This is a genomic window from Halomonas alkalisoli, assembly GCF_021412585.1.
Lineage (GTDB): Bacteria > Pseudomonadota > Gammaproteobacteria > Pseudomonadales > Halomonadaceae > Halomonas > Halomonas alkalisoli.
In genome coordinates this window covers 170831-228501 of sequence record NZ_JAKCMI010000012.1, presented here as the reverse complement: position 1 = coordinate 228501, position 57671 = coordinate 170831, and the positions used below count along the sequence as shown (strand labels likewise).

Annotated in this window: 53 protein-coding genes (2 of these 53 running past the window's edge); 40 read left to right on the top strand and 13 right to left on the bottom strand. The window is 64.1% G+C overall.

The features are described from left to right. Positions 1-15, top strand: the 3' portion of a protein-coding gene (gene cls, locus LY622_RS03110) for a cardiolipin synthase (RefSeq protein ID WP_234289544.1). The gene continues 1404 nt to the left of window position 1, outside the view; only the last 15 of its 1419 coding nucleotides appear in the window; its start codon lies beyond the left edge, outside the window; the stop codon is at positions 13-15. 141 nt (positions 16-156) lie between these two features. Beyond that, positions 157-1074, top strand: a complete 918-nt coding sequence (locus LY622_RS03105; protein ID WP_234289543.1) for a LysR family transcriptional regulator — start codon at positions 157-159, stop codon at positions 1072-1074. On the opposite strand, the gene LY622_RS03100 is transcribed toward LY622_RS03105, so the two are convergent. Next, the gene (locus tag LY622_RS03100; protein WP_234282886.1) at positions 1071-2147 is read right to left on the bottom strand and encodes a bifunctional nicotinamide-nucleotide adenylyltransferase/Nudix hydroxylase; all 1077 of its coding nucleotides are present in this window, start codon (positions 2145-2147) and stop codon (positions 1071-1073) included. The genes LY622_RS03105 and LY622_RS03100 overlap by 4 nt on opposite strands. Before the next feature lie 150 nt (positions 2148-2297). On the opposite strand from LY622_RS03100, the gene LY622_RS03095 reads away from it, so the two are divergent. The 4 genes from LY622_RS03095 to LY622_RS03080 all read left to right on the top strand — a co-directional run bounded on the left by LY622_RS03095 (position 2298) and on the right by LY622_RS03080 (position 9891). Next, a complete protein-coding gene (locus tag LY622_RS03095) occupies positions 2298-3167 on the top strand; it encodes a YihY/virulence factor BrkB family protein (RefSeq protein ID WP_234282900.1) in 870 nt (289 codons plus the stop codon). A 446-nt stretch (positions 3168-3613) separates the two neighbouring features. Then, complete coding sequence (locus LY622_RS03090) at positions 3614-6634, top strand: ATP-binding protein (protein ID WP_234289542.1); 3021 nt, start codon at positions 3614-3616, stop codon at positions 6632-6634. After that, positions 6612-7865, top strand: a complete 1254-nt coding sequence (locus tag LY622_RS03085; protein ID WP_234289541.1) for an EAL domain-containing response regulator — start codon at positions 6612-6614, stop codon at positions 7863-7865. Before LY622_RS03090 ends, LY622_RS03085 begins: the two co-directional genes overlap by 23 nt. Positions 7866-8157: 292 nt before the next feature. After that, positions 8158-9891, top strand: coding sequence for a PilZ domain-containing protein (locus tag LY622_RS03080; protein ID WP_234289540.1), 1734 nt, complete (start codon positions 8158-8160; stop codon positions 9889-9891). A 154-nt stretch (positions 9892-10045) separates the two neighbouring features. On the opposite strand, the gene LY622_RS03075 is transcribed toward LY622_RS03080, so the two are convergent. Then, positions 10046-11086 carry a Glu/Leu/Phe/Val family dehydrogenase gene (locus LY622_RS03075; RefSeq protein ID WP_234289539.1) on the bottom strand — a complete coding sequence of 347 codons (1041 nt, stop codon included), beginning with the start codon at positions 11084-11086 and terminating at the stop codon, positions 10046-10048. Between the two features lie 250 nt (positions 11087-11336). On the opposite strand from LY622_RS03075, the gene LY622_RS03070 reads away from it, so the two are divergent. Next, a complete protein-coding gene (locus LY622_RS03070) occupies positions 11337-11609 on the top strand; it encodes an acylphosphatase (RefSeq protein WP_234282877.1) in 273 nt (90 codons plus the stop codon). 32 nt (positions 11610-11641) lie between these two features. On the opposite strand, the gene LY622_RS03065 is transcribed toward LY622_RS03070, so the two are convergent. Genes LY622_RS03065 through LY622_RS03055 form a run of 3 tightly spaced genes read right to left on the bottom strand, consistent with a single transcriptional unit; the run spans position 11642 to position 14490 of the window. Beyond that, complete coding sequence (locus LY622_RS03065) at positions 11642-12586, bottom strand: nucleoside hydrolase (protein WP_234289538.1); 945 nt, start codon at positions 12584-12586, stop codon at positions 11642-11644. A gap of 40 nt (positions 12587-12626) precedes the next feature. Beyond that, positions 12627-13541 carry a ribokinase gene (locus tag LY622_RS03060; protein ID WP_234289537.1) on the bottom strand — a complete coding sequence of 305 codons (915 nt, stop codon included), beginning with the start codon at positions 13539-13541 and terminating at the stop codon, positions 12627-12629. 13 nt (positions 13542-13554) lie between these two features. Then, the gene (locus tag LY622_RS03055) at positions 13555-14490 is read right to left on the bottom strand and encodes a D-2-hydroxyacid dehydrogenase (RefSeq protein WP_234289536.1); all 936 of its coding nucleotides are present in this window, start codon (positions 14488-14490) and stop codon (positions 13555-13557) included. A gap of 202 nt (positions 14491-14692) precedes the next feature. Between LY622_RS03055 and LY622_RS03050 the strand changes: the two genes are divergently transcribed. From LY622_RS03050 to LY622_RS02990, 13 genes are all read left to right on the top strand, one after another. Then, entirely contained in the window at positions 14693-14980 is a 288-nt protein-coding gene (locus tag LY622_RS03050; RefSeq protein WP_234289535.1) for an FmdB family zinc ribbon protein, read from the top strand. Positions 14981-15034: 54 nt separating this feature from the next. Then, the gene (gene aspS / locus LY622_RS03045) at positions 15035-16816 is read left to right on the top strand and encodes an aspartate--tRNA ligase (protein WP_234289534.1); all 1782 of its coding nucleotides are present in this window, start codon (positions 15035-15037) and stop codon (positions 16814-16816) included. A 150-nt stretch (positions 16817-16966) separates the two neighbouring features. Further along, positions 16967-17506: a crossover junction endodeoxyribonuclease RuvC gene (ruvC, locus tag LY622_RS03040; protein WP_234289533.1), complete on the top strand. Its 540-nt coding sequence runs from the start codon at positions 16967-16969 to the stop codon at positions 17504-17506. 139 nt (positions 17507-17645) lie between these two features. Continuing rightward, entirely contained in the window at positions 17646-18254 is a 609-nt protein-coding gene (gene ruvA / locus LY622_RS03035; protein WP_234289532.1) for a Holliday junction branch migration protein RuvA, read from the top strand. A gap of 24 nt (positions 18255-18278) precedes the next feature. Next, positions 18279-19316: a Holliday junction branch migration DNA helicase RuvB gene (gene ruvB, locus LY622_RS03030; RefSeq protein WP_234289531.1), complete on the top strand. Its 1038-nt coding sequence runs from the start codon at positions 18279-18281 to the stop codon at positions 19314-19316. Beyond that, positions 19313-19708, top strand: coding sequence for a tol-pal system-associated acyl-CoA thioesterase (gene ybgC, locus LY622_RS03025; RefSeq protein WP_234282860.1), 396 nt, complete (start codon positions 19313-19315; stop codon positions 19706-19708). The genes ruvB and ybgC overlap by 4 nt, the downstream gene beginning before the upstream one ends. Positions 19709-19743: 35 nt before the next feature. Further along, positions 19744-20421 (top strand): protein TolQ, encoded by a 678-nt coding sequence (gene tolQ, locus LY622_RS03020; protein ID WP_234289530.1) that lies wholly within the window; start codon positions 19744-19746, stop codon positions 20419-20421. A gap of 12 nt (positions 20422-20433) precedes the next feature. Continuing rightward, positions 20434-20871 (top strand): protein TolR, encoded by a 438-nt coding sequence (tolR, locus tag LY622_RS03015; protein ID WP_234289529.1) that lies wholly within the window; start codon positions 20434-20436, stop codon positions 20869-20871. A gap of 16 nt (positions 20872-20887) precedes the next feature. Beyond that, the gene (tolA, locus tag LY622_RS03010) at positions 20888-22150 is read left to right on the top strand and encodes a cell envelope integrity protein TolA (protein WP_234289528.1); all 1263 of its coding nucleotides are present in this window, start codon (positions 20888-20890) and stop codon (positions 22148-22150) included. Next, positions 22150-23439, top strand: coding sequence for a Tol-Pal system beta propeller repeat protein TolB (tolB, locus tag LY622_RS03005; protein ID WP_234289527.1), 1290 nt, complete (start codon positions 22150-22152; stop codon positions 23437-23439). Before tolA ends, tolB begins: the two co-directional genes overlap by 1 nt. A gap of 44 nt (positions 23440-23483) precedes the next feature. Beyond that, entirely contained in the window at positions 23484-24023 is a 540-nt protein-coding gene (gene pal / locus LY622_RS03000) for a peptidoglycan-associated lipoprotein Pal (protein WP_234289526.1), read from the top strand. 36 nt (positions 24024-24059) lie between these two features. Continuing rightward, positions 24060-24833, top strand: coding sequence for a tol-pal system protein YbgF (gene ybgF, locus LY622_RS02995; RefSeq protein ID WP_234289525.1), 774 nt, complete (start codon positions 24060-24062; stop codon positions 24831-24833). Between the two features lie 32 nt (positions 24834-24865). After that, positions 24866-25630, top strand: coding sequence for a YciK family oxidoreductase (locus tag LY622_RS02990; RefSeq protein ID WP_234289524.1), 765 nt, complete (start codon positions 24866-24868; stop codon positions 25628-25630). 47 nt (positions 25631-25677) lie between these two features. Here the strand turns inward: LY622_RS02990 and LY622_RS02985 are convergent, their stop codons facing one another. Both LY622_RS02985 and ubiG read right to left on the bottom strand, forming a co-directional pair. Next, the gene (locus LY622_RS02985) at positions 25678-26343 is read right to left on the bottom strand and encodes an HAD-IA family hydrolase (RefSeq protein ID WP_234289523.1); all 666 of its coding nucleotides are present in this window, start codon (positions 26341-26343) and stop codon (positions 25678-25680) included. Continuing rightward, positions 26343-27065: a bifunctional 2-polyprenyl-6-hydroxyphenol methylase/3-demethylubiquinol 3-O-methyltransferase UbiG gene (ubiG, locus tag LY622_RS02980; protein WP_234289522.1), complete on the bottom strand. Its 723-nt coding sequence runs from the start codon at positions 27063-27065 to the stop codon at positions 26343-26345. The genes LY622_RS02985 and ubiG overlap by 1 nt, the downstream gene beginning before the upstream one ends. Positions 27066-27225: 160 nt before the next feature. Here ubiG and galU point away from each other — a divergent pair, with 160 nt between their 5' ends. From galU to msrA, 6 genes are all read left to right on the top strand, one after another. Then, on the top strand, positions 27226-28116 hold the full coding sequence (gene galU, locus LY622_RS02975) for a UTP--glucose-1-phosphate uridylyltransferase GalU (protein ID WP_234289521.1): 891 nt from the start codon (positions 27226-27228) through the stop codon (positions 28114-28116). A 5-nt stretch (positions 28117-28121) separates the two neighbouring features. Further along, on the top strand, positions 28122-29429 hold the full coding sequence (locus tag LY622_RS02970) for a UDP binding domain-containing protein (protein WP_234289520.1): 1308 nt from the start codon (positions 28122-28124) through the stop codon (positions 29427-29429). A 73-nt stretch (positions 29430-29502) separates the two neighbouring features. After that, positions 29503-30420: a coiled-coil domain-containing protein gene (locus LY622_RS02965; RefSeq protein WP_234289519.1), complete on the top strand. Its 918-nt coding sequence runs from the start codon at positions 29503-29505 to the stop codon at positions 30418-30420. A gap of 59 nt (positions 30421-30479) precedes the next feature. After that, positions 30480-32366: an autotransporter assembly complex protein TamA gene (gene tamA, locus LY622_RS02960; RefSeq protein ID WP_234289518.1), complete on the top strand. Its 1887-nt coding sequence runs from the start codon at positions 30480-30482 to the stop codon at positions 32364-32366. Beyond that, a complete protein-coding gene (tamB, locus tag LY622_RS02955; RefSeq protein WP_234289517.1) occupies positions 32330-36682 on the top strand; it encodes an autotransporter assembly complex protein TamB in 4353 nt (1450 codons plus the stop codon). The genes tamA and tamB overlap by 37 nt, the downstream gene beginning before the upstream one ends. A gap of 65 nt (positions 36683-36747) precedes the next feature. Further along, positions 36748-37362 (top strand): peptide-methionine (S)-S-oxide reductase MsrA, encoded by a 615-nt coding sequence (gene msrA / locus LY622_RS02950; protein ID WP_234289516.1) that lies wholly within the window; start codon positions 36748-36750, stop codon positions 37360-37362. Here the strand turns inward: msrA and LY622_RS02945 are convergent. From LY622_RS02945 to can, 3 genes are all read right to left on the bottom strand, one after another. Next, entirely contained in the window at positions 37343-38383 is a 1041-nt protein-coding gene (locus LY622_RS02945) for a hydrolase (protein WP_234289515.1), read from the bottom strand. The two genes, msrA and LY622_RS02945, sit on opposite strands and share 20 nt — an antisense overlap. 7 nt (positions 38384-38390) lie before the next feature. Beyond that, positions 38391-39698, bottom strand: coding sequence for a Xaa-Pro dipeptidase (gene pepQ / locus LY622_RS02940; RefSeq protein WP_234289514.1), 1308 nt, complete (start codon positions 39696-39698; stop codon positions 38391-38393). A gap of 70 nt (positions 39699-39768) precedes the next feature. Further along, positions 39769-40428: a carbonate dehydratase gene (can, locus tag LY622_RS02935; protein WP_234289513.1), complete on the bottom strand. Its 660-nt coding sequence runs from the start codon at positions 40426-40428 to the stop codon at positions 39769-39771. A gap of 169 nt (positions 40429-40597) precedes the next feature. Here can and gorA point away from each other — a divergent pair, with 169 nt between their 5' ends. The 12 genes from gorA to LY622_RS02875 all read left to right on the top strand — a co-directional run bounded on the left by gorA (position 40598) and on the right by LY622_RS02875 (position 50920). Then, positions 40598-41959 carry a glutathione-disulfide reductase gene (gene gorA / locus LY622_RS02930; RefSeq protein WP_234289512.1) on the top strand — a complete coding sequence of 454 codons (1362 nt, stop codon included), beginning with the start codon at positions 40598-40600 and terminating at the stop codon, positions 41957-41959. Positions 41960-42196: 237 nt separating this feature from the next. Then, on the top strand, positions 42197-42775 hold the full coding sequence (gene ectA, locus LY622_RS02925; RefSeq protein WP_234289511.1) for a diaminobutyrate acetyltransferase: 579 nt from the start codon (positions 42197-42199) through the stop codon (positions 42773-42775). A gap of 89 nt (positions 42776-42864) precedes the next feature. Further along, positions 42865-44130, top strand: a complete 1266-nt coding sequence (gene ectB / locus LY622_RS02920; RefSeq protein ID WP_234289510.1) for a diaminobutyrate--2-oxoglutarate transaminase — start codon at positions 42865-42867, stop codon at positions 44128-44130. An 81-nt stretch (positions 44131-44211) separates the two neighbouring features. Next, positions 44212-44622 carry an ectoine synthase gene (locus tag LY622_RS02915; RefSeq protein ID WP_234282819.1) on the top strand — a complete coding sequence of 137 codons (411 nt, stop codon included), beginning with the start codon at positions 44212-44214 and terminating at the stop codon, positions 44620-44622. Positions 44623-44957: 335 nt separating this feature from the next. Further along, entirely contained in the window at positions 44958-45806 is an 849-nt protein-coding gene (locus LY622_RS02910) for an ATP-dependent zinc protease family protein (protein WP_234289509.1), read from the top strand. Positions 45807-45840: 34 nt separating this feature from the next. Beyond that, on the top strand, positions 45841-47346 hold the full coding sequence (locus LY622_RS02905; RefSeq protein WP_234289508.1) for a UUP1 family membrane protein: 1506 nt from the start codon (positions 45841-45843) through the stop codon (positions 47344-47346). Between the two features lie 4 nt (positions 47347-47350). Then, a complete protein-coding gene (locus LY622_RS02900) occupies positions 47351-48352 on the top strand; it encodes an alpha-L-glutamate ligase-like protein (protein WP_234289507.1) in 1002 nt (333 codons plus the stop codon). 33 nt (positions 48353-48385) lie between these two features. Beyond that, positions 48386-48838, top strand: coding sequence for a transcriptional repressor (locus tag LY622_RS02895; protein ID WP_234282811.1), 453 nt, complete (start codon positions 48386-48388; stop codon positions 48836-48838). A 39-nt stretch (positions 48839-48877) separates the two neighbouring features. Continuing rightward, entirely contained in the window at positions 48878-49330 is a 453-nt protein-coding gene (gene hisI / locus LY622_RS02890; protein ID WP_234289506.1) for a phosphoribosyl-AMP cyclohydrolase, read from the top strand. Positions 49331-49333: 3 nt separating this feature from the next. Further along, complete coding sequence (gene yidD, locus LY622_RS02885; protein WP_439649572.1) at positions 49334-49684, top strand: membrane protein insertion efficiency factor YidD; 351 nt, start codon at positions 49334-49336, stop codon at positions 49682-49684. Between the two features lie 131 nt (positions 49685-49815). Beyond that, positions 49816-50397 (top strand): DJ-1/PfpI family protein, encoded by a 582-nt coding sequence (locus LY622_RS02880; RefSeq protein ID WP_234289505.1) that lies wholly within the window; start codon positions 49816-49818, stop codon positions 50395-50397. A gap of 115 nt (positions 50398-50512) precedes the next feature. After that, a complete protein-coding gene (locus LY622_RS02875; protein ID WP_234289504.1) occupies positions 50513-50920 on the top strand; it encodes a ribbon-helix-helix domain-containing protein in 408 nt (135 codons plus the stop codon). Here LY622_RS02875 and LY622_RS02870 read toward each other — a convergent pair. Both LY622_RS02870 and LY622_RS02865 read right to left on the bottom strand, forming a co-directional pair. Beyond that, complete coding sequence (locus LY622_RS02870; RefSeq protein WP_234282803.1) at positions 50884-51315, bottom strand: SufE family protein; 432 nt, start codon at positions 51313-51315, stop codon at positions 50884-50886. The genes LY622_RS02875 and LY622_RS02870 overlap by 37 nt on opposite strands. A gap of 27 nt (positions 51316-51342) precedes the next feature. Next, positions 51343-52521 carry a tyrosine-type recombinase/integrase gene (locus LY622_RS02865; protein WP_234289503.1) on the bottom strand — a complete coding sequence of 393 codons (1179 nt, stop codon included), beginning with the start codon at positions 52519-52521 and terminating at the stop codon, positions 51343-51345. A gap of 252 nt (positions 52522-52773) precedes the next feature. On the opposite strand from LY622_RS02865, the gene LY622_RS02860 reads away from it, so the two are divergent. After that, positions 52774-53838: a DNA-binding protein gene (locus LY622_RS02860; protein ID WP_234289502.1), complete on the top strand. Its 1065-nt coding sequence runs from the start codon at positions 52774-52776 to the stop codon at positions 53836-53838. Between the two features lie 39 nt (positions 53839-53877). Here LY622_RS02860 and nfuA read toward each other — a convergent pair whose 3' ends face one another. Continuing rightward, positions 53878-54468, bottom strand: a complete 591-nt coding sequence (nfuA, locus tag LY622_RS02855) for a Fe-S biogenesis protein NfuA (protein ID WP_114480157.1) — start codon at positions 54466-54468, stop codon at positions 53878-53880. A 235-nt stretch (positions 54469-54703) separates the two neighbouring features. Here nfuA and metH point away from each other — a divergent pair, with 235 nt between their 5' ends. Next, a protein-coding gene (gene metH / locus LY622_RS02850; RefSeq protein ID WP_234289501.1) for a methionine synthase crosses the window boundary here: on the top strand, positions 54704-57671 show its 5' portion. Its footprint extends 734 nt past the window's final position; 2968 of the gene's 3702 nt are visible here — the first part of the coding sequence; its start codon is at positions 54704-54706; its stop codon lies beyond the right edge, outside the window.

The window sequence follows — 57671 nt, the reverse complement described above, 5'->3', positions numbered from 1 at the left end:
GCGCCGATACAGTAGCATCTTGCTCCATGTCGTCTTGGGTTCGGCCAGTGGCTGGGTTACATTAGGTCCTGCCTGAAATGCGACACGGCATGCCGACGTTTCGCTATCGGTAGCTTTCATCACTTTCACTTGTCAAAGCTGTCATCGGGAGTCGCGGTGAACCTCGAGACCAAATGGCTGGAAGACTTCGTTGCCCTGGCCAGCACCCGTAGTTTTTCCGCCTCCGCCCGCCAGCGGCATGTCACCCAGCCCGCCTTCAGCCGCCGCATCCGCTCGTTGGAGCAGGCGGTCGGTGTCACGCTGGTGGATCGCTCCACGACGCCGATCAACCTGACCCCGGAAGGACAGCTTTTCCTGGTGACGGCACGCAATCTCGTCGAGCAGCTCAACGAATGCCTGGGCCATCTGCGTGGCGTCTCCATGGCTCGCGAAGCGCTGGATATCGTCGCCGCCCATTCCCTTGCCCTGAGCTTCTATCCCGAGTGGATCTCACGGCTTCAGGAGGGCCTGGGAGAGCTGCCGACGCGACTGGTGGCCATGAACGTGGGGGAGGCGATTCATGTGCTGCGCGAAGGCAACTGCGACCTGATGCTCGCCTATCACGACCAGTATGCAACCATGCAACTCGATGCGGAGGTCTTTCCCTCCTTCTCCATCGGCCAGGTCAACATGCTGCCGGTCAGCCTGGCGGACAAGCAGGGCAAGCCACGGTTCAGCCTCGATAGCCAGGACCCGATCCCGTATCTCTCCTATACCCAGGGCGCCTTTCTCGGTCGCAGCGTGCGGATGCTGCTGAAGAACGATCCCTTGCGCCTGCGTCTGCGTACCATCTATGAAACGGCCATGGCCGAGGGGCTCAAGGGCATGGTCCTGCAGGGCGTCGGCCTGGCCTGGATCCCCGACTTCTGCATTCGCGATGAGCTCAAGAACGGCCGCCTGGTGCGGGCCGGTGACGACAAGTGGGATGTGCCGCTGGAGATACGCCTCTACCGCTGCTCGCTGGTCCATAAACCGGGGGTCGAGAAGCTGTGGCGGCAGATGATGAAGTTGCCGCGCGATTTCTTGCAAGCTTAGATCCCGCCGAAGTCGGCCGGCAATCCGAGAAAATTCTGGATGATGAAGAAGTGGTCTTCGAACAGGCCGTCGGGCTCCAGCTCGGCCAGGGGCACCCAGCGGGCGTGATCGCCGCCCTTGACCGGTTTCAGCTGGGGCAGCTGCTGATCGGGCCTGAGGGCAAAATAGAAGGCTTCGGCCAGGGTGCGCCCGCGCCAGCTGCGATGCGGCTCGTCGAACAGGCGCTGGCCACGCAGGGAGCCCTTCAATACCGGCTCCGGCACTTTCAACCTGACCCTTTCGCGCAGTTCCCGCAGGCAGGCGTCAAGCAGGCGCTCATGGGGATTGATGAACCCCCCGGGCAGAGCCAGCAGCCCCTTGCCGGGGGCCGCGGTGCGGCGCACCAGCAACACATGGCCCGACTGCACCACCACGGCATTCACGGTGACGAAGATCGGAGGGTAGGGCGCCTGAGCCCATGCCTGGCGATACTGTTCCAGCAGCTGTTGCTCTTCCATCAGCTGCTGGTGGGCCTCGCCGCCGGCAAAGCGGCGCAGCTCCATACAGACGGGAGGCGGCAGGTCATGGGTCGCGCCGGTGCTCAGGTAGTCGTCGGTCGAAGAGGCCGAGCGAAACAAGCGCTCGCGGATCTGGCTGGCCGATATGCCTTCGACCAGGGGGACACTGAGCGATTCCCATTGCGGAAACAGCGAGAGATAATAGCTTGACTGGCCGCGGCTTGCGCCAATCAGCCCGATTCGTGGCAGCCTGGCATGGTGGTGTCCGGCAATGTCACGTACCTTGCGCTGGACATCACGCACCCAGACGTCATTGTTATAGAGCGCATCCAGCAGCGGCACTATCTCTAGCCGTGCGTTTTCCTCTTCATCGAAGCAGCCGCGCAGCAGAGCCTGGCGTTCGTCGAAGCGCCAGGGATTGCGCAGTGAACGCGCCTGCCAGGCGGAGCCGACCAGTACGATCACCTGCCGGGCGTGGCGCAATGCCTCATTGATGACGGCCAAATGGCCCAGGTGAGGGGGTTGGAAGCGGCCGATGAATACGAGACAGTCAAAATCATGGTCGGAAGCGGACATCGGCGAATCCTTCGCTGGCGGCTCGGGGCCGCCCATTATGGAGGGCGTCAGGCAGGGCTGCAATGGAGGACCGGCAGGGTTGTTCGGGAGATACCCAGATCACAAGGAGGCAGGGTGCAGACCAATATCGTGAAATTCTGGTGGGGCGTGATGCAGGATTCCGTGCGGCTCTGGCTGCAGCGAAATGCCTTCAGCTATGCCGGCTCACTGGCCTTCTATACGCTGTTCTCGCTGGCGCCGACGATCATCATCGCGGTGACGGTCATTGGCGTGGTATTTGGTGAGGAGGCGGCCCAGGGGCAGATCGTTGCGCAACTGGAAGGGGTCCTGGGCGAAGAGGCCGCCAAGGCTGTCGAGCAGGCCGTGGCGGCATCGAGAATCGAGGAGAGCGGCTTGATGCCGACACTGCTCGGGGTCGGTGCACTGCTGGTCGGCGCCACCACCGTTTTCGCCCAGATGCAGTTTTCCCTCAATACCATGTGGGGTGTGACTGCCAAGCCGGGTCGTAACGGCTTGCTGCTGTTTCTTCAGAAACGCCTGATGTCCCTGGCCGTGGTACTTGCCATCGGCTTCATCCTGCTGGTCTCGCTGGTATTCGGCGTGATGATTCGCGCTCTGCTGCTGGCCGGCGACGACCTGGTGCCCTTCGTCGGCCTCTTGACCACGGCAGTTGAGTTCGTGGTGTCACTGGCGGTCATCACCGCGCTCTTTGCGACGATCTTCAAGGTGTTGCCGGATGTGGTGCTGGGCTGGAAGGATGTCCTGCTGGGCGCCCTGATTACGGCACTGCTGTTTGCCATCGGGCGCACCGCCATCGCCGCCTACCTGGCCTACACGGCAACCGCTTCCACCTATGGTGCCGCCGGCTCGGTGGTCATGATCCTGCTGTGGGTCTACTACAGTTCGCTGATCCTGCTGTTCGGCGCGGCCTTCGTCCGCAGCTACCTGCTGGCTCAGGGGCGAGAGATCATCCCACGAAACAGAGCCGTCCTGGTGAGGCGAGAGCTGCTGGAAAGCTGAGTCGGGCGGCTCCTTCACTCGTTGCTGCAGAAGCTTGAATCATAACCGAATTTCAGCCGCTTTTTTTAAGTCTGATGAAATATGCGGGATAAAGCCCGTCCCCGGCTCAAGTTTCGGCTGCAAAAGCCGAAGTAAATTTATAGTAGGCTATGCTAAGAGGGGCACTTCCCGAGTAGCCCCGTGCTGCCGCCAAAGGGGCAGCAGGCTGGCGAGGAAGGTTGGCCCCTAACTGCAATTTTTCCACGATGGAGCTTCTGTGACGCCGAGACCAGACATCAAACCATCCGCCGTTCATAGAGAGCTGTTCGTAGAAACGATGACAGTCGTCACCATCGCGACTGATACGCCACCACCGGATCGTCTCCTGCCATGCCCCCGGCCCATGGCCCCACGTCACCCACTTCCGAGGCCGGCAAGGCCATGGAGCGCTCGCCTGGGAGAGAGGTGTGAACCATGATATGTCGATCCGCTCCCGTCGCCTGACCCACGCGGGTGTCGGGCTGGTAGCGCTTGTGATCCTGGCCATGGCCTGGGCGCTCTACAGCGCTATCAACAGCACTCGTGAGGCGACCGAGGATATCCAGCAGTCAGAGCGAATCTCCCATGTCATCGAAACGATCAGCCGGGAACTTCATCGGGCCGAAGCGGCCCAGCGGGGGCATATCCTGAGTGGGGATTCGACGTATCTGACCGCGCGCCACCTGGCCGTTGTCGAGTTGCCGATCGCCATCGACAGGCTTCGGCAATACGCCGAGCATGACCCCCTCATCGGCCCCCAGGTCGAACAGATCGAGGACCGGATCGAGAGTCGCATCGACCTGATGGATGAACACCTCGACCTCTTCCAGGAGGAGGGCTTTGCTGCAGCGAGACAACTAGCCGCCTCATCTCAGTTCAGGCAAGCCGCCGCGGATACCCACGCGTTGGTCTATCAGCTTCTCGACCAGGAACAGCAGCGCCTCGGCCACCGGCTTCACGCCGAGCAGGACCGCTACCAGGCTCAGATGATGGTGTTCTCCATCCTGGTACCGGTCATCCTGCTGTGTCTCCTGCTGGGCTACCTTGCGCTGATTTCACAGCAGCGGGCCCGCCACCGGGCCGAGCATGATCTGCGAACCATCACCGATAGCCTTCCGGCAACGGTCTACCAGTATTGGCAGCAGCCCAACGGTCTCTGTGGCTTCACCTTCGTCAGTGAAGGGCTGCGCGATCTGCTTGGCCTCGAGCCCGAGACGGTAGTGCATACGCCCCGCGCCCTGTTCGATCGGATCATGGTGGACGATCTTCCCGGCCTGGAGGCGGCCATCGCCGCCTCGGCCAGGACGCTGGAACAATTCGAGTTTACCCACCGTGTCCGGCATGCCAACGGGCAAACGCGTTCGATTGATGCTCGCTCCACGCCGTATCGTCGAGAGGATGGCACCGTGGTGTGGAACGGTTACTGGGCAGATATCACCGAGCAACTGGCCGCGGCGCAGGAACTGGCCATCAGCAAGCAGCAATTGCAGATGGCCGTCGAACTCAGTCAACTGGGCAAATGGCACTGGCATATTCCCCGTGACGAAGTGGAATGGTCGTCACGCTGTCGCGAGATCTTCGGGGTTCCGCCAGGCACGCCGCTGAATTACGAGTTGTTCCTTGGGTGCACACACCCTGATGACCGCCCACGGATCCAACACGCCGTCAGCCGGGCCCTGGAGCAGGGAACGAACTACCAGGAGGAGTTCCGGGTCGTCTGGCCGGACGGCTCGATACACTGGGTGGAAGCTGCGGGTCGCGCCCAGCATTCTCACGATAGGCGCCCGGAATCCCTGGACGGGATCGTCATCGACATCAATACACGCAAGAACATGGAGCTCGCCCTGCGTGCCGCCAAGGAAGCAGCGGAAGTCGCCAACCGCGCCAAGAGCACCTTCCTAGCGACCATGAGCCATGAGATCAGGACACCGCTGAACGGGGTACTGGGCATGCTGGAGGTGCTCAGTCTCTCCGAGCTGAACCCGGAACAGCGCACTACTGTGGAGGTCATACGCCAATCGGGACGATCCCTGCAACGATTGATCGACGACGTGCTGGACCTCTCCAAGGTAGAGGCCGAGAAACTCGAGCTTTATCCAAGTGCTGCCTCGGTCCAACGGATCGTCGCAGACGTCCTGGCACTGTACAGCAGCACTGCCATCAGCCATGGTCTGACACTGACTTGTACCATCGATCCCGGTATCAGCCCCGCCGTAATGGTCGATAGCCTGCGACTGAAGCAGATCCTCAACAACCTCATCAGTAACGCCTTGAAGTTCACGAATGAAGGCGGCATCGAAGTAAACATCACCTGTATCCGGCGGGAAAAGCAGCGAGAATGGTTGCAATTCACGGTCAGTGATACGGGCATCGGGATCGAGCCGGCGCTTCAAGCCCGCCTGTTCGATCCGTTCATGCAGGCCGAAAGCAGCATTTCCGCTCGATATGGGGGCACCGGCCTGGGGTTGTCCATCTGCCGACGCCTGGCGGAGCTGATGGGTGGGGAGATCGAATTGATCAGCCAGCCTGGCCAAGGCACGACCCTGACCTTGACCCTGCCCGTTGCACCCGCCGACCCGGCACAGCTCGTCGATGCCACCCTCGAGCACCATCAGCAAGAGCTTCAAGCCGCAACCGCGAGGCGTACGCCACCGACGTCCGAGCAGGCGGAAGTGGAAGGAACGCTGATCATGGTGGTGGATGACCACCCCACTAACCGCCAGGTGCTGATGCGGCAACTCAACATGCTCGGCTATGCCGCCGAAAGCGCCGACGATGGACAACAGGCCCTTGAGCTTTGGCGACGACGTCGATTCGGCTTGATCCTGGCCGACTGCAACATGCCACGCATGAATGGCTACGAGCTGGCGCGAGCCATCCGCGAAGAGGAAACCAGTGACGCGGAGGCCACCCGTATTCCGATCATCGCCTTCACCGCCAATGCCCTGGGGGGGGACGCTTCGCGCTGTTTCGCCGCCGGCATGGACGACTACCTGAGCAAGCCGGCAGGCATGCTGCAACTGCTTAACATGATCGAAAATTGGCTGTCGCTTCCGTCCTGCCGGGGGAGTGTCACCGATAGCGTTGTCGTCACACCGCCGCCCTTGGATCCCTTGGCTGCCAACCCTTTGGATCCGGCCATGCTGGACGTGATTTCCGGTAATGACAGGGAGCTGGCTCGCGAGATCCTGTGCGAGTTCCGTCACTCGAACGATGTCGATGCCACTAGTATTCAGCAGGCGATAAACGACAACGACAGCACGACATTGGCGCGTGCTGCTCACAGAATCAAGGGGGCGAGTCAGCTTGTCGGTGCCCACCCGTTCGCCCGGGCCTGCGAGCGCCTGGAGCGCGCCGGCCGTTCAAAGAACTGGGGGGAGATCTTCGCTGGTCTCGAGGAATTCAGACAGGAACAGGAGCGCCTGCATGCCTACATCGACCGACTCTGAACACACCACCAGGTTGCCTCCCGGGCTGCGGCTGCTGATCGTCGAGGACCATGACTTCCAGCGGCAGCTGCTGGCTGGCCTACTCCGTCGCTTAGGGGCAGAGGAGGTCTTCGAAGCCACTTGTGGTCGCTCGGCTCTCGAATTGATGGCCACCCTTGAACCACCCGCAGACATCGTCATCAGCGATCTGGACATGCCCGGTATGGACGGCATGGAGTTCATACGGCGGGTGGGCGAGTCATGGCACGAGCCGGCCCTGATCATCGTCAGTGCTCTGGAGCCCTCGCTGATACGTTCCGTTCGCACCATGGCCACGGCCTATGGCCTCAGTTTGCTGGGCACCATAAAAAAGCCCGCCACGCCCCGCGAACTATTGACCGCGCTGCACAACTACAAGCCAGATCAACGGCGCTACCGGCCACCCCCCATGGCGGCAAGTTACTCCGTCGCAGACCTCGAGGCTGGTTTGGCAGGCGACCAGTTCGAGCCCTTCTTCCAGCCCAAGGTGGAGCTTGCCACGGGGCGCCTATGCGGCTTGGAAGCCTTGGCCCGCTGGCGCCACCCCGAACACGGAGTGTTGTCACCCCATGCCTTCATCGACACCATGGAGGCCCGGGGGCTGATCGATGCACTCACCGATATCATGATCGACAAGGCGAGCGCCTGGTGTGCCTGCTGGCGAAACCGCGACCTGGATATCCAGGTGTCAGTGAACATCTCCATTCAGTCCCTGGCCGATGTTGGGTTGGCGGAATCGCTGATCGAACGGGTGCGTCGACAGGGGCTGGATCCCTGCCACATGATACTTGAGATCACCGAAACGGCGGTCATGATCGACGTTGGGCGCGTGCTGGAGAACCTTGCAAGGCTGCGCATGAAGGGTTTCACATTATCGATCGACGACTATGGCACCGGCTACTCATCCATGCAGCAACTCACCCGCATCGCCGCCGGCGAGTTGAAGATCGACCGCTCCTTCATCAACTATGCGTCTCTGCATAAAGAAGGCCGAGTGATCTTGAAATCCAATCTGGAGATGGCCAGAAAATTGAACCTGGCTACGGTGGCAGAAGGCGTCGAGACGCCTGACGACTGGGCACTCCTGTATGAATACGGCTGTGATCAGGCCCAAGGGTATCTGATAGCTCGCCCCATGGCGGCCGACGCCGTGGAAGATTGGGCCCAAAAATGGGATCCAGAGCGCTGGCTTATCGAGCTATCGTCGAGGTGAGTCGGATTTTACCTTGACTAAGGAACCGCTCATCAGGGGCTTTGCGGCCAAGGAGGCAGAACGTAGCCAAGCGCACTGGCAGACTGTTTGAGGGATAACTAGTCTGCTAAATACAGGCAAGCCACCGTGCGCTTGCTTTCTCTCGCCACATGATTCCACACAAAGGTGGAATCGCCCGACAAAAGATTCCATAGCAGATAAAATGCATATAGCTTGTTACTAGAGGAGATAAAAATTCTATATTATTGATGCTTATCAATAAAAATCAATGCCGCATCCGCAGGTGTCCCAGATGGCCGACCTCGCCCTGTATGAAAACCCCTCGGCGAATGTGATTCGTTCACTGCTCCAGCACACACATGCGCTGTCTGTGTATGCCAAGGACATGCCCTTTGCCCTGAAGGCAGAGGTAATAGAGCTGGACCTGAGCACAGGGCGCCTGGTGCTGGAGGTGGAATATGCTGGCTCCGATATCGAGCGGTATCTGGCCAACGGTGGCCTGAGCTTCGACCTGGAGGCGCTGAAGGGACCACAGTCCATCGAGCGCGAGACCTACAGCCTCAGCAACGTCGCCGCCAAGGTTTTCAAGACGGACAATACACTGTATCGCCTGGAGTGCCAGCTCCCGGAATCGGTCTTCGTCCATGAGAACCGGGGCGCGGTCCGGATTCCCTTCATCCTCGGCATGCAGGCCCGCATCAGCCTCGAAGTCTACCTGCATGAGCTCAACGTGCCAGGCCGACTGCGCAATCTGTCAATCGGTGGCTGCATGGTCGACATCGATCTGGCGGAGAGCATCGCGTTTAGCGTGGACCAGGACATCCCCGGGGTGACGCTGGAGTTTCCCAACGGCGAGAGCTTCTTCGCCGACGGCAAGGTCCGCCATATCCGCCCCTTCGGTAACCAGGGTTACGCGGCGGTCGGCGTTCAGTTCATCAACCTATCGACGTCCCAGACAGAGGCCCTGTTTCGGTACGTGAATGAATCCGAGCGAGAGGCCGCCTACCGTACTGGGTCCAACGACAAGCTCACTCATCACTCGCCCCTGTTCATCCCTGGCGCCAAGGAGAAGAAGATTCTACAGCGAGAAGCCCAGGAGCGAGATAAGCGCGCTCGCCAGTCACCCATGGAGCGCGGTGTCATGGATGTGGCTCATCAGCTCCAGGTGGGGCTGATGTACATGAAGACCCGCGACCTGTTCCCCAGCGAGATCTTCTACGATTGCGTCGACACCCTACGCTACCTGGTGGAGCAGGACCGTAAGGCCTTGCTGTATGCCCTGGCGTTCCTGCGCGACGATCCGGACTGGGTCAGGCATGCCGTCCAGGTCGCCAGCCAGCTGGCCGACCTCATGCTGACTCGCGACCCCCATGACCCCCAAGTGCGTGAGGCCGTGCTGGGCGCCTTGCTGCACACCATGGGCAAGCCGCTGCTGATCAGTGCGCAGTTGCCGTCACTCAAGGTGAACATGAATCCGACGCAGAAGGCGATTCTCAGGAGCCATGTGGCGGTGCTCCGTGACAAGCTGCGTGAGCTGGGCTGGGAGCCAAGCGCAACCTGCGGTGATGTGATCGAGAATGCCAATGAGCGTCTGGACGGGTCAGGCTACCCGGTTGGCAAGCGAGGGGATCAGCTTTCTGAGCTGATTCGGCTGGTCGCGGTGATCAAGGCGATCGACAAACTGATGCATGCGCGCAACGGGGTGCCGCCACGCTCACCGCTCGACGCTTACCGCAGGGTCCATGAGGCGAACGCGGCTTATGACAAGACGGTGTTGGTGGAGTACATCCAGGTGTATGGCCTGTACCCGATCGGCAGCCTGGCCAAATTCTCGGGCGGCTTCCTCGCCTGGGTTATGGATATCGACGGCAAGGGCATGCCGAGCCAGGTTCACGTCATCAAGAACCTGCGATTTCCTGACACCAACATCAATAGCGTGCTTAGCAAAGGCGACTTCTCGCAGATCGGCAAGCTGGAGGATATCGTCAACCCCGCGGATTACGGGGTAAAGGTCATCAAGGTATAGGGAGGCGTCTTACCCTGGGAAGAAGACGGTATCAACCAGGGCTTTGAGGCATCTGCGAGACGCTGCCCAGTGCCAAGATGGCGTCATCAGCCAATCAGTAACGCTGTGGAGGCCTAAAGCCCCCACAGATGGCTGTCGTGAGGAAAAGGCAAGCTTAGGACACTAGCCGCTCACGGGCAAGTTCGTCGGCAATGGCCGCCGGGCTGGTGCCGCGACGCCGGGCGCGTTCGAAAATCTCGTCGAGGGTCGCCGTGATGCGTTCCACATGAGCCATCACCGCCTTGCGTGAATAGTCCTCGTGACGCTGGTACTCGACCTCGATGACGCCACCGGCATTGGCGACATAATCCGGCGCATAGAGAATGCCCCGGCCATGCAGCAGGTCGGCCACGTCCGGCGTCGCCAGCTGGTTGTTGGCCGCTCCGCATACCACGCCTGCCCGCAGGCGCTTTGCCACATCCGCGGTCAGTGCGGCGCCCATGGCACAGGGAGCGAAGACATCCACGTCCGCATCGAATATCGCAGCCGGGGCCGTGGTCGTCGCGCCGACCTCTCCGGCGAGCAGCTCCAGCGCCTCCTGGTCGATATCGGTCAACACCAGGCGAGCACCCGCCGCGTGGAGCTGACGAGCCAGGTGCGCCCCCACATGGCCGACGCCCTGAATGGCCACCCTGAGGCCATCCATGTCCGCTCGGCCCAGGCCATGACGAATGGCACTCTGCAGGGCACAGAACACACCATGAGCGGTAAAGGGGGAGGGGTCGCCGGACTCGCCGGGACGACGAGCCAGCCCGCTGACATGAGCCGTGGCTTCATGGATATGGCGCATATCGGCTTCACTGGTGCCGGAATCTTCCGCCGTGATGTAGCGGCCGCCCAGGGAGTCGACCAGTCGGCCCATGGCGCGCAGCAGCTCGGGGGTCTTGTCATGGCGAGGATCGGCGATGATCACGGCCTTGCCGCCCCCCAGCGGCAGGTCGGCGAGGGCCGACTTGTAGCTCATGCCGCGCGAGAGCCGCAATACGTCGGTGAGTGCGTCGTCTTCGCTGGCGTAAGGGTAGATGCGCAGGCCACCCAGGGCAGGGCCGCGGTGAGTATCGTGAATGGCGATGATGGCGCGCAAACCGCTGGCGGCATCACTTCCGAAGACGATCTGCTCATGATGATCGAATTCGGGATGATCGAAGACCTGCATGGTGTTTCTCCCTTGTGAGGATGACTTGTTGTCGTGCAGTTGACCCGATCGGGGCCGTTGACGGGCCTGCCGTCGCTTGTGGCAGCGGCAGGTTCCCATAAGGAAAGATTAGAGCATTACGCCACCGGCGAGAACCGGCTTAGCCTCTGACGGTGGAATTTCGTGGGCTTGCCATGACGCTGATCCGGCTGGTCGTTCGGTGCCGGGGATGGTAGAACGAGGGAACGATGTCTCACAGGGAGGAGGTGCCATGAGCAAACGCTGTGTGAAAGCGCTGGTGGCAGGGAAGGTTCAGGGGGTCTGGTACCGCAAGGCCGTGCAGGATCAAGCCCTGCAGAATGGCGTCACCGGCTACGCCAGGAACCTGCCCGGCGGCCAGGTGGAGGTACTGCTGTGCGGCGACGGGGATGCGGTCAACAGGGTGGCGACCTGGCTCTGGCAAGGCCCGCCGAATGCCCGGGTCACTCATGTGGAGCTCGAGTCGCTCGAACCCCAGGACCCGGACAATTTCGTCACGCTATAGCCAGTTAGAACGAGCTAGTCAGAACCAGCCAGTCAGGCCAGCGTGGCGGCAATCCACTCCACCACGGCATCGCCGTCCGTTTCCAGGCAGACCTCGACCAGCGGCGTCTGGGACCAGCGCTCCTGGATGAAGCCGCGACCCTCCGGCGCAAAGATGGTCTGCCCCTCGGCCGCGCCTTCGGTCACCACTGCCAGATGCCCCGGCGCGGTGGTGAACAGCTCCGGGCGCAACAGCCAGGCCAGCGCGCAGCTGTCGTGGGGACAGCAGCCGTCGATGCCGAGAAAGTCCCGGTAGAAGTCCCGATAGAACGCATAGCTGCCCGCCAGCACCTTGCCCAGTTCACCCTGGCCCGCTTCGATGCGGGCCATGTGCGCTGGCGTGAGGACGCAGCGGTGGGTGACGTCGAGCCCCACCAGGACCAGCGGCCAGCCGGCAGTGAGTACGCGCTGGGCGGCATGGGGGTCGTTGAACATGTTGGCTTCCGCGACCGGCGTGACATTGCCTCCCTCGCGTATCGAGCCGCCCATGATCACCACCTGCTTGACCTTGTCGATGATGGTCGGGTCGAGCTGCAGCGCCGCGGCAAGATTGCCCACAGGTCCTACCGCGACCAGGGTCACCTCACCGGGGCGGGCATTCACCGTGTCGATGATGAACTGTGCGGCGTTGCGCGGGTCCTTGCTGCCCTCGACGGCGGGCAGGTCGATATTGCCAAGGCCATTGGCACCATGAATGTGGGCCGGTGCCGGGTGACGCGGCTTGACCATGGGGCCGGCGGCTCCCTGGGCAACAGGTACATCGCCGCGGCCGGCCAGTTCGCTCAGCAGCAGGGCATTGTGGGTGGCGGTCTCCACGTCCACGTTGCCGTAGGTAGTGGTCAAGCCAAGCAGCTCGATCTCGGGATGGCGCAGGGCAATGGCGATGGCCTGGGCGTCATCGACGCCCGGGTCGGTATCGAAGATGATGGAATGAGGCACGTGGACTCCTTTCTCGAGGTGAAGTGGACGCAACCGGCGTTCAGGAAGAGCGGGTGGCCCGGAACTGACTCAGCGCCTGGTCGACGTCGGTCCGTCGAGGAATGCTTTCGGCAGCGCCTGACTGCTGGACGCAAAGCGCCGCGGCATGGGCGGCCAGTTCCAGGCAATCCGCCACCGTCATGCCTTCCTGCCGGGCGGTCATGAAATAACCGATGAAGGTATCGCCGGCCGCCGTGGTATCCACGGGCTTGACCGGCAGGGCGGGCTGGTAGCACTGCGCTTTACCCGACTGATACCAGGCGCCAGCACCGCCGAGCGTGAGTACCGTCTCGGTATCGGGCAGGCGCTGCCGCAGGCCTGCCAGCAGGGCCTGGGCATCGGATGATTCGGGCAAGCCAACCAGGCCCGCGGCCTCGACGCGGTTGACGAACAGCAGCTGGCAGGTCTCCAGCGGCAGCCAGACCACATCATCCGTCATTGGCGCCGGGTTGAAGGCAATGCTCAGGCCGCGTTCGCGAGCGCTCGCGAAGAGCTCCGGCAGCGCATTGCACTCGTTCTGTGCCAGCAACCACTCCCCGGGCTGGGCCGATGCCGTGAGAGAGGCAAGTTCCGATGGTACAAAGCCGTGATTGGCGCCGGGAAACAGGATGATGGCATTCTCGCCAACATCATCCACCTGGATAATGGCATGGCCGCTGGGCTCGTCGACCAGTGAGACATGGGCCACGTTCACCCCGACATCGGCCAGACGGTCCCGCGCCCAGGCATCCTGTCGCCCCAGTCGCCCCCAGTGGCTGACCTGCCCTCCGGCAAGCGCCATGGCCAGGGACTGATTGGCTCCCTTGCCGCCGAGTCCCACCCGGTAAGCCCGGCTGGCAAGCGTCTCGCCGGGGTGCACCAGGTGCGGGACGCGATAGACATGGTCGAGATTGATCGATCCGAAGTTGTGCAGCATGGCGCCCTCTCTTTCAGTTCGCTTGAACCTGACGCAGATTCTCCGCGGTCAGCGTCACGATGCGCTGGCGCGCCTCCGGCGTGATCCAGGCACTGTGCGGCGTGACGATCAGGTTGAGCGACTCCTCCAGGGCATCGAGCAGGGGATGCCCATCCCGGGGTGGTTCCACCGGCAGCACGTCGACGCCTAGCCCGCCCAGCTGCCCTTCGCGCAGCGCATCGAGCGCCGCCTGTTCGTCGATGATGCCACCCCGTGCGCAGTTGACCAGCAGCGCTCCTGGCTTGAGGGTCGCCAGCAGGGTGGCGTCGAACAGGTGTCGGGTGGCGTCGCTCAGGGGGCAGTGCAGGGTGACGACGTCCGCCTCGGGCGCAAGGCTGGCCAGCGCGGGGCGGCGGTCATTGGCTTCATTGCCAGGCCTGGCGGCGAAGCTGACACGCATGCCGAAGGCCTCCGCCAGGGCGGCGACACGACTGCCCAGCTCGCCCTGGCCAACGACCACCAGGTGCTTGCCCTCGAGCTGCAGCGTGGGGTGATCCATGAGGCAGAAGAAGGGACTGACATTCCAGCGTCCGGCCGCCACGTCGCGCTGATAGAGCGGCAGTCGATTGGCGAGTGCGAGGATCAACATCAGCGTATGCTGCGCCACGCTGGCGGTGCCGTAGGCGGTGACATTGCGCACGTCGATACCCAGGCGCTCGGCGGTCGGCATGTCGATATTGTTCATGCCGGTGGCCAGCACGCAGATCGATCGAAGCGAGGGCAGGGCGTCGAGGGTAGCCCCATCCAGCACCACCTTGTTGACGATGGCCACCTCAGCGCCGTCGAGGCGCTCCCGAACCTGCTCGGGGGCGGTGTGTTCATGCACATCGAGCTCATCGACCCGTTCGCGGATCGGTGACAGGTCGATATCGGCGCCAAGGCTGGCGGCATCCAGTATCACGGCTTTCATGCGGGATTCCTTCTGTTGGTCCGCCTTTTGGGGATCCACCTTATCGTGAGTCCACCTTATTGTGAGTCCACCGTGCCAGGGCTGGGACAGGCCTGGCATGGCGCGCTATAATGTCCGGCTTTCACGGCAGGCTTGGAAAGTCCCTCGCACGACCCAATATTGCCGGAGGTTGCGCGCTGTCGAATCAGGAGTGAATTGAACCATGCCCATCTATGAATATCAGTGCAAGGCCTGCGGCCATCGTCTGGAAAAACTGCAGAAGATCAGTGCAGCGCCCCTGACCGATTGCCCCGCCTGCGAGGCTCCCGAACTCAATCGCCTGGTCTCCGCCGCAGGCTTCCGGCTGGCCGGCGGTGGCTGGTACGAGACCGACTTCAAGTCCGGCAGCAAGAAGAACATCGCCGGTGACACCGCCAGCACCGGCGGCGAGGCCAAGCCACCCGCCAAGGGCGGCGAGACCAAGCCGGCCAAGGATGGTGCCGCGGCCTGAGCCCGCGCCCATTGCGATCAACCCTTTCGATAACGCTAGAGAACAGGATACGACATGCGCAGCCATTATTGCGGCCAGCTGAACGAAACCCTGGTGGACCAGACGGTCAGCCTGTGCGGCTGGGTACATCGCCGCCGTGACCACGGGGGTGTCATCTTCCTCGACCTGCGCGATCGCGATGGCATTGCTCAGGTTGTGGTCGACCCCGATACCGCCGAGGCCTTCGCCACTGCCGATCGGGCGCGTAGCGAGTACGTCCTGCGAATTTCCGGCCGGGTCCGGCTGCGCCCCGAGGGGACCCAGAACCCCAAGATGCCCACCGGCCTGATCGAGGTGCTGGCCAAGGAAGTCGAGGTCCTCAACACTGCCGCCACGCCGCCGTTCCAGCTCGACGAGCATGGCCGGGTGGGTGAGGAGGTGCGTCTCAAGCATCGCTACATCGACCTGCGCCGCCCCGAGATGATCGAGAAGCTGCGCCTGCGCTCACGGATTTCCCATAACGTGCGCGCCTTCCTGGAAGGGCAGGGCTTTCTCGATATCGAGACCCCGGTCCTGACCCGCGCCACGCCCGAGGGCGCCCGCGACTACCTGGTGCCCAGCCGCACCCATCCCGGCAGCTTCTTTGCGCTGCCGCAGTCGCCGCAGCTGTTCAAGCAGCTGCTGATGGTGGCGGGCTTCGACCGCTACTACCAGATCGCCAAGTGCTTCCGCGACGAGGACCTGCGCGCCGACCGCCAGCCGGAGTTCACCCAGATCGACCTCGAGGCGTCCTTCGTCAGCGAAGACGACATCATGGGGATCACCGAGGCGATGATTCGCCAGCTCTTCCAGGAAGTGCTGGACGTCGAGCTGCCCGAGTTCCCTCGCATGACCTGGGCCGACGCTATGCACCGCTTCGGCTCCGACAAGCCGGACATGCGCATCCCGCTGATGCTGGTCGACGTCGACGACCTGATGCAGCAGGTGGACTTCCAGGTCTTCTCCGGCCCGGCCAGCGCCGCGGACGGCCGCGTGGCCGCACTCAAGGTGCCGGGCGGTGGCGGCATGTCGCGCAAGGTCATCGACGAGTACACCAAGTTCGTCGGGATCTACGGCGCCAAGGGGCTGGCCTGGATCAAGGTCAATGAGCGCGCCAAGGGTATCGAAGGGCTGCAGTCGCCCATCGTCAAGTTCATGGAGAACGTGATCGAGGAGCTGCTGGACCGTGTCGGCGCCGAAGATGGCGATATCATCTTCTTCGGTGCCGACAAGGCCAAGGTCGTCAACGAGGCTCTCGGCGCGCTGCGGGTCAAGCTCGGCGAAGACCTCAACCTCTACACCCAGCCCTGGGCGCCGCTGTGGGTGGTCGACTTCCCCATGTTCGAGGCCGACGACAACGGTCGCCTGAGCCCGCTGCACCATCCGTTCACCTCGCCATCGTGCAGCCCCGAAGAGCTCAAGGAGAACCCCGCCGGGGCGCTCTCGCGGGCGTACGACATGGTGCTCAATGGCACCGAGCTCGGTGGTGGCTCCATCCGTATCCACGACCAGGCCATGCAGAGCACCGTGTTCGAGATCCTCGGCATCGGCGAAGAGGAGGCCCGCGAGAAGTTCGGCTTCCTGCTCGACGCCCTGCACTATGGCGCACCACCCCACGGCGGCCTCGCCTTCGGTCTCGACCGTCTGGTGATGCTGATGGCCGGGGCGCGCACCATTCGTGAAGTGATCGCCTTCCCCAAGACGCAGAGCGCCGGCTGTCTGTTGACCGACGCCCCGGGGGAGGTGTCTGCCGACCAGCTCAAGGATCTCAACATTCGCCTGCGCCAGAAGGCCAAGGCCGAGACCGGCAACGAGTAACAGGCGACAGCGTTGCCACCCTGTTCACCGGCGCCTGATGGCGCCGGTGTCATATCGGGCCTCTCGACAGCGAGAGCATGCGAGGAGAGACGGCATGGCCGGGTACAGCAATAGGGCCAGCAGCAGCCAGACGGCTCCGGGACGTTGCACATGATGATCCTGGGTATCGATCCCGGGTCGCGGATTACCGGCTACGGGGTACTCGACGTCGGCGGGCCGACGCCACGCTATGTCGCCAGCGGCTGTATCCGCCTGCAGGGCGACGACCTGGCCCAGCGGCTCGCACAGGCCTATGCCGGCATCAGCGAGCTGATTGCGCTGCACAGGCCCGGCGAGTTCGCCATCGAGCAGGTGTTCATGTCGAAGAACGCCGACTCGGCACTCAAGCTAGGGCAGGCCAGGGGCACCGCGATCGTCTGCGCCGCCAACCATGGCCTGCCCGTCAGCGAATACGGTCCGCGCCAGATCAAGCAGGCGGTCACCGGCACGGGAAGCGCCAGCAAGTCCCAGGTACAGCACATGGTGGTCGCCATCCTCGGGCTGGATGGCGCGCCCCAGGCCGACGCCGCCGATGCGCTGGCGATCGCGCTGACCCATGCCCATGCCCGGTCGGGGCTGGTGACGACCGGCAGTTTTGGTGGCCATCGCGCCCGTCGTCGGGGAGGGTCGTGGCGAGATTATCAACCTTGACTCACGCTCACCGAACGGCTTGAACCAATTTTCGAACGCTGTTTGAAGCTGGGCTAGTCAGCCGCTTGAGCGACCAGTATAGTGGCGCCATGAAGGCCGTAAGGGCCTCGACACATTCAGAATCGGTATAGCGAAGCCCATGATCGGACGCCTGCGTGGCACCCTGCTCGACAAGCAGCCGCCCTGGCTGGTAGTGGATGTGGCCGGTGTCGGCTATGAACTGGAAGCCTCCATGACCACGCTGGTGGCGCTGCCAGGCACCGGGGAAGCCGTTTCCCTGTTCACGCACCTTACCGTGCGTGACGACGCACACCTGCTCTATGGCTTCGCCCGCGAGCAGGAGAGAGCCCTGTTCCGCGCCCTGATCAAGGTCAATGGCATCGGCCCCAAGCTGGCCCTGGCGATCCTCTCCGGCATGGATGAAACCGCCTTCATCCGCTGCGTCATGGATGACGACGTCAAGTCGTTGACGCGACTGCCGGGCGTGGGCAAGAAGACCGCCGAGAGACTGATCATCGAGATGCGTGACCGCTTCCCCCACTGGGAGCAGCCAGTCGACATGGCCACGGCCGGGGCGGGTGGCGCCGAGACTCCGCGCAGGCAGGACCCCCTGGTCGATGCCGAGGCGGCCCTGGTCAGCCTGGGTTACAAGCCCACGGAGGCAGCGAAGATGCTGTCGGGCCTGGACGATGGTCTCTCCACCGAGGCCATGATCAAGGCGGCGCTGACCCGTCGCCTGGCAGGATGAACCCCATGAGTGCGAGTGGCTGGCATGATTGACAATGATCGACTGATCGCTGCCGACGAGCACGACGGCGAGGCTCGCGTCGACTATGCGATCCGCCCCAAGCGCTTGGCCGAGTACATCGGCCAGCCCAGGGTGCGAGAGCAGCTGGAAATCTTCATCACCGCGGCCCTTGGGCGCGACGAAAGCCTGGATCACACCCTGGTGTTCGGCCCGCCGGGACTGGGCAAGACGACGCTGGCCAATATCATTGCGGCCGAAATGGGGGTGGGCATGAAGTCCACGTCCGGCCCGGTGCTGGAGCGTGCCGGCGATCTCGCCGCGATGCTCACCAACCTGCAGCCGGGCGACGTGCTCTTCATCGACGAGATCCACCGCCTCTCGCCCGTGGTGGAAGAGATTCTCTACCCCGCCATGGAGGATTTCCAGTTGGATATCGTCATCGGCGAGGGCCCGGCGGCACGCTCCATCAAGCTGGACCTGCCACGCTTCACCCTGGTGGGCGCGACCACTCGCGCCGGCCTGCTGACCTCGCCGCTGAGGGATCGTTTCGGCATCGTCCAGCGCCTCGAGTTCTACGATATCGAGGAGCTCACCGAGATCGTCACTCGCTCGGCGCGGCTGCTGGGAGTGGAGACCGACCGGGAGGGGGCCACCGAGGTGGCGCGCCGCTCCCGGGGCACACCGCGTATCGCCAATCGCCTGCTGCGTCGCGTCCGTGACTTTGCCCAGGTTCGTGCAAGCGGCCGCGTGAATGCCGATATCGCCGACCAGGCGCTGAACATGCTGCACGTGGACCATCACGGCCTCGACCATATGGATCGCCGGCTGCTGCTGGCAATGATAGAGAAGTTCGACGGCGGCCCGGTCGGCGTCGACTCCCTGTCAGCCGCCATCGGCGAGGAGCGCGACACCATCGAGGATGTCATCGAGCCCTATCTGATTCAGCAGGGGCTGATGATGCGCACCGCCCGGGGAAGGGTGGTCACCCGCCAGGCATGGCAGCACTTCGGACTGTCGCCCCATGAGCAGGCACTGGATGCCACTGGCGAGGTACGGCCGTGAGCGAGTTCCGTCTCCCGGTACGGGTCTACATCGAGGACACCGATGCCGGTGGTATCGTCTACTACGTCAATTATCTCAAATATATGGAGCGGGCCCGCAGCGAGTGGCTGCGCCATCACGGCTTCACCCAGAGCGACCTGTTGGAAACCGGCATACAGCTGGTCGTCCACCGCCTCGAGTGCCGCTATGCCAAGCCTGCACTGCTGGACGATGCCCTGGAGGCCACCGCTGTCATTCACTCGCCAGGGCGCTGTCGCGCGAGTTTTCTGCAAACGGTAACCCGAAATGGGGAACCCTTGTGCGAAGCCAGGGTCGACATCGCCTGTCTGGACGCTGCCCGTCTCAAGCCCACGCCATGGCCGCCGGCGATTGCCGCGGCTCTCAACGGTTAACTGAAAGTTCGACGAGGATGCCCGTGAACGACTCCATGTCAATTCCACACCTGATCATGAGCGCCAGCACCGTGGTGCAGTTGGTCATGCTGATTCTGGTGATCGGCTCGATTCTCTCCTGGGTCGTGATTTTCCAGCGTACATTCGTCATGCGACGCGCTCGCCGCTCCCATCAGATGTTCGAGGAGCGCTTCTGGTCCGGCGTCGATCTCAACGAGCTGTACCGTGAAACGCCCTCCGAGCAGGAAACCCAGGGCGCCGAGCAGGTCTTTCGTGCCGGCTTCCGCGAGTTCAACCGGCTGATGCCGAAGACCAAGAGCCCCGACGCCATCCTCGACGGCGTACAGCGCAGCATGCGGGTCGCCTGGTCACGGGAAGAGGAGCGCCTGACCCTGCACCTGGTGTTTCTTGCCACCGTCGCCTCGGCCAGCCCCTATATCGGCCTGTTTGGCACGGTGTGGGGCATCATGGGCTCGTTCCAGGCGCTGTCCATGGCCCAGCAGGCCACGCTGTCCACGGTGGCACCATGGATCGCCGAAGCCCTGATTGCCACCGCCATGGGCCTGTTCGCGGCTATTCCCGCGGTCATTTTCTACAACCGTCTCTCCTCCGAGTCGGGCCGGTTGCTGGGCAAGTACGAAGACTTCGCCGAGGAGTTCCACTCCATCCTGCACCGTAACCTGCAGGGACGCAGCGAAGCCGGCACTGCCTGAAGGAGCCGCACCATGCAAGGACCTTTCAATCGTGATGGTCGGCGCAAGCCGATGGGCGAGATCAACGTGGTGCCGTTTATCGACGTCATGTTGGTGCTGCTGGTGATCTTCATGATCACCGCCCCGATGCTGACCCAGGGGGTACAGATAGACCTGCCCCAGGTAACCTCGGAGCCTATTGACTCCGAGGAGGATAACGAACCCATCGTCGTATCGGTGGACCGTGAGGGTGAGTACTTCCTGATGGTCGGCGGTGACGAGACCCAGGTCGGACTGGATGAACTCTCCGACAGGGTACTGATCCTGCTGGACCGCCGGCCGGGCTCCCCGGTCATGGTGCGAGGGGACCGCCAGGTGCCCTACGGCCAGGTCGTTAACCTGATGAGTACCCTGCAAGTGGCCGGCGTGGCCAATGTCGGGCTGATCTCCGAACCACCGCCGCGTGATTGAGGAGAACGAAAACGCCATGGCTCGACATGACCAGCGCGCGCCCACCCAGCCGGATCGACCTGTTGGCTATGGTCTGCCAACGGTTCTCGCTGTTGGCCTGCACGTCCTGGTAGTGGTGCTCAGTGTGGTTACGCTACCCCAGCGCCAGCCGGAAGATCCCCAGACCAGCTCCATCGTGCAGGCCACGCTGGTCAGCACCGAGACCACGACGGATCAGGCTCAGCGTGCCGAGGAGGCGCGCGCTCGGGCAGCGGCCCGCCAGGCCGAAGAGGAAGCCCAGCAGGCCGAGGCCGAAGCACTCGAACGCGCCGCGGAAGAGCAGGCGGCCGAGGAAGCGGCCCGCCAGGCGGAGCAGGAAGCCGCTGAGCGCGAAGCCGCACGGGAAGCCGAGGCGCGCCAGCGTGAAGAGGCACGGGAAACCGCAGAAGCGGAAGCCCAGCGACGTGCCGAAGAGGCCGAGCGCCAGGCACAGCTGAGAGAAGAACAGGAAGCTCAGCGGCAGCGCCAGCAGGAGGAAGCGGCCGAGGCGCAGCGCCAGGCCGAAGAGGAAGCCCGTCGCCAGGAAGCCGAGGCACAACGGCGGGCCGAAGAAGAGGCCCGTCAGCAGCAGGAGGCCGAGGAGCAGCGCCGCCGCGAGGAGGAGGAGGCCCGTCGCCAGCAGGAGACCGAGGAGCAGCGCCGTCGCGAGGAGGAAGAGGCCCGTCGCCAGCAGGAGGCCGAGGAGCAGCGCCGTCGCGAGGAGGAAGAGGCCCGTCGCCAGCAGGAGGCCGAGGAGCAGCGCCGTCGCGAGGAGGAAGAGGCCCGTCGCCAGCGGGAGGCCGAGGAGCAGCGCCGCCGCGAGGAGGAGGCCCGCCGTCAGCAGGAGGCCGAAGAGCAGCGCCGCCGCGAGGAGGAGGCACGTCGAGCCGCGGAACAGGCCAGCCAGGGCCTCGATCGCGCCATAGAGGGTGAAAGCGAATCCGTGGCCAATGCACGACAGGCCCAGGAGGCGGCCAACAGCTTCATCAACCTGGTGCGAAGGGCGGTGGAGCAAGCCTGGGTGATTCCCCCAGGCGCAACAGGAAACCTGGAGGCCATAGTGCAGGTCCAACTGGGACCCTCTGGCGAACTGTTTGGCGCTACTATTATCCAGAGCAGCGGTGATAGCAGCTTCGACCGCTCTACAATACAGGCGGTGGAAGCCGCCGCACCGTTCAGTGAACTGCGCCAATTACCCGCTATGGCGCAGCGTGACTTTCGACAATTCAATCTGCGGTTTCGACCGGGAGATGTACGCTGATGAAAGCCTTGATGACGACCTGGCTGAGCGCCTTGCTTTTGATGTTCAGCACGCTGGCACAGGCCAACCTGACGATTGAGATTACACGCGGCAGCGACCGCGCCACTCCCATCGCGGTGGTACCTTTCGCCGCCGACGGCGAAAACCTGCCCGAGGACGTCGCCCAGATTATCAGCGACAATCTCCAGCGCAGCGGTTACTTCGAGCCGCTCGATCGCCAGGCAATGTACGACAGGCCCAGCAGCGGTGACGAGGTTCAGTTCGGCCAATGGCGCGGACTGGACGTGCGCTACCTGGTGGTAGGCCGTGTCAGCCGCGAAGGCGACGGGTTTCGAATTCGCTATGAGCTGATGGATGTCAGCGGCTCCCGCCGCATGCTGGGTGAAAGCGTGACAGCCAGCAGAAACGAATTGCGTGGCGGGGCGCACTACATCAGCGATCAGATCTTCGAGTCCATTACCGGCATTCGTGGCGCCTTCGCCACGCGTATCGCCTATGTCACGGCCCGGGGTGCCGGCGATGACATGCAATTCGCCCTCTATGTCGCCGATGCCGATGGTCACAACAGCCAGGAGGTCCTGAGCTCGCGGGAGCCGATCCTCTCGCCGGCCTGGTCGCCGGATGGGCGCAAGCTCGCGTATGTCTCCTTCGAAACGGAACGCCCGGCGATCTATATCCAGGAGCTGGCAACCGGCCAGCGGGTCAGGGCGACGTCCTTCGAGGGAATCAACGGTGCTCCGGCCTGGTCGCCCGACGGGCGCAGGCTGGCCATGGCGCTGTCCAAGGACGGCCAGCCGGAAATCTATATCATGGATGTGGCGTCGCGGAATTTCGAGCGCATCACCAATAACAACAATATCGACACCGAGCCGAGCTGGTCGCCGGACGGACGTAGCCTCCTCTTCACTTCCGATCGTAGCGGCGGGCCTCAGCTCTATCGTTATACGGTGGGCAGTGGCGAGACCGAACGGCTTACGTTTACCGGCAACTACAACGCCCGCGGACGCTTTGCTCCCGATGGTGAATCCATTTTCCTGGTCCACCGCAGCAACAATGGCTACCAGATCGCCAGGCAGGACCTGGGGTCGGGTCGGCTGGTCGTAATCAGTGAGTCTCGTTGGGATGAATCACCCAGTGTTGCACCCAACGGGACCATGGTAATCTTCGCCACCCAGCAAGGAAACAGCGGGGTGTTGGGGGCGGTGTCGGCCGATGGACGTGCGTCCTACCGGCTGCCATCGGCGCAGGGTGACGTACGTGAACCCGCGTGGTCACCGTTTCTGAATTAATGCTCGATGATCCGTGTCTTTCGAATCCTTCAAGGAGTTTGACGATGCAATTCAAGTCGCATGCCAGGAGCCTGGCACTCGCCCTTTCTCTGGCGCTCGTGGCCGGCTGTTCCAGCACCGGTGGGACTCAGGACGGGTCTATGGAGGGCACCCGCAACGGCGCAGCCGGTACCGGCGTGGCGGGTAGCGGTCAGGTCAGCGGTACCGGTGTCGGTGCCAACGGCGATCGTGCCGGCCAGCAAGCCGACGGCCGCATTCCCGAAGTCCGTACTATCTACTTCGACTTCGACCGCGACAACATTCGCTCCGAATTCGAGTCAGTGCTGGTAGCCCATGCCCGCTACCTGCGCTCCAACGGCAACGCTCGCGTCGTGCTGCAAGGCCATACCGACGAGCGTGGCACCCGTGAATACAACATGGCCCTCGGTGAGCGTCGCGCGAATTCCGTGAAGCGTTTCCTTGAGGTTCAGGGTGTCTCTCCCTCCCAGCTGGAGATCGTCAGCTATGGTGAAGAGCGCCCGGCAGTGCGTGGCAACAATGACGATGCACACGCCCAGAATCGTCGTGTGGTCTTCGCCTACTGATCGAGCCGGCGCGATGGTGCGCCAATGGAGTCCAACATGAGACACAGTCTGAAAAGGCTGTGCGGCGCGGGAGCCCTGGTGCTCCCGCTGTCCGTGATGAGCCTTGCCGTTGCACAACAGCGCCCTGTGATCGAGGACCTGACCGCCTCTCCGTCGCGATCCTTCATGGATCAGGCAGAAGTTCGGGAAGAGTCCCGGGGCAGCCTGGTCATTTTCAACCAGGTGGAGGAGCACCAGCGGGAGATTCAGCAGCTGCGTGGCCAGATCGAAGAACTGCGCCACCAGCTCGAACAGCTGCGTAACCAGACGCGCCAGCAGTACCTCGATCTCGACGAGCGGCTGATGGCCGGCAGTGCCGGCATCGAAGCCCGCCCGGAAGTCGACGAGGAGTCCGCCCGCCAGGTCGCCCAAGCGCCATCGCCGAGCGGTGTGAGCGCCAATGCCCAGGCGGCCTACCAGGCGGCCTTCTCCAAGGTGCAGGCGCGCGAATTCCAGGAGGCGATCAGGGCCTTCGAAGCCTTCGTGGTCGAGCACCCCGACAACAACCTGACCGCCAATGGCCATTACTGGCTGGGGGAGTTGCACTCCGCGGAGGGCAATCTGGCCGAGGCCGATCTCGCCTTCCGGCAGGTCATCGAGAACTACCCCCAGAGCAGCAAGCTGCCCGATGCCCTCTACAAGCTCGGCCTGATCAAGGCCCGCCAGGGGGAGCCCGGTGAGAGCCGAGAATTGCTGGAGCGGGTGAGGGATGATTATCCCGACAGCAGCGCTGCCGGACTTGCCAACGACTTTCTACGCCAGTCCCTGTGAGGGCTGGCCCCGCCCGAGGACGAGGAGCCGCGATGAGCTGCAGGATCGACTACCAGGCGCCAGCCGATCTGCTTGAAGGACGTATCATTCTGGTCACCGGAGCCGGTGACGGCATCGGTCGTGAGGCCGCACTGGAATTCGCCCGCCATGGAGCCACGGTCATACTGCTGGGTCGTACGCTGAGCAAGCTGGAAAAGGTGTACGACGAGATCGAGGCGGCAGGCTGCCCTCAGCCCGCGATCGTGCCGCTGAACTTCGAAGGCGCCACGCTGAAGGATTACCACGACCTGGCGGAGATGCTCGACAAGGAGTTCGGCCGCCTCGACGGTCTCCTGCACAATGCCAGCCTGCTGGGGCGGATAACCCCCTTCGAGCAGTACAATCCCGAGCTCTGGGAGCAGGTCATGCAGGTCAATTTCAACGGACCGGTATGGATGACCCAGGCACTGTTGCCGCTATTGCAGGCATCGAAGGACGCCTCGGTGGTCTTCACTTCGTCCAGCGTGGGGCGCAAGGGGCGTGCCTATTGGGGTGCCTACTCGGTCTCCAAGTTCGCGACCGAGGGGTTCATGGAAGTGCTTGCCGACGAGGTCGAGCACCTCGGCACCCTGCGGGTGAATAGCCTCAACCCCGGTGCGACGCGCACGACCATGCGGGCCAATGCCTACCCGGGCGAAGACCCCGAGACGCTGCCCACGCCGCAGGCCATCATGCCCACCTACCTGTGGCTGATGGGGCCCGACAGTCATGGCCATAACGGCGAGCGCTTCGACGCGCAGCCGCCGAAGTCGGCGTAGCCCCGGCGTCATGGCCCGCTCCCGGTGCCTGGGTCAGAATGCCTGGATCAGAGTGCGGGAGCGGGCATCAGGGTCTCCGCCAGGGACGCGCTGGTCTCGAACCATAGGTCGGCCGGCCAGTCGCGATAGTCGTCTCCCTCCTCGATGTAGCCGTAGCCCACGGCTATGGCCGGCATGCCGGCGGCACGCGCCGCCTGCATGTCGCGCAGATGATCGCCGATATACCAGCACCGCTCCGGCGCGACGCCCAGTGCCACCGCAGCGGCCCACAGCGGTTCGGGGGACGGCTTCTTGACGGGCAGGTCGTCGGCGCAGAGGAGGGCGCCTGGCATCAGGCCCAGGGCGTCGATCAATGGCGCCGCATAGGCCCGAGGCTTGTTGGTGACGATGCCCCAGGGCCGACGCCTGGACTCCCAGTTCGCCAGCAGGCGATCCAGCGGGGGAAAGACCCGGCTCTCTTCGGCGACGGCCTGGCCATAGGCCTCGAGCAGAAACTCCCGGGCTTCCTCATGGCCGTCGTGGGCCTTTTCCAGACCCAGTGCCAGCATGACCAGGGCGCTGCCCCCATTGGAGACCTGGGCGCGGATCACCGGGTAGGGCAGTGGTGCCAGCCCATGATGGGCACGCAGGGCATTGGTGGCTCGTGCCAGGTCGGGTGCGGTATCGACCAGGGTCCCGTCGAGGTCGAACAGCAGCGCGTCCGGCAACTGCATCAGCTTGTCTCCCGGCGACAGTGCATCAGGTAATTGACCGAAACATCCTGTGCCGAGAGCCGGTAGCGGCGGGTCAGCGGATTGTAGACCAGGCCGCTCTGTTCGCGTACTTCCAGGCCCGCTTCCCGACACCAGCCGGCGAGTTCGGAGGGGCGGATGAACTTGCGGTAGTCATGAGTGCCGCGGGGGAGCATCCTGAGCAGGTATTCGGCACCGATGATCGCCAGGGTGTAGGCCTTGGGGTTCCGGTTGAGCGTCGAGAAGAAGACGTGCCCCCCCGGCTTGACGAGGGTGGCACAGGCGCGAATGACGGAGCCGGGGTCGGGTACATGCTCCAGCATCTCCAGGCAGGTCACCACGTCGAACTCGCCGGCATGCTCGGCGGCCATCTCCTCGGCACTGGCTTGACGATAGGTCACCTCGACACCGCTTTCCTGGGCATGCAGGCGCGCCACGCCGAGGGGCGCCTCCCCCATGTCGACGCCGGTAACGCGGGCACCGCGATGGGCCATGGCTTCGGCAAGGATGCCGCCGCCACAGCCCACGTCGAGGACCTGACGTCCCGCCAGGCCACAGCGCGCATCGATGAAATCCAGGCGCAGCGGATTGATGTCGTGCAGCGGCTTGAATTCGCTCTGCGGGTCCCACCACCGGCTGGCCAGCGCCTCGAACTTGGCAATCTCGGCCTGGTCCACATTGTGGTGATGGAGGCTTGCGCTCATGTTGTATCTCCGTGTGAATGGGTCGACACCCTGGCATCATTCAATACCTTCGGTATCATGCGCTATTGTACCCGTAGCGACCCGGGCTTTCCCATGACGGAATCATCGGTGGCCCGGGTCGTCATTTTGATCAACCGACTCCAGCGACAAGGAAGGCACAATGATTCGCAAGGCTGTTCTCCCCGTGGCCGGCTTCGGAACCCGATGCCTGCCCGCATCCAAGGCGATTCCCAAGGAGATGATCACCATCGTCGATCGCCCCGTGATCCAGTATGTGGTGAATGAAGCGGTCGCCGCCGGGATCCGCGATATCGTTCTGGTGACCCATGCCAGCAAGAGTGCTATCGAGAACCACTTCGACAAGCACTTCGAGCTCGAGGCGAGCCTCGAGGCCAAGGACAAGCAGGAGCTGCTCGACGAACTCAACGCCATCGTTCCCGATGACGTCAATATCATCAGCGTTCGCCAGCCCGAGCCCCTGGGCCTTGGCCACGCGGTACTCTGCGCCCGCCCGGTAATCGGCGACAACGAACCCTTTGCGGTACTGCTCCCCGACGTCCTGGTGGATGATGAGGGCCTAGAGCGCAACGACCTGGCGGGAATGATCGATGCCTTTCAGGCCAGTGGACGTTGCCAACTGATGGTCGAAGAAGTGCCGTGGGAGAATGTCCACAAGTACGGCATCGTGGATCCTCGGGGCGGCGCACCCTCGGCGGGTGAATCCTGCCCGCTGAACGGGGTGGTGGAGAAACCGTCACGGGAAGAGGCACCCTCCAACCTGGCCGTCATCGGTCGCTATATCCTGCCGGGCCGTATCTTCTCCCTGCTGGCCGAAACCCCGCCCGGCGCCGGCAACGAGATTCAGCTCACCGACGCCATCGAGACGCTGCGTCAGACCGATGGCGTCGACGCCTGGCGAATGCGCGGCAAGACCTACGACTGCGGCCATCAGCTCGGCTATCTCGAAGCCACCATGGTCTATGGTCGCCGTCATCCGCGCTTCGGCGAGGGCTTTCGCGAACTGCTCTCCCGCTATAGCCAGCCGGAGTAATCGCCATGCGACTCGAGATTCATGGAAGTGAGCTGGCGGCCGCCACGGCCGCCGCCGCCCTCTCCTGGGTAGGGCACCAGGTGCACTGGGTGCCCCACGCCTCGATGCCCTGGCCCCGCCTGCTGGAAGTCGACTGGCTGAAGCGCGAGCCCGACCTCATGGCCAGCCTCCAGGAAGGGCGTGAGCTCGGCACCCTGACGGTGGCGGGCAGCGACACGCCGCACCCGGGCGCCATCGATATCCTATGGCTCGCTCTCTCTCCCGAACAGCGGGACGAGGCCGGCGATCTGGTGGAACAGGCCGCTGCGGGCCACGGTGGCGGGCTGATGCTGATCAACAACTCCACCTTCCCGGTGGGCGAGACCGAGCGCCTGGAGTCGCGCCTTGGAGCGCCGGAGCGCCGTGCCGTAGCCCTGGTCGACATGCTGGAGGAGGGGCGCGCCTGGGCCAGCTTCACCCGCCCCGGCCGCTGGCTGCTGGGCTGCGATGACGATCATGCCGAAGCCCAGGTGCGCGAACTGCTGCGCGCCTTCAATCGACGTCGCGATGTGGTTCAGCGCATGCCGCGTCGTGCGGCGGAGCTGACCAAGCTGGCCACCATCGGCATGCTGGCAACGCGTATCAGCTACATGAACGAGATCGCGGGGTTGGCCGATACCCTCGGGGTGGACGTGGAGCATGTCCGCCAGGGCATGGGTGCCGACTCACGGATCGGCTATGAATACCTCTATCCGGGCTGCGGTTTCGGCGGACCCAACTTCTCCCGCGACCTGATGCGGCTGGCCGATGTCCAGGAGGCCAGCGGCCGCCATTCGGCGCTGCTGGAACAGGTTCTGGATATCAACGAGCAGGTGAAGGAGACGCTGTTTCGCAAGCTCTGGACCCATTTCCACGGCCGCCTGGAAGGGCGCACCCTGGCGATATGGGGCGCGGCCTTCAAGCCGGGCTCGGCCCGCATCGATCATGCACCGGTCCTCACGCTGCTCAAGGCACTGTGGGCCCAGGGCGTCAAGGTTCGGCTGCACGACCCCGCCGCCACGGCGGCGCTGCGCGCCGAAGTCGGCGACCATCCATTGCTGGAGCTATTCGATGCCGACCCCTATGCTGCCTGCGAAGGCGCGGATGCCCTGATGCTGGTCACCGAATGGAAGCACTACTGGAACCCGGACTGGGCCAGGCTGGCGGGACAGCTACGGGAAGGCCTGCTGCTGGATGGGCGCAACATCTACGATCCATCCCATGTGGCGAGCTGGGGACTTTCCTACCGGGGTATCGGCCGCCGGGCCGACCCCGCGCAGACTCCTTCTCGTTGAGGTAACAGCGTGCGTGCAGGCGGTTTCCCTGCTTACAATGGGCGCCTGCCGCCTTTGCTGAAAGGAGTTTGCCATGCCAGAAGCGCGTCCGCCCGAGCGACGCCCCATCGTCCCCGACCCGGACACCAGCCTGACGCGGGCACGGCGGCCAGCACAGCCGATGCCCAGGCTTTGGCCGCTTCGGCTGATGGTGTTCCTGCTGGTCATTGCCCTGGGAGCGGTGACCTGGTTCGGCTGGCAGGAGCGTCAGCGCTTCGATGAGCAGTGGCGACAATTGACCGGCGAACTCTCCAATGTCCATGCTCGCTTCGATGCCGAGGAAGGCCGAGGCGATCGCCTGGAAGTGATCGAGTCACGGCTGACGACGCTGGAGAATCGCGGCGAATCCCTGGCTGCTCGCACGGCGAACCTGGAGGTGGAGGTGGAGCAGGTCGCCGACATCGACGAATCGCGGCTTGACGAGCTGGACGATCGCCTCGCTGGCGTTGCCGAGCAGCTGGAGACCATGGCCGAGGAAGCGGCCTACCGGGATGCCCTGCTGAGTGCGACCCAGGTTTCGATGGATGCACTGGAGCGGGCCAGTGAAGAGGGGCGCCAGGCATTGGCCACCCGCATCGAGACGGTGGCCGATTCCAGCCAGCGCACCGCCGAGCAACTGTCGGAATGGCAGGGCCGCTTCGATGAACTGGGCGACATCCAGCAGGACGTGCAGGCCGCCCTGGCGGAGGAACTGGCCGGTCGGGACGAGCGTTTCCAGGCGCTGGATGAGCGCACCCGGAGCCAGGAGGCGGAGCTGATCGCTCAGCTCGAGAGTGTGACCGAGCGTCTCGACGCCTTGAACGAGGAGCTGGAAGGCCTTGCGTCAGGCCAGCAGGAGCATCAGGAAACGGTTAGCGGACTGCAGAACAGACTCACCGCCATGGAAGCCGAATTGATCGAGCTGCGTCAGACCCAGCTCGCACTCAGTGCCGGGTTGGAAGCCCTGCAGTAATGCCATCAGGTGGGCCTCCAGTCGCGGGTTGGACTGGAGCCAGTCAGGAAACCGTTGATATGGGAAAGCGCGTAGCAGCATGCCTTGGGGCAGTGGTCCTGTGCCTTGGCCTCAGCCAGGATGCGCTGGCCCTCGAGGCCCGTATCGACGGGCTGGAGGGCGATGTCGCCGACAATGTTCGCCACTACCTGGGCAGCCTCGATGCCGCCCAGTACGGGCGAGTGCGTCTCGAAGGCGAAGTCCTGCGGCGCACTCGGGAGGCCATGCGGGTCTATGGGTACTATGAACCCCAGATCCACCAGCGACTCGAAGAGCGTGATCCGCCCCGTCATGTAGAGCTGGTCATCGAGCCCGGCCCCCAGGTCATCATCGAGGTTCTGGACATTCGCCTCGAAGGCGATGCCAGCAACGATGGCCCTTTCCGCGATACGGTCGAGGCATTCCCGCTGGACGTTGGCGACCCGCTGCAGCATGCCCCCTGGGACCGCATGCGCAATCGCCTTGCCAACCTCTCCCTGGAACGGGGCTATTTTGACTGGAGCTTCACTGACCGGCGCATGGAGGTCCGGCCCTTCGACGAGAGCGCGCGCCTCTACCTGGCGCTGGACAGCGGGCCGCGCTACGCCTTCGGCGATGTGACCATACGGGGTAGCCATATCCTCCAGGAGCGGCTTCGGCAGATGGCCCCCTTCACGCCGGGGGAACCCTACCTTGCCGGGGATGTGGCGCTCTATGCCCAGCGCCTGGGGCAGGCGGGCTGGTTCAGCTCGGTCAGCGTACGTCCGCGGCTGGACAGCCGCCGGCAGTTGGCCCTGACGCCCCCTGAGCTGGGTTGGTGGAACGAGGTCGGCACCCAGGGAGAGGCGACGCTGCCCAGCGATCGGGCAGAACCCTCGCCGCCGCCTGCCGATGGGCCACGGCTATCCGCCGAGGCACTCACCGCCGTGACCACGCTGCATCGACCCGAACGCCCCGTCATGCCGATCGATGTCGTGCTGGCACCGGCAGACCGGCACCAGTTCGAGGTCGCCGTGGGCTACGCCACCGACGTAGGGCCCCGGATGGGTTTCGGCTGGGAGCAGCCCTGGATCAACCGCTACGGCCATAGCCTCGACCACGACCTCTTCATCTCTCAGCCGGAGCAGCGCCTGACCGGTACCTACCTGTTACCGCTGGACGATCCGTTGCGCGATCAATACCGCCTGCAGTACGGCTTGCGTCATCGGGACATGGAAGATACCCGGACCCTCGAAAGCACGATCGAACTGGCACGGCGCTGGGAGTTCGACAACCGCTGGGTGCAGACACTCTACGTCCGCGCCACCTACGAGGACTTCACCCAGGGCGGGGAAGCCGATAGTGTCCTCATCTACTACCCCGGGGTGAGCTGGTCACGGACACGGACTCGCGACCCTCGGTTTCCCAGCTGGGGCGACCGCCAGAGAATTGCCTTCGAATACTCCGACGGCATGTGGGGTTCGGGTGCCGACTTCCTGCGCATGACAGGCGATACCGAATGGATTCGCATGCTGGGCAGCAATCTGCGTTTCGTGAACCGGCTTGGCCTCGGTGCCATCGAGACCAATGACTTTTCCCAGGTGCCGCCATCGCTGCGCTTCTTCACCGGCGGCGACCGCACGGTACGTGGCTACGGGTATGAAACCCTGGCGCCGCGAAACGAGGAGGGGCGGCTGCGAGGCGGCCAGCAGCTGTTGACCGCCAGTACCGAGGTTCAGCACCGCATCACCGGTAACTGGTGGGGCGCCGCCTTCATCGATACCGGTGACGCCTTCGATGACTGGGGTCCCGATTCGCTCAATACCGGGGCTGGCCTCGGAGTACGCTGGATTTCACCCGTCGGTCCGGTACGCTTCGATGTCGCCCATCCCTTTGACGACGAGGAGAATGCGTGGCGCCTTCATTTCGCCATCGGCCCGGAATTCTGAGGGCTCGGCTGCTGTTCTGGTCTCTTGTTCGTCTGCTGTTCGTACTGCCACTCTGGCTGCTGGGCTGGGTCATCCTGGCGCTGGGCCTGGCGCTCTCCCCATGGGGCACTGGCTTCTTGCTGGAGAAGGGGGCCGAACGAGGCTTCTACCAACTGGAGGATGCCGAAGGGGCCCCGCTCGACCGACTGGTCCTGCACGGCCTGGAGCTGGACGCCGGGCCCGCGACGGTGTCATTGCAACGCCTCGACCTGGCCTGGTCCGACGACTGCCTGCTCCGGGGGCGGCTCTGTATCGAGCATCTCGCCGTCGAGGGTGCGCATATCCAGCTACGAGCGGGTGAGGCCGATCCGGAAGAGGAGGAAAGGGCGCCCGCAGGAGAGATCCGCCTGCCGTTTCCCGTGGAGATCCGTGCGCTGTCGCTGGTCGACGTGGAGCTGTCGCTGGCAGACGGCACGCGGCTCCGCTTCGATGATTTCTCTTCGGCGGCCAGGGCGAGTGCATCCGAGCTCGAGTTGCTGACCACCCGCCTGGAGGGGCTTCGCGTTTCGCTTCCCGCCTCGCCGGGGGCCGAGCTGGCTCCGGTCGACACCGAAGATGGCGCGCCACGCCTTGCCGCACCAGCCATTGACGCGGCCATCGCACTGACGGACGCGCCGCCGGGCACTGCCGAAGTGGAGGAGGAAGCCGTCGCTGCCGAGGAGCGGGTGATTCGCCTGCCCCTGGCCGTGACGGCCCCCGAGCTTCAGGTCGTCGACACGATCGTAACGCTGGGGGACGGTACTCGGATCGAGATCGATACGTTCACCTCCGGCATCGAGGCCGCCCAGTCGCAGCTGGCCCTGTTGCCGGCTCGGCTTACCGGACTGCGCATTCGCCTCCCTCTCTCTCCAGGGGCTCAGCTGGCTCTGGCGGAGAGCGAAACCGACGAGCCTCGCCTGTCAGCGGAAGCCATCGATGCCTCTATTGCCCTGGCATCGCCGTTTCCGGCGGCCATCGCTGCCGAGATCGAGGCCGGTCTGGCGCTGGCCCAGCGCGAGCGCATCGCGCTTCCCGAGATTCATCTTCCCCTGTCGGTGTCCGTGCCGCATCTCCGGCTCGAGGAGATCGAGCTCAGCGGCCTCGTCGATTACTCGATCCGGCACCTGACCCTGGGCCTCGAAGCCAGCGGCCAGGAAGTCGAGGTGACCTCCCTCAATCTCGCCACCCTGGATGTCGATGCTCAACTGTCGGCCAGGGTCCAACTGCGGGACGACTATCCCCTCGATGCGCGGCTGCGTGCCAGTCTGTGGCTACCGGAAACCCTGCCCGAGCTGGCCGGACAGCGGCTCGATCTGCTGCTGAGCGGAAGTCTCGGCGACCTGGAGGCAGAGCTGGCTGCCACAGGCCCCGTGGAGGCAGAGCTGACGGCCCGGCTCGATGCGCTGGACCCGACCTTGCCCTTTACCGCTTCGCTGGAAAGCGACCTGCTGCAGTGGCCACTGCCGATGCGGCTGGTCACCGACATGCCCGAGGACGTGGAAGAGGTGTCGGTCGACCCCTATCTGATCGAAGATCTGTCGCTGCGCCTCGCAGGCAGCCTGCTCGATTACAGTGCGGCTCTGTCGATGCGGCTGGAAGGGCCCGAGATACCGCGTACCCGTGTGGCCCTGTCGGGCAGCGGTGATTTCGAGCACTTTGCCTGGCTGCCACTGTCGTTGACCCTGGGCGATGCCTCGCTGGTCAGCCGCGGTCGTGCCGACTGGTCCCAGGGCCTGGACGTGAGCGCCGTCATTCGCCTCGATAACGTCGATCCCGGGGCCTTCACCGACGCCACCGATGGCCGCCTGAGCGGCGATATCGAAGTGGCGTTTGCCCAGGGGCTCCATGGCTGGCAGCTGGACGTGCCTCGCCTCGATATCGGTGGCGAACTGCAGTCGCTGCCGATGTCGCTGCAGGCGCGCCTCAGCGGTGACAGCGAGATGCGCTGGGAGATCGATCGCTTCGAGTTTCGCCAGGCCGACAATCGCCTCTCCGCCAGCGGTGCGGTGACAGAGCAGAGCATGAGCCTTGACGGCGAGATCGACCTGCCCAACCTCTCCAACCTGCACGACGACCTTGGCGGCAGCCTGGCCGGGCAATTCACCACATCGGGAAGCCTCGAGACGCCCCAGATCGACATCGAACTCCTTGGCGATAGCCTGGTGTTTTCCGACAATCACCTGGAGAGCCTGCAATTGGCAGGCAGCATCCTGGGGCTGGACGACCCCGCGCTCGATCTGAGGCTGGACATCGAGAGTCTCAACGCCGGCGGACAGCGCTTCAGCGAGGTCTCCCTCCTTCTCGACGGCCGCCTATCGGACCATGCGCTGACGCTGGACGCCATTGCCGGACGCGGCATGCCGCTGTCACAGGCCTCACTGGTACTCGAGGGAGGGCTCTCCCAGGACCGCCAGCGCTACACCGGGCGTATCCATCCGCTGGAGGTGACGGCGGAGTACGGCGATATCCGCCTGGACGAACCACTGAGCTTCAGCGCCGATCTCGAGGCCGGCAGCGTGCGCGTGCAGCCGTTCTGCCTGCGCCGCGAGCAGGGCGGCAGTATCTGTCTCGACGAGACGCTGCAAGCCAGTGCCGATAGCGGTGATGCCGCTCTCTCGGTTCGCGGGTTGCCCATGGAACTGCTGGATGAATGGCTGCCCGAAGAGTGGCGTGCGACGGGCCAGACCGACATGAACCTTCAGGCCCAGTGGAGAAGGGGTGGTGCCCAGTGGCGCCTGCAGAGCGACCTTGAAAGCGAGATCTCCCTCCAGGGAGTGGATATCTACGGTCAGCCCTGGTCGCTGCCGGCCACGCAATTGAGTGTGAATGTGGATGCCAGCCAGCAGAGAGTCGATCTGGACCTTGACCTGCGCCTGGCCGATGCCGGCCGCGTTCGACTGCGCGTGGGACAGGACGATCCGGCCGGCGACGGCGCCCTGGAGGGGACCCTGACCCTCGATGCACTCGATCTGTCACGCTATCGCACCCTGGCCGCCGGCATGGACACCCTGGAGGGCGTCATCGATGGGCGAGTGGACATATCCGGCACCGGCCAATCCCCGCAGCTGAATGGCGCCCTGGAGTTGAGCGGCCTGCAGGCCAGCGGGATGGATATCCCCCTGATCATCGTGGATGGCCGCATCCGGGTTGAGCTCGACGGCGAGACCGCCCGTATCATGGGCTATGTGGAAAGCGACGATGGGCGGCTGGTGATCAACGGCGATGCGGCCTGGCCCTCGCCGGACGACTGGCGAATCGGGATCGACCTGGACGGCACGCAGCGACCGCTGCTGGTAACGATGCCCGAGTTCGGCCGGTTGCGCATCGCGCCGGACCTGCGGGTGCGCATCGACCCGAGTCGGCTGCAGGTACGCGGCGCGGTTCAGGTCCCCTGGGCACGGCTCGAGATCGGCGATACGCCGCCCGCTGCGGTCTCACCCAGTCCCGACGAGATCATCATCACCCGCCGCGACGAAGCCCGTGCCAGGCGTACCGCCGACCTCGAGGAAGAGGCCGGGGCGGATGAGGCCGCTGCGGTGGCCTTGCAGCAAGCCGGCATGTCGCTGGACGTTCGCATCGACTTGAACCTGGGGCCCGATATGCAATTTGAATCCCGCGGGCTCGAAACGGGGCTGCGGGGTACGTTGCAGGTTCGCCAGCAGGACGGGCCGGTGCAGCTGTTCGGTGACGTCATCCTGGCCGATGGGCGCTTCCGCGCCTTCGGCCAGGACCTGATGATCCGCCAGGGCCAGCTGCTCTTCAGCGGTCCTCCTGACCAGCCACTGCTCGACTTCGAGGCCATCCGCAATCCCGACCTGACCGACGATGGCGTGATCGCGGGGCTTCGCGTTACCGGCTTTGCCGCCGAGCCAAGCCTGGAGATCTTTTCCGAGCCGGCCATGGATGAAGCCAGTGCCCTATCCTATCTCCTGCGTGGACGGGCACCGCGGGATGGCGATGCCGACGGCGCCCTGACGGCTGCGCTGGTCGGCCTGACCCTGGGGCAGACCGGCGGCGCGGTGGGGGCTATCGGCCAGGCCTTCGGCATTGACGACCTGGCGTTGGAAACGGCCGGCATGGGGGACGAGAGCCAGGTGGTGGTGACCGGCTATCTCACCGAGGACCTTCGCATCAGCTACGGCGTCGGTATCTTTTCGCCCATCGCCGAGCTGACCCTGCGCTATACCTTGTGGCGCAATCTCTATGTGCAGGCCGTTTCGGGTGCGGCGCAGGCGGTCGATCTGGTCTATACCTTTTCCCGCCCCGGGAAACCTCCGCAGGTCGATAGCGGTCCATAACCCAGGTTCATGTGCGAGAGTCCGTCGACCACAGCCTGAAGAGCGCTCGAGCTCAAGGAGAGAACATGATCATCGACCCAGCCCGCGCCTTGCCCGGGCGCGATAGCCCGCTCGCCGTGTCGGGCATACATGCCGTCAACGGCCACTCCATGCTGCCACCCTTTCCCGATGGGCATGAGGTCATCGTGTTGGGTCTGGGCTGCTTCTGGGGCGCGGAACGACTGTTCTGGCAGCTCCCGGGGGTTCATGTCACCGCCGTTGGTTATGCCGGCGGCGTCACCCCCAATCCCACCTATGAGGAGACCTGCAGCGGCATGACAGGTCATACCGAGGCGGTGAGAGTCGTCTTCGATCCCGCCAGGATCGATGTCGAGACACTGCTGCGCACCTTCTGGGAGGCCCATGACCCCACTCAGGGCATGCGTCAGGGTAACGACGTGGGAAGCCAGTACCGCTCGGCGATCTATACCACCGGCGACGCGCAGCATGCGGCGGCCCAGCGCAGCCGCGACATCTACCAGTATTCGCTGTCACAGGCGGGACAGGGGAAGATCACCACCGAGATCGCTCCGCTCACCGACTTCTTTCTGGCGGAGGAGTATCACCAGCAGTACCTGCACAAGAACCCCGGCGGCTATTGTGGCCTGAAGGGCACCGGCATCAGCTGCCCGATCGAGTGAGATGGGGCCCGGCCCGGCCCGTCCAGGGAATCGCCGGGCTGCTCCATGACGCCAGCTCTCGGCTTATCCGTCGGGCAAGCCAGGGTTCCAGCCGGCGGTTGCGCCACTCCATGAAGCCGACATGCCCTCCGTGCCGGGCGATCTCCAGATGCACGGCAGGAGAGGGGGCGGGCAGGCGCTCATAGAGGCTCGCCGGCATGAAGGGATCGTCATCGGCGTGCAGGATCAGGGTGGGAAGCTCGACGTCTCCCAGCAGGGGGCCGGCGGAAGCGCGCTGGTAGTAATCCTCCGCCCCCTCGAAACCGTGCAGCGGCGCGGTCACCACATCGTCGTAGGCGCGCAGGCTGCTCAGGCTGTCCAATCCGCCGGCATCCAGCGGCAGCGGCAGTGCCCCGTGGACGAGCTTGTCACGAACCTTGCGCTTCAGCGCACTCAACAGGTGCCGCTCGTAGATTCGGGAAACCCCCTGATTGAGCCGGTCGGCACTGGCCGCCAGGTCCAATGGCGCGCTGATCACGATGGCACCGGCCAGGTCCAGGCCATCTCCCCCCTGTTCGGCCACCAGCTTGAGCAACATGTTACCGCCCAAGGAGACGCCAGCGGCCACCTTGAGCGCCTTGGGAAAGCGGTGGGTGAGCTGTCCGAAGAGCCAGTAGGCGTCGGCGGTATCGCCGCTGTGATAGGCCCTCGGCAGGCGATTGGGTTGGCTGCCACAGCCACGGAAGTGCATCAATACGGCACGCCATCCCAGCCGGCTGGCCGCCGAGAGCAGCCACCGCGCATAGGGGGAGTCGAAGGAGCCTTCCAGCCCATGAAAGAGCACGAAAACCGGCGCCTCGGGATCTGCGGGCTGGGGGCTGGCCCAGTTCAGCTCGACGAAATCGCCGTCGGGCAGTTCGAGCACTTCTACCTCGCGTGCCAGTGGCGGACGCGGCAGGAGGCGCGGCAGCAGCGTCTGCACGTGGGCATTGGTCAGCCCGCGTGGTGGTGAGAAGTCGGCTTCGTGTCGCCGCTCGCGCATGATGGTATCACTCGGCCTCGGGCGTCAGGTTCTTGGCAGTGTCGCTGGTGACCAGGACGTTATCCTCGATGCGAATGCCGCCGTGGGGGGCCAGTCGTTCCACCCGTTCCCAATTCACCTCGCGACCAACCGGCCCCTTACGCAGTGGGTCGAGCAGCATGGGAATGACATAGAGCCCCGGTTCAATGGTGACCACCATTCCCGCTTCCAGTTCACGCGTCAGGCGCAGGGCGGGATGCTTGTCGGGCGGGGGCAGGGCCGCACCGTTCGCGGCACGACGCCCGGCCACATCGTGAACCTGAATGCCGAGTAGATGGCCCAGCCCATGGGGACAGAAAGCCCGTGTGATACCGTTTGCCACGGCAGATTCGGGGGTGCCAAGGACCAGGCGGTGCTCGACAAGCAGTTCGGCCAGCAGGTCGTGCATCCGCTCATGCAGGGCAACATAGTCGACACCGGGGCGCACGGCGGCAATCAGCTGTTGCTGCACCTGTGCAACGCCCTCGATGAGCGCGTGAAACAGTCCGTCCGCCTGGGCACCCGCCCAGGTGCGGGTGATGTCGGCGCAGTACCCACGGTAGCGATGCCCTGCATCGACCAGCAGGCTATGCTGCTGCTTCGGGGGCAGGGTGTCGTAGTGCTGGTAATGGAGGACGCCGCCGTGGGCATTGATGCCGACGATATTGCCGTAGGGAACATGGCTCTCGCGTTGACGCGATGCCTGGAGGTAGGCGAGCTGCACATCCAGCTCGGCGGCACCTGACAGGAAGGCATCCCTGGCCGCCCTATGGCCGGCCATGGCCTGTCGGTTGGCCCGGCCGATGCAGGCGACCTCGTACTCGCTCTTGCGCACCCGCCCCTCGTCCAGCGCCATGAGCAGGGCGCCGGGATTGAGTTCGGCCCCCAGCGCCCTGGCAGTCGCGGCATCCACGTCACCGATGACGGCATAGCGGCCACGGGGCAGGGCGGGAGGCACATCGAAGCGCCCCTTCACCACGTCGACACGCTCGGTCCAGGCCTCCGGAGGCAGGCAGGCAGGCAGGTGCCAGAAGTCGTCAGGGGCATGCAGGTAGAGCACCGGGCGCTTCCCCGGGCACACCAACAGCCAGCTGTGGGTGAGATACGCCTGGCCGGTCCAGTGCTGGAAATGACCGTAGGCTTGGAAACTGGCGTGCTGGTCGTCGCCGAAATGGAGGGCGGGCTGGCCGCTGTAGAGCAATACGCAATCATGGCCGAGGCTGGAGAGCGTCTCGGCATAGCGCTGCTCTAGCCGGTCGAGATGGCAACACTGGAGCTCAGCGAGCGGATCGATCATGGCAGCCTTCCTGGCGGTCTGGTTAATGCCAGTTTAGCGTAGTGCCAGGAGTGGACGATAGCCGGATCGATCAGCGCCCGGGTGTCGGCGGGGGCTCGACCCGGTCGATGCGATAGAGGGTCGCCACCTGATCCAGACCCTGTACCGTACAGGAGAGATCGCTGATTCTCCCGTCGCCAAGGCCGTATATCCAGCCGTGGACGGCCAAGGCCTGGCCACGCTGCCAGGCCAGCTGGATGATCTTGGTGCGGCACAGGTTGTTGACCTGGGCCCTGACGTTGAGCTCGCACATCCGGTCCACCTGCTCATCCAGCGGCAGCGCCGCCAGCGCTGCGCGATGATGGCTGTAGAGTTCGCGGACCGAGTGGAGCCAGTAGTCCACCATGCCGCACTCGCCGCCGGCTACCGCCGCCCGGACACCGCCGCAGCCGTAGTGGCCGACGATCATGATGTGCTTCACCTTCAGCACGTCCACCGCATACTGCACGACGGAGAGGGCATTCATGTCGTTGTGGTGGAGCAGGTTGGCGACATTGCGATGGACGAACACCTCCCCAGGGGGAAGCGAGACGATCTGGTTGGCCGGCACTCGGCTATCCGAGCAACCGATCCACAGGTAATTGGGGTTTTGCTGGCTAGACAGGCGGGTGAAATAGTCCGGGTCTTCCTGGCACATGCGCTCTGCCCAGGATCGGTTGTTCTCGAGTAGAGTGGCGATTTCCTTGTCCATGTAAAGCGTTTCCGGTGGCTTGATCGGCGCGGCCAATGGCCGGGGGGCTTTTTTACAGGCGCTCAGGGCAGCGGTCAACCGCCACACTCCCGAGACGCGGCCTGCACTGGTATTATCGCCCCATTCCAACGGGCCCTGTTCGAGAGCCCGGTTCGAGAAGGAGAACTTCGTGCCAGACTTCGACTATGACCTCTTCGTCATCGGTGCCGGTTCCGGCGGTGTGCGTGCGGCGCGCACCGCCGCCGCCACGGGCGCACGTGTCGCCGTGGCCGAGGATCGCTACCTGGGAGGCACCTGCGTCAACGTGGGTTGCGTACCCAAGAAACTCTACTCCTACGCGGCCCATTTTCACGACGCCTTCGAGGACGCTGGCGGTTTCGGGTGGCATCTGCCAGCCGCACCCACCTTCGACTGGGCCACGCTGCGTGACAACAAGAGCGGTGAAATCAAGCGCCTCAACGACATCTACGGCCGCCTGCTGGAGACCGCAGGAGTCAGGCTGATCAATGGACGTGCCCAGGTGGTCGACGAGCATCATGTCGACGTGGGCGGTGAGCGCATCAGTGCCGCCAGGATCCTGGTTGCCGTCGGCGGCTGGCCCTGGGTGCCCGACTTCCCCGGTAGCGAACATACGGTGACGTCCAACGAGATCTTCGACCTCGAGCGCTTCCCCGAGCGCTTCCTGGTGCTCGGCGGTGGTTATATCGCGGTGGAATTTGCCAGCATCTTCAACGGCCTGGGCAGTGAGACCCACCTGGTCTACCGCGGCGAGCTGTTTCTTCGCGGCTTCGACCGTGAGGTTCGGGAGTTCGCCCGCGACCAGATGGCCATCAAGGGCGTGAACCTTCAATTCGAAACCAACATCGAGCGTATCGAACCGGGCGATAATGGCCTGCTGGTGTTCCTCACCAACGGCGAGACACTGGAGGTGGACGCGGTGCTTGCAGCTACCGGCCGCAAGCCTCATCTGGAGGGGCTTGGCCTCGGTGAGCTGGGTGTCGATTGCAATGACGATGGCACGCTGAAGGTCAATGAGCGGTTCGAGACATCGGTACCATCCATCCTGGCCCTGGGCGACGTCACCGGTGGCCCGGAGCTGACGCCGGTGGCCCTCGCCGAGGCCATGCACCTGGTCAAGCATCACTTCTCCGACACCCCGACGGCGCCTCTGGATTACCAGAATATCGCCACGGCGGTCTTCTGCCATCCGAACATCGGCACCGTCGGTGTCTCGGAAGAGCAGGCACGGGAAAAATATGGGGCGATCCGCGTCTACCGAACCGACTTCCGGCCCATGAAACACACGCTTTCCGGAAGCCAGGAGCGTTGCCTGATGAAGCTCATCGTCGATGATGCCAGCGACGTGGTGGTCGGTGCGCACATGGTCGGTGAAGAGGCCGGGGAGCTGATTCAGGGTATCGCCATCGCCGTGAGGGCAGGCCTGACCAAGGCCGATTTCGATGCCACCGTGGGGATCCACCCGACCGGCGCCGAGGAGTTCGTCACCATGCGGACCCCATCGCGCACCTGAGCCGATGCAGGACATTCCATTCGAGCCGCCCCCGGGCGGCTCGTTTGCGTGAGGTGGCCAGGAAAAACCTGGACTAGACTATCAGCGTGACGCGAGAGGGCGATACCGGGCACCGGACAGATGGTGTCGTTGCATAATTTTCTGTTATGGAAGGTGGCTCGGGGCATAATGTCCATTTTGATTTGGTCATGAGCCCTGTTATCATTATGCGTAACATCGCTACAGCGAAGTCTGAACATGAATGTGACACCGCAGCCTTTTACACCTTCTGCCGATCTGGCACGGCCCAGCGTGGCCGACGCCGTGGTTGGCAGCGATGCCGCACCGCTGTTTATCCGCAAGCCCAACCCCGATGACGGCTGGGGCATCTATGAGCTGATCAAATCCTGCCCGCCGCTGGACGTCAATTCCGCTTACGCCTACCTGCTGCTGGCGACGCAGTTCAGGGATACCTGCGCGGTGGCGACCAATCAAGAGGGCGAAATCGTCGGCTTCGTCTCGGGCTACGTGAAGAGCAACGCGCCCGACACCTACTTCCTGTGGCAGGTTGCAGTCGGTGAGAAGGCTCGCGGTACAGGGCTTGCCCGGCGCCTGGTGGAAGCCGTCATGACCCGCCCGGAGCTTGACGATGTGCACCATCTGGAAACCACCATCACACCCGACAATCAGGCTTCCTGGGGGCTTTTTCGCCGTCTGGCCGATCGCTGGCACGCCCCGCTGAATAGCCGTGAATATTTCTCCACGGACCAGCTCGGCGGTGAGCACGACCCCGAGAACCTGGTGCGTATCGGTCCCTTCGATACCGGTCGCCTCTGAATCCCGTCCGCTAGACGCTGGGTGGCCGATGAACAGTGCCGCCCTCGCTCTTCCTATGCTTGTTTTCACCCTCATCAGGAGGTCGCACGATGCAGACCCAGACACTTGAACGCATGGAATCCAACGTTCGGACCTATTCACGCTCTTTCCCGGTGGTCTTCACCAAGGCCATGAACGCGCGCCTCACCGATGAAAACGGTCGTGAATACATCGACTTCCTGGCGGGCGCCGGTACGCTCAACTATGGTCACAACAATCCGCACCTGAAGCAGGCACTGCTCGACTACCTGGCCAGCGACGGCATTGTCCACAGCCTGGATTTCTGGACGGCCGCCAAGCGTGACTATCTGGAAACCCTGGAGGAGGTGATCCTCAAGCCCCGCGGGCTGGACTACAAGATCCAGCTGCCCGGGCCGACCGGCACCAACGCCGTCGAGGCTGCGATTCGCCTGGCACGCGTGGCCAAGGGGCGCCATAATATCGTCACCTTCACCAACGGCTTTCATGGTGTCACCATGGGATCGCTCGCCACCACCGGCAACCGCAAGTTCCGCGAGGCCACCGGCGGCATCCCCCTCCAGGGCGCGGCCTTCATGCCCTTCGACGGTTATCTGGGCGAAAATACCGACACCCTGGACTATTTCGAGAAGCTGCTGGCCGACAAGTCCGGCGGCCTCGACACGCCTGCCGCCGTGATCATCGAGACCGTGCAGGGGGAGGGCGGTATCAACGTGGCTGGCCTCGAGTGGCTGAAGCGCCTTGAGCAGATCTGCCGTTCCAATGACATCCTGCTGATTGTCGACGACATCCAGGCCGGCTGTGGCCGTACCGGCAAGTTCTTCAGCTTCGAGCATGCCGGCATCACCCCGGATATCGTGACCAATTCCAAGTCGCTGTCGGGCTTCGGCCTGCCGTTTGCCCACGTGCTGATGCGTCCCGATCTCGACAAGTGGAAGCCCGGCCAGTACAACGGCACCTTCCGCGGCTTCAATCTGGCCTTTGCCACCGCCGCTGCGGCCATGCGACAGTATTGGTCCGACGATACCTTCGAGCGGGATGTCCAGCGCAAGGGAGAGATCGTCGCAGACCGCTTCCAGAAGATCGCGGCATGGCTCACCGAGCGTGGAATTGAGGCAACCGAGCGGGGTCGTGGCCTGATGCGCGGCATCGATGTCGGCAGCGGCGAGATCGCCGACAAGATCACCGGCAAGGCGTTCGAGAGCGGCCTTGTTATCGAGACCAGCGGCCAGGACGGTGAAGTGGTCAAGTGCCTTTGCCCGCTGACCATTCCCGACGAGGATCTCCAGCAGGGCCTGGACATCCTCGAAGAGAGCGTCAAGCAGGTCATCGCCTGAGTAGAGCAGGGCGATAGCGTCTAGTGTATCGGCCGGTTGTCTCGCAGCCGGCCCGTCAATAGTTAACGGGAGTGACACTCTATGATCGTTCGCAATCTCGAGGAAGCGCGTCAGACCGACCGCCTGGTCAAGTCCGAGAGCGGCACCTGGGACAGCACCCGACTGAGCCTGGCCGACGACGGCGGCAACTGTTCTTTCCATATCACGCGTATCTACGCGGGTACCGAGACGCATATCCATTACAAGCATCACTTCGAGGCGGTCTACTGCATCGAGGGCGAAGGTGAAGTGGAAACCCTGGCGGATGGCAAGATCTGGCCGATCAAGCCGGGCGATATCTATATTCTCGACCAGCACGACGAACACCTGCTGCGCGCCCACGAGACCATGCACCTGGCCTGCGTCTTTACGCCAGGGTTGACCGGCAAGGAAGTGCATCGTGAGGATGGCTCCTACGCGCCGGCTGATGTCGACGACAAGAAACCGATCTAGGCCGAGTAGTATCGCACCAAGCTGTCGCGCCTTGGCCAGGCAGGTAGCCTGAAGCCAACGCTGCACCCCTGGAGCCTGATGGTTCCGGGGGTGTTCGTATCTCAGGACTACGAATCCTTCGGACGATCGTGTCGGCTCGTACTTGCCCGGACCGGGTGTTCGTATAATGTATATTATGTTAAATTGCTGATCTTGCCGTGAGGTTGGACAACCCGGGTACCGACTCCTTATCATCTCTCGTCGCGACCCCGCGAGGACACTGCTCGCGACCCACTCCACACTCCAGGCCTCACCCATGCCTCGGGTGAACCCCGACACGGAGGTTTTTTTCACTCATGCGGCCAAGATCACCGTTCGTCGTTGCGCCCTGGTTGCTGGCCTCCCTGCTGATTTCCGGCTGCGCCCTGTCACCTCAGGTCGAACCCGATCCCGTCCTGAGCCCGGATGCCTTCGATGCACGCATCGAGCAGCTCGAGCAGACGATTGCCCTGCGCTGTGACCAGACGGACAACCGGCTCTCTAACCATGGCCTTCGCCAGCTCGAGATGATGGCGGATGTCAGGGATTCCAATGCCGTGCTCCATGAGCTGCGTGGCAATATCCAGCGCCTTGAGCAGCGTGGCGAAGAGCCCGTCATCGTCATGACGGAATGCAGCGAGGCGGCCGATGCGTCCCTTGCCGACAAGGAGCTGGTGGGTCGCTCGGAGTGGATCGGCCTGCCCGATATCGGCACCTACCTTCGGGCCCGTATCGATTCCGGTGCCAACACGTCTTCTCTTTCGGCCAAGGAAATCACCCGCTTCGAGCGCGATGGCGAGGACTGGGTGCGTTTCAAGATGGGCATCAATGAGGACGATGTCGTCGTCGATCAGGTTCGCGATGAATGGATTGAAGCCCCCGTCGAGCGACGCGTGCGCATCGTGCAGGCCGCCGGCAGTGAATCACGCCCCGTAGTCAGCTTGCTGATGACCCTGGGCTCGATTCGCGAACCGGTTGAATTCACCCTGAATGACCGTACTCACCTCAACTATCCGGTGCTGCTGGGCCGCCGATTCCTGATGGATATCGCACTGATCGATGTCGCCGAGACCTACCTGCACCCAAGGCCCGAGTTCCCCGGTGGCCGCCCCGCCTCTGAAGCGGCACAGGACGAACTCAACGACCAGGAGGAGGAAGACCGCTGAACGGCGGCGCCTCCAGCCTCAACAAGGAAGATTCATGTCACGACTGCCCTTCTATCTCATTGTAGGCCTGCTGATGGCGGTGGGCATCGGCATGAGCGTGCATCGACACGTCCAGTTCGAGGTCCCCTGGACCCAGGGCGAGCAGCGGACAGTATGGGAAGTGGAGGCGATCATCGATTTCACCGCCCTGGGCGATCCGGTGCGTGTCGATCTCGCCCTGCCCCAGCACCAGCGCGGCTATCGCCTGCTGACAGAGAATACGGCCTCACCGGGCTATGGCCTGTCGTTTCTCCAGGACGAAACCGGCCGCCGTGCACAGTGGTCGATCCGTGAAGCGGCCGGCAGTCAACAGCTCTACTACTCGGCGCGCCTGCTGGTGACCGAGGACAGGAGGCAGCGTGAGCTGCCGGTACCACCCCAGCGCGAAATCATCTGGGAGCGTCCCTACGATACCGCCGCAGCGCAGGTCATCGAGCGCGCCTGGGCCCGCAGCGCCGACCCCTATACCTTTGCCCGCGAGCTGATTCGCGACTTCAGCGAGGACCGTCAGGGCGAAAACTCTCGGCTGCTGTTGACCCAGTTCGAGCGTAGCACGCTGCTGGTCAGGCTGCTGAACCAGGCCGGCGTGCCTGCGCGGGAGGTCAGCGGGCTGCTGCTGGAAGACGGACGCCGGCGCCAGACCCTCACCCCCTGGATCCAGGTCTTTGCCGGCGAAGACGACTGGACGCTGTTCAATCCGACCAGCGGGGCACAGGGACAGCCCGACAATCTTCTGCTGTGGGAGAGCGGCGGTCGCGCCGTACTGGAGGTGCAGGGGGGCAGCAACTCCCGGGTGACCTTCTCGATGCTGTCGCGGAACCAACCGGCCGCCGCCGCCGTTCGTAGCCAGCTGGCCGATGACACCCTGCTGAACTTCTCGATACACAGCCTGCCCCTGGAAGAGCAGGCACTGTTCCAGACGATCCTGCTGATACCGATCGGCGCCCTGGTGGTGGTTTTTCTGCGCATCATCGTAGGGATCAAGACCTCCGGCACCTTCATGCCGGTACTGATCGCCCTGGCCTTTATCCAGACCACCCTGCCCACCGGCCTGATCGGCTTTCTCCTGGTCGTTGCCGTGGGACTGGTGATCCGGAACTACCTCTCCTACCTCAACCTGCTGCTGGTGGCGCGAGTGTCGGCGGTGATCATCACGGTCATCGCCATCATCTCGATCTTCTCGGTGCTCTCCTATCGCGTGGGCCTCAACGCGGGTCTGACCATCACCTTCTTCCCGATGATCATCCTTGCCTGGACCATCGAGCGCATGTCGATCCTGTGGGAAGAGGAAGGCCCCAAGGAGGTGCTGATTCAGGGTGGTGGCAGCCTGGTCACCGCGGTGCTGGCCTACCTGGCCATGAACAATCCCTGGATCCGGCATATCACCTTCAACTTCCTGGGCGTCCAGCTCATCATCATGTCGCTGATCCTGCTGCTGGGGAACTATACGGGGTACCGCCTACTCGAACTGCGGCGCTTCAAGCCTGTTACCGAGGACTGACTCCATGTGGGCACGACCTAGCCAACTCCTGCGGCGCGGTATCATCGGCATGAACCGCCGCAACATTCGCTACATCGGCCGCTACAACGACCGTCGGCTCTATCCGCTGGTGGACGACAAGCTGCAGACCAAGCTGCTGGCCGAGCGACACGGCATTACCACGCCGGCCCTGATCGGCACCGTCACGACCCAGTTCGGCGTCAAGCAGCTCCAGAAGATGGTGGCCGGACACGAAGGCTTCGTCATCAAGCCGGCCAAGGGCAGCGGCGGCAAGGGCATCCTGGTGATCGAACGCATCGATGGCGATGGCTTCATCAAGCCCAGCGGCGTGCGCCTGGGGCTGAAGGATCTCGAGCGACACGTCTCCAATATCCTGTCGGGGCTCTATTCGCTGGGCGGCACGCCTGACGTGGCCATGGTCGAAGCCCTGATCAACTTCGACGAGCACCTCTCCGAGTACACCTACGAGGGCGTGCCGGACATCCGCGTCATCATCTTTCAGGGCTACCCGGTGATGGCCATGATGCGCCTCTCCACCGCCGCCTCCGACGGCAAGGCAAACCTGCACCAGGGCGCCGTGGGGGTGGGCCTCGACATCGCCTCGGGTACCGCCGTGCGGGGCGTCCAGTTCGACCGCCCGCGGCGGGAGCATCCCGATACCGGCCACGAGCTGGCCAGCCTGCGTATCCCCGACTGGAGAAACCTGCTGGAACTGGCTGCCGGTTGCTACGAGATGACCGGGCTCGGCTACCTCGGCACCGATATGGTGATCGATCGCAATCGCGGCCCCATGTTGCTGGAGCTCAACGCCCGCCCCGGCCTCGCCATCCAGATGGCCAACGGAGAAGGGCTGCGTTCACGCCTGGACCTGATCGAAAAGCAGCCTGACCGCCTCGGCGTGGCAGAGCGCGTCGTCTTTGCCCAACGACACTTTGCCCGCTGCGGGGAGCTCAAGCGCGTGACTCCTGTACCCCAGCCGCTGGCCGCCCCCCTGCCCAGCGCGTAGAATGGGGGCATTCTCCTCAGCATCGGGTCACCCATGACCGATTCAAATAGCCTGCTGCAGCAGGCGGAAAGACAGTGCCAACGCCACGGGGTACGCTTCACCCCGATTCGGCGGCGCGTCCTCGAGATGATCGCCGGTGCCAGCGGCGGACTGAAGGCCTACGACCTCCTCGACCGCCTGGCGGTCGAGCATGCCGCCGCCCGCCCGCCGACCATCTACCGCGCCCTCGATTTCTTGATCGAGCAGGGGCTGGTGCACCGCATCGAGTCTCTGAACGCCTACGTGGCCTGCCCCTGCCCCGAGCATGCGCACGGCTTTCAGCTGCTGATCTGTCGCCACTGCGGGCGGGTGGAGGAGCTGCACCTGGACGACGTCAACCACCAGCTCAACATCCAGGCTCGTCAGCTCGGCTTTCGCGTCGAGCGCCAGACCATCGAGCTGCTGGGCAGCTGCGATATCTGCCTCGAGGCCGCCGCTCGCGCCTGACATCGGTGGCTGAGCTCAATACCCTCTTGTGGAAACGTTATGGTCGATACCTTCAAGGAACTCGAACGGGCCGAGCTCAACGCGCGGCAACCGCTGGCCACGATTCTCGAAGCCGTTCGCTTCAACGCCGACGGCCTGATCCCCGCCATTGCCCAGCAGCATGACAGCGGCGAGGTGCTGATGATGGCCTGGATGAACCGGGAGTCGCTGGAGGAGACGCTGGCGACCGGCCGGGTCTGCTACTGGTCGCGCTCGCGGCAGAAACTGTGGCGCAAGGGGGAGTCCTCCGGCCAGCAGCAGCATCTGCGCGGGGCCTGCCTGGACTGTGACGGCGATACTCTGCTGCTGCAGGTGGAGCAAACCGGCCCCGCCTGTCATACCGGCCGTCGCAGCTGCTTCTACGTGGCGCTGGAAGGCGACGCGGCGCGGATCACCAGCGAGCCCTTGATCGATCCCGAAACGCTCTACCAGAAGCCCGCGGAGGGGCGCTGAACGATGCGCTGCCTGGCGGCCTGGCTCCATCGCCTGGGGCGCTTGCTGGCTCGCGGGCTCGGCCTGCTCATGCTTGGCCTGGTGAAGCTCTACCAGATCACCTTGAGCCCCTTGCTGGGGCCCCGCTGTCGCTTCTGGCCCAGCTGCTCCCACTACACGGCGGAAGCGATACAGGTTCACGGCCCGCTCAAGGGCGGCTGGCTCGCCGCGCGTCGTATCGTGCGCTGTCACCCCGGCAGCGCAGGCGGCATCGACCCGGTGCCCGGCGGCCCCAGCGAACGGCTCTGCCGCGATGACCCGGAGCTCGACGAGGATTTCCGCTGCCGCTGCACCGGACACGCTGCCGAACGCTGAGAGGGCGCTCCCACTAACGCCATCCTGTTATCACAGCCCTGTAGTAGCCCGCTAACACCCTCCTTCGGCTCGGCCGTGCCAGACTGATCAACGGCAACCCAACCACAACGAGCCGATCAGGAGATACGCCAATGTCCGCCAAACGTTTGCTCTTGCTATGTGGCGATTTCGCCGAGGACTACGAGACCATGGTGCCCTTCCAGGCCCTGCAGGCCGTAGGGCATCGTGTCGATGCCGTGTGCCCCGACAAGCGAGCCGGCGACAGCATTGCCACCGCCATCCACGACTTCGAGGGCGACCAGACCTACACCGAGAAGCCGGGACACCGCTTCACCCTCAATGCCGATTTCGCGGATATCGATCCGGCCGAGTACGACGGCCTGGTCATTGCCGGCGGTCGCGCCCCGGAATACCTGCGCCTGAACGAGAAGGTCATCCAGCTTGTGCGTCATTTCTTCGATACCGACAAGCCGGTGGCGGCGATCTGTCACGCAGCCCAGCTTCTGGCGGCCGCCAGGGTACTGGAAGGCCGCACCTGCGCGGCCTACCCGGCTTGCCGCCCCGAAGTGGAGCTGGCCGGCGGGCGCTACGCCGACATCGCCGTGGACGATGCCGTGACCGATGGCAAGCTGGTCACCGCCCCGGCCTGGCCTGCTCACCCAGCGTGGCTCGCCCAGTTCCTGGCCGTTCTCGAGACACGCATCGAGCTATAGGAACCTGTCGGACTTAGCGCTGATCTACTGCGAGATTCACTTCCAGCCACTTGCCCTGGCCCGCGCCCGACGCCATGATGGAATGTCGGCCGGGCCAGCGAGGGAGGGAAACGGCATGTGCAGACTATTCATCGGCGCAGAGCCGGGCCTGTGGGAGCCTCAGACCCGCTCCATGCGGCTCGACGGGGTCTCCACCAGCGTTCGCCTGGAACGCTTCTTCTGGGCGGTATTGGAAGAGGTCGGCAGGCGCGACGGTCTCACGCTCAATCAGCTGGTGGCGAAGCTCTCACGGGAGTGCACTGAAGCCGGACATGACCCCGCCAACTTCGCCTCCTTCCTGAGAGTCTGCTGCGGGCGCTATCAGGCACTGCAACTGGCGGGTGAGATACCGGCCGCGACTGACGTCTCGATCGGTAGCCTGGATGCCGAGGGTATTCTCGCGCGGGAGCGGGTACGCCACATCGCGGCGCGCCCCACGGCCTCGCGTCAGGCAGAGGCCGCCTCCCGCTCCGCCACTTCGTAGATCGTCTTCAGCATGGCATGCAGCCCGTTGCTGCGCGTCGGCGAGAGATGCTTGTCGAGGCCCAGGTCCTGCATGAAGTGCGGGCTGGTGGCGCAGATCTCCCCGGCGGGGCGTCCGCTGTAGATGCGCAGCAGTACCGCAATCAGGCCTGACACGATGGCCGCATCCGAGATGGCATCGAAGTGGAGCACGTCCCCCTCGCGGCGATAGTGTATCCAGACATTCGACTGGCAGCCCTGGATCTTACGCTCGGGCGTCTTCCACTCCTCGGGGAATGCCGGTAGCTGCTTGCCCATGTCGATGATGTACTGGTAGCGATCCATCCAGTTGTCGAACATCTCGAACTCATCCAGCAATTCCTGCTGCGCCTGTTCGGCGGTGGCTTCAGTCGTCATGGGAACTCCGTGGTTGGCATGGGTCCATTATACCGATTCATCCAGGGGTTCGTCCGCCCCAACCGGCAACCCGTGCAGCGACGATTGGCGATGCCACTCCTCATCCTCGGCGTGCAGGTAGCGAGCCGTGGTATCCAGTCGGGAGTGGCGCGCGGTACTGGCCAGGTAGCGAAGCTCCACGCCGGCCTGGGCCTGGTGCGTCAGCGCCGTATGCCGCAGCCAGTGAGGCGTCGCTTGTCGCAGCCGCTGCACCTGCGCCTTGCCGCCCTGCTCGGCTTCCAGGGCCTCGGCGGCATCGCCGAAGGCCTCGCGAATGAGGCGATAGAGCTGGTTGTCGCCCAGGCTGCGGCGCCCGTTCAGGCCGCGCAGCAACGGCGTATCCTCGCCGGGCTCCGGCATGGATGCCAGGCCCAGGCCGCCTCGCCACTCCCCCAGCAAAGCCAGCATGTCCTGCGGCACGGGAATGTACGCCAGCTTGTCGCCCTTGCCCACGACCCGCCACCACCAGCGCCCTTCCCGCATGACGAAGTCGCCCATGCGTGTCGCCGCCATTTCACTGATCCGCGGCGCCAGAAGGTAGGCGAAGCCGAAGGTCATGCGACGTCGTGAACGATTGAAGCGAGCCTTTGTACCGGCACCCTCCTCCAGCGGCCGTTCCAGCCATTGCCACAGCCACTCCCACAGCGGGCGCTCCAGGTAGCGCTCGATCCTGGGCTGGCGGTTGTCGAGGCGACGGCGCTTGTCACGCATCAGTCGGAAGGGATTGTGCGCCACCCAGCCCGCCTCGACCAGCCAGGCGAACAGGCCCTGAAGAATCACCAGGCTCTGCCGACGGCTGGCCGGTGACAGCGGTCCCCGAAACGGGCGCCACTCCGGGGAATGCCTGGGTCTCGGCGGCCCGACCCAGCGCTCGTCGGGGCGCGGGTCGGCAAGGAAGGCCTCGAAGGCATCGAGATCCTGGCGCCGGAGCCCACCGAGCCCCCTGCCCTGTTCACCCAGCCAGAGCAGCAACCGCTCGGCCTCACGCCGATAGGCACGCAGCGTCTGCGGGCTGGCGCGAAACTCGGCCAGCCACAGCGCCACGGCATGGTGGTCGTCGTCCGCGGCGATTCGTGCCGCCGCCCGGTCGGCCACCGGCACGACCGAGGCGGCCTGCCCCAGGGTCAGCTGTGGCTGTGGTTTTTGCTCTTGCCCTGTCTCGCTCATGCTGCGCTCTCCCGCCCACGGCTGGGGTTCTTCTGCCCATCTTCGCGCGGATAGCGTCAAATAATCAAGATAAGACGGGTAATCTTGAATTTTCAAACATATCGTAACGTAATATACGTAATTATTATCATGTAATTATCTTTTCCTTCCTGCCCGCTGGCGCTAAACTAGCCATGACAGGCGATGGCACAAGGGAATACTGCCTTGTGGTCATGCCCAGGCACGGAATGCAGATGACGTCAGGAGAGCGCCATGGCACGCAGCGGTGTGCAGTACGAAGACGTGAAGCAGGCAATCGATGCATTGATGGCCAAGGGGGAAGCCCCCAGCGTGCAGAAGATCAGGGAAGTGCTGGGAACCGGCAGCTTCACCACCATCAGCGATCACCTGCGCGAATGGCGCGCGCGGCGCGAAGAGCGCGCCGTTGCCACGCCGGCACAGGGCATGCCCGAACCGATCCAGCAATTGGCCGAAGGCCTCTGGGAGAAGGCGCAGGATGCCGCCGGAGAAGCCCTCGCCGACTATCGTGAAGCGGCGGACCGCGAGATTACGGCGGCCCGGGATGCCGTTCAGGATGCCAGGCGCCAGGCCGAGGATGCGGAGCAGCGCGAGGCGGCACTCTCCGCGCACCTGGCCAGCATCGAGCAGCGGCTGGAAGCCCGCAGCGCCGCCCTGGCCACCGCGGAAGCCGAACGCGACCAGGCCCTCGACAAGGCCCGCCGGCTGGGCGAACGACTCGCCCGCAGCCTCCAGCAGCTCGAACGCCTGCAGGCGGAAAGCGAGCTGCAGCTTCAGGCCCACCAGCAGGCCCTGGGGGAACGGGAGGCGCAGCACCAGGCTCGCCAGCAACAGGAGGAGCAGCGCCACGAAGCCGCCGAAGCGAGGCTGATGAGCCTGCTGGACGAGGCCCGCCAGGAACGCCTGTCCGGCGAGAAGCGCTACGTGACCAACCTGCGACAGTTGGAAAGCCGCCAGGAGGCGCTGAAGCAGGAGCTGCAGGAGATGCGCGCCGCACTGGCCAGGGAAGAAAAACAGCACCGGGAGACCCAGTGGGCCCGCGCACGGGCCGAAGAGCGCGCCGACACCATGCGCCACGCGCAATCGCTGCTGCAGGCGCGCATCGACGACCAGAAACGCCATCTGGAAGAGCAGGCCAGTCGCTTGCGCCTGCTGGAGTCCGAGATCAGCCGGCGGCTCTGGCAGGGCGAAGAGCCGTACCAGGTGGAGGAGCAAGCGGTACCCAAGACGCAAGAAGGCCCCACCGCGGCGGGGCCTTCAAACGAGTCTGTCGACAGGAGCGAGGGCGAGAGCCGATAGCCTCGACAGCTCTCGGGCTATCGCCAACCCCCTGGGATATCAGCGATAATAGGCGTTCGTGGTGTCCGTATGATCGGTGACGTCGCGAATGCCGGCCAGCTCGGGGATACGCTCCATCAGGGTCTTCTCGACCCCCTCTTTCAGGGTCAGGTCGACCGCGGCACAGCCTTGGCAGCCGCCGCCGAACGCCAGCACCGCCACCTTGTCCTCGGTCAGCTCCGTCAGCTTGATCTCGCCGCCATGGGCGGCCAGGCCGGGGTTGATCTCGCTGTAGAGAATATAGTTGACCCGGTCCTCGAGGGGACTATCGGCGTTGACCTTGGGCATCTTGGCATTGGGCGCCTTGATGGTCAGCTGCCCCCCCATGCGGTCGGCATTGAAGTCGACCACCGCCTCGTCGAGGAAGGCAAGGCTGTTCTTGTCCAGGAACACATTGATCTTCTCCAGCTCGACCCGCTCGTCGGTGGGCTCCTCCTCACCCGGCCGGCAATAGGCCAGGCAGGTCTCGGCATAGGGCGTACCGGGCTGGGTAATGAATATGCGCACGGCGATACCCTCGACGTTCTGCTTCTCCAGCAGTTCGGCAAGGTAATCCTGGGCACTGTCGGTAATCTGGATAGTCTCGCTCATGGTGTTCTCGCTGCTCTGGTCGCTGCCCAGTCGGGCAGGCCGTATTGATATACCCTCATGGTAAGCAAAACCGGCCGGCGAGACAATCCCGACTATTTTGGTCGGTTTTTGATCAACCCTGCCCTCGCGCCGCCGCTTTTGTTAACATACTGCCCGACTCGGCCCGCCAAAGAAGACGCCCAGAGGCGCCTGCGCGGCCTGCTACCCGTGACTTCGCTGGAGACCGACCCCACCCATGGCCGCCGTTCCCTCTGCCTTGACTGCCACCCTCACCGAACAACTCGGTCAGCGTATCCTGATGCTCGATGGTGGCATGGGTACCATGCTGCAGAATGCAGAACTCGATGAGGCCGATTTTCGCGGAGAGCGTTTCAGCGACTGGCCCTCGGACCTGAAGGGCAACAACGATCTGCTGGCCCTGACCTGCCCCGACCTGGTGACGCGGATTCATCGCCAGTACCTGGAGGCCGGGGCCGACATCATCGAGACCAATACCTTCAACAGCACCCGCCTCTCCCAATCCGACTACGGCATGGAGGCGCTGGTCCCCGAGCTCAACCGGGAGTCGGCGCGGCTGGCCCGCGAGGTGTGCGACGCCGTGGCCGGCGAGACCGGCGTGCCTCGCTACGTGGCCGGTGTTCTGGGGCCGACCTCCCGTACCGCCTCGCTGTCGCCGGATGTGAACGACCCGGCCAAGCGCAACGTCACCTTCGATGCGCTGCGCGAGAACTACTATGAAGCGGCCGAAGCGCTGATCGAGGGCGGCGCCGATCTGATCATGATCGAAACCATCTTCGACACCCTCAACGCCAAGGCGGCCATCTTCGCCCTGGAGGCGCTGTTCGCCGATCGCGGCGAGCGCCTGCCGGTGATGATCTCCGGCACCATCACCGATGCCTCGGGGCGCACCCTTTCCGGCCAGACCACCGAGGCGTTCTGGAACTCGGTGCGCCATGCCGAGCCGCTCTCCATCGGACTGAACTGCGCCCTGGGCGCCGCAGAGCTTCGCCCCTACCTGGAAGAGCTCTCCACCAAGGCCGATACCTTCGTTTCCGCGCACCCCAACGCCGGCCTGCCCAACGAGTTCGGCGAATACGACCAGACCCCCGAGGAGATGGCCTCGATCGTCGCCGAGTTCGCCGAGAGCGGCTTGGTCAATATCATCGGTGGCTGCTGTGGCTCCACTCCGGAGCACATTGCCGCCATCCATGCCGCCATCAAGGGCATGCCCCCGCGCCGGGTGCCCGAGCGCCCGCGAGCCTGCCGCCTCTCCGGCCTCGAGCCCTTCAACATCGAGAAGGGCTCGCTGTTCGTCAACGTCGGCGAGCGCACCAATGTCACTGGCTCGGCCCGCTTCAAGCGGCTGATCGTCGACGAGGACTACAATACGGCACTCGAAGTGGCCCTGGAGCAGGTAGAGAACGGCGCCCAGGTCATCGACATCAACATGGACGAGGGCATGCTGGAGTCCGAGGAGGCCATGGTGCGCTTCCTCAACCTGATCGCCGGGGAACCCGACATCGCCCGGGTGCCGATCATGATCGACTCCTCCAAGTGGGAGATCATCGAGGCCGGCCTCAAGTGCGTCCAGGGCAAGGCGGTGGTCAACTCCATCTCCATGAAGGAGGGCGAGGCAGCCTTCCGGGAACAGGCCACCCTGTGCCGGCGGTACGGTGCCGCCGTGGTGGTCATGGCCTTCGATGAGCAAGGCCAGGCCGACACCTTCGCCCGCAAGACCGAGATCTGCCAGCGGGCCTACGATATCCTGGTCGACGAGGTGGGCTTCCCACCGGAAGACATCATCTTCGATCCCAATATCTTCGCCATCGCCACCGGCATCGAAGAGCACAACAACTATGCGGTCGACTTCATCGAAGCCACCCGCTGGATTCGCGAGCACCTGCCTCACGCCATGGTCTCGGGCGGCGTCTCCAACGTCTCGTTCTCGTTTCGCGGCAACAACCCGGTGCGCGAGGCGATCCACTCGGCCTTCCTCTATCACGCCATTCGCGCCGGCCTGAGCATGGGTATCGTCAATGCCGGCCAGCTGGCCGTGTATGACGACCTGCCCGCCGAACTGCGCGACGCGGTGGAGGACGTGGTCCTGAACCGGCGTGCCGACGGCACCGAGCGACTGCTCGACATCGCCGACCGCTACAAGGGCGACGGCAGCGGCCCCGCCAAGAAGGAGGACCTGGAGTGGCGTAGCTGGGAGGTCGAGAAACGCATCTCCCATGCCCTGGTCAAGGGAATCACCGTCTATATCGAGGAGGACACCGAGGAGGCGCGCCAGCGGGCCAGCCGCCCCATCGAGGTGATTGAAGGGCCGCTGATGGACGGCATGAACGTGGTCGGCGACCTGTTCGGCGCCGGCAAGATGTTCCTGCCCCAGGTGGTCAAGTCGGCCCGGGTCATGAAGCAGGCGGTTGCCTACCTGATCCCCTATATCGAGGCGGAGAAGACCGAGGACACCAAGCCCAAGGGCAAGATCGTCATGGCCACGGTGAAGGGTGACGTCCACGATATCGGCAAGAACATCGTCGGCGTGGTCCTGCAGTGCAACAACTACGATGTGGTCGACCTTGGCGTCATGGTGTCGGCGGAGAAGATCCTGCAGACGGCCAGGGCGGAGAAGGCCGACATCATCGGCCTGTCGGGCCTGATCACCCCTTCCCTCGACGAGATGGTGCATGTGGCCAAGGAGATGCAGCGACAGGGCTTCGACCTGCCGCTGCTGATCGGTGGAGCCACCACCTCCAAGGCGCATACCGCGGTGAAGATCGAGCCCGGCTACGAGCACCCTGTGATCTACGTGGCGGATGCCTCCCGCGCCGTGGGCGTGGCCGGGAAATTGCTTTCGCCCACGCTGAAGCCGAGCTATGTCGCCGAGATTCGCGCCGAGTACGAGCAGGTGCGCGAGCGCAACGCCCGCCGCCGTCCCAAGGCGGCCGACCTGAGCTATGCCGAGGCCCGCGAGCGCAAGCTGCCCATCGACTGGGCCAGCTACACCCCGCCGCGCCCCGCCGTCACCGGCCTGAAGGTATTCGACAGCTATGATATCGAGGAGCTGATCGAGCGTATCGACTGGACCCCCTTCTTCATGAGCTGGGAGCTGGCGGGCAAGTATCCGAAGATCCTCGATGACAAGGTGGTCGGCGAAGCCGCCCGCAGCCTCTTCGCCGATGCCCAGGAGATGCTGCGCA

Bases quoted from the DNA above. Each gene is read 5' to 3' on its own strand.
- LY622_RS03100 (WP_234282886.1), bottom strand. From the start codon at position 2,147: ATGTCCGCTTCCGACCATGATTTTGACTGTCTCGTATTCATCGGCCGC.
- LY622_RS03095 (WP_234282900.1), top strand. From the start codon at position 2,298: ATGCAGGATTCCGTGCGGCTCTGGCTGCAGCGAAATGCCTTCAGCTAT.
- LY622_RS03085 (WP_234289541.1), top strand. From the start codon at position 6,612: ATGCCTACATCGACCGACTCTGAACACACCACCAGGTTGCCTCCCGGG.
- LY622_RS03080 (WP_234289540.1), top strand. From the start codon at position 8,158: ATGGCCGACCTCGCCCTGTATGAAAACCCCTCGGCGAATGTGATTCGT.
- LY622_RS03075 (WP_234289539.1), bottom strand. From the start codon at position 11,086: ATGCAGGTCTTCGATCATCCCGAATTCGATCATCATGAGCAGATCGTC.
- LY622_RS03070 (WP_234282877.1), top strand. From the start codon at position 11,337: ATGAGCAAACGCTGTGTGAAAGCGCTGGTGGCAGGGAAGGTTCAGGGG.
- LY622_RS03060 (WP_234289537.1), bottom strand. From the start codon at position 13,541: ATGCTGCACAACTTCGGATCGATCAATCTCGACCATGTCTATCGCGTC.
- LY622_RS03055 (WP_234289536.1), bottom strand. From the start codon at position 14,490: ATGAAAGCCGTGATACTGGATGCCGCCAGCCTTGGCGCCGATATCGAC.
- LY622_RS03050 (WP_234289535.1), top strand. From the start codon at position 14,693: ATGCCCATCTATGAATATCAGTGCAAGGCCTGCGGCCATCGTCTGGAA.
- aspS (WP_234289534.1), top strand. From the start codon at position 15,035: ATGCGCAGCCATTATTGCGGCCAGCTGAACGAAACCCTGGTGGACCAG.
- ruvC (WP_234289533.1), top strand. From the start codon at position 16,967: ATGATGATCCTGGGTATCGATCCCGGGTCGCGGATTACCGGCTACGGG.
- ruvA (WP_234289532.1), top strand. From the start codon at position 17,646: ATGATCGGACGCCTGCGTGGCACCCTGCTCGACAAGCAGCCGCCCTGG.
- ruvB (WP_234289531.1), top strand. From the start codon at position 18,279: ATGATTGACAATGATCGACTGATCGCTGCCGACGAGCACGACGGCGAG.
- tolQ (WP_234289530.1), top strand. From the start codon at position 19,744: ATGTCAATTCCACACCTGATCATGAGCGCCAGCACCGTGGTGCAGTTG.
- tolR (WP_234289529.1), top strand. From the start codon at position 20,434: ATGCAAGGACCTTTCAATCGTGATGGTCGGCGCAAGCCGATGGGCGAG.
- tolA (WP_234289528.1), top strand. From the start codon at position 20,888: ATGGCTCGACATGACCAGCGCGCGCCCACCCAGCCGGATCGACCTGTT.
- tolB (WP_234289527.1), top strand. From the start codon at position 22,150: ATGAAAGCCTTGATGACGACCTGGCTGAGCGCCTTGCTTTTGATGTTC.
- pal (WP_234289526.1), top strand. From the start codon at position 23,484: ATGCAATTCAAGTCGCATGCCAGGAGCCTGGCACTCGCCCTTTCTCTG.
- ybgF (WP_234289525.1), top strand. From the start codon at position 24,060: ATGAGACACAGTCTGAAAAGGCTGTGCGGCGCGGGAGCCCTGGTGCTC.
- LY622_RS02990 (WP_234289524.1), top strand. From the start codon at position 24,866: ATGAGCTGCAGGATCGACTACCAGGCGCCAGCCGATCTGCTTGAAGGA.
- LY622_RS02985 (WP_234289523.1), bottom strand. From the start codon at position 26,343: ATGCAGTTGCCGGACGCGCTGCTGTTCGACCTCGACGGGACCCTGGTC.
- ubiG (WP_234289522.1), bottom strand. From the start codon at position 27,065: ATGAGCGCAAGCCTCCATCACCACAATGTGGACCAGGCCGAGATTGCC.
- galU (WP_234289521.1), top strand. From the start codon at position 27,226: ATGATTCGCAAGGCTGTTCTCCCCGTGGCCGGCTTCGGAACCCGATGC.
- LY622_RS02970 (WP_234289520.1), top strand. From the start codon at position 28,122: ATGCGACTCGAGATTCATGGAAGTGAGCTGGCGGCCGCCACGGCCGCC.
- LY622_RS02965 (WP_234289519.1), top strand. From the start codon at position 29,503: ATGCCAGAAGCGCGTCCGCCCGAGCGACGCCCCATCGTCCCCGACCCG.
- tamA (WP_234289518.1), top strand. From the start codon at position 30,480: ATGGGAAAGCGCGTAGCAGCATGCCTTGGGGCAGTGGTCCTGTGCCTT.
- msrA (WP_234289516.1), top strand. From the start codon at position 36,748: ATGATCATCGACCCAGCCCGCGCCTTGCCCGGGCGCGATAGCCCGCTC.
- LY622_RS02945 (WP_234289515.1), bottom strand. From the start codon at position 38,383: ATGCGCGAGCGGCGACACGAAGCCGACTTCTCACCACCACGCGGGCTG.
- pepQ (WP_234289514.1), bottom strand. From the start codon at position 39,698: ATGATCGATCCGCTCGCTGAGCTCCAGTGTTGCCATCTCGACCGGCTA.
- can (WP_234289513.1), bottom strand. From the start codon at position 40,428: ATGGACAAGGAAATCGCCACTCTACTCGAGAACAACCGATCCTGGGCA.
- ectA (WP_234289511.1), top strand. From the start codon at position 42,197: ATGAATGTGACACCGCAGCCTTTTACACCTTCTGCCGATCTGGCACGG.
- ectB (WP_234289510.1), top strand. From the start codon at position 42,865: ATGCAGACCCAGACACTTGAACGCATGGAATCCAACGTTCGGACCTAT.
- LY622_RS02915 (WP_234282819.1), top strand. From the start codon at position 44,212: ATGATCGTTCGCAATCTCGAGGAAGCGCGTCAGACCGACCGCCTGGTC.
- LY622_RS02910 (WP_234289509.1), top strand. From the start codon at position 44,958: ATGCGGCCAAGATCACCGTTCGTCGTTGCGCCCTGGTTGCTGGCCTCC.
- LY622_RS02905 (WP_234289508.1), top strand. From the start codon at position 45,841: ATGTCACGACTGCCCTTCTATCTCATTGTAGGCCTGCTGATGGCGGTG.
- LY622_RS02900 (WP_234289507.1), top strand. From the start codon at position 47,351: ATGTGGGCACGACCTAGCCAACTCCTGCGGCGCGGTATCATCGGCATG.
- LY622_RS02895 (WP_234282811.1), top strand. From the start codon at position 48,386: ATGACCGATTCAAATAGCCTGCTGCAGCAGGCGGAAAGACAGTGCCAA.
- hisI (WP_234289506.1), top strand. From the start codon at position 48,878: ATGGTCGATACCTTCAAGGAACTCGAACGGGCCGAGCTCAACGCGCGG.
- yidD (WP_439649572.1), top strand. From the start codon at position 49,334: ATGCGCTGCCTGGCGGCCTGGCTCCATCGCCTGGGGCGCTTGCTGGCT.
- LY622_RS02880 (WP_234289505.1), top strand. From the start codon at position 49,816: ATGTCCGCCAAACGTTTGCTCTTGCTATGTGGCGATTTCGCCGAGGAC.
- LY622_RS02875 (WP_234289504.1), top strand. From the start codon at position 50,513: ATGTGCAGACTATTCATCGGCGCAGAGCCGGGCCTGTGGGAGCCTCAG.
- LY622_RS02870 (WP_234282803.1), bottom strand. From the start codon at position 51,315: ATGACGACTGAAGCCACCGCCGAACAGGCGCAGCAGGAATTGCTGGAT.
- LY622_RS02865 (WP_234289503.1), bottom strand. From the start codon at position 52,521: ATGAGCGAGACAGGGCAAGAGCAAAAACCACAGCCACAGCTGACCCTG.
- LY622_RS02860 (WP_234289502.1), top strand. From the start codon at position 52,774: ATGGCACGCAGCGGTGTGCAGTACGAAGACGTGAAGCAGGCAATCGAT.
- nfuA (WP_114480157.1), bottom strand. From the start codon at position 54,468: ATGAGCGAGACTATCCAGATTACCGACAGTGCCCAGGATTACCTTGCC.